Consider the following 57,671-nt stretch of genomic DNA (forward strand, 5'->3'; position numbering starts at 1 on the left):
ATACGAGGTCAAGGCGGCGCACTTCGGCGCGTTCGTCAGCATCGCTGCCGCATTGATCTGCTACCGCCAATATGCCAAATGAAACGACTTCTTAAGGCAATCCTTCCCCACAACGCCTTGACACCGCCGATGGGATGCGTCGGCCGGGGTGGGGGAACGTCAGCTCAGGTCGGCTAGAACGGCGGCCATGGCGTCGTAGGTGTTCCTCACTCCGGCGGTGTTGCCCAGCCGGTGGCGTTCCAGCCGGACGGCGCCCAGGTGCCGAACCTCGTAGACCAGTGAACGCCATACCGCGGCGGGGGAGCGGTCCCGCTGTCCGTATGCCTTCCAGAACGCCACGCGCTCGTCCCGCTTCGCCGTTGCCATGCGGATCGTCCAGTCGGCTGCCGGGTCGCCCCACCACGTGCGGTCCAGGTCGAGCACCCCGGTGATCGTGGGCTCCGCGGCCCCGGCGTCGAGCATCACGTTGACCGTCCACAGGTCCCCGGTCAGCAGCCTCGGTTCGGTGACCTCGTCGAGCACGCCGCGGTCGTGCGCGGCCACCGCGGCGACCTTGCGCACGTCGGCCGCATCGAGGCCGGCTGCGTCCAGGTCGGCGGCGATCTCCTCCAGCGACGCGATCACCGCCTCGCCCCACGCGGCGTACCCCGGGCCGGTGACGGGCCCGAAGGACGGGCCGCGCACGTCGTGCACCGTGCGGGCGATGGCGCCCATCTGGCGGAAGAACGTCGGCCACGCCGTACGCGGGTACGTTCCCAGGTGCTCCGGAGCCGGGATGCCGTCCAGGTGGGTCTGGATCATCCAGTCCCGGCCGATCACCTCGTACGACCAGTCCGCGGCGAGCACCCTCGGCATCAGCGGCGCGATCACCGTCAGCCACGGCAAGCTCTCGTACTCGTTCCGCATCAGGTGCCGCTCGCTGCGGAATTGCCGGCCCTCCTCCGGCGCGGCGCGCAGGATCACCGGCCCAACCCGGTCGGCCAGGGTGACGCGGTAGACGTTGTTGTACATGCCCATGCCCAGTTCCGTCGCGGACACTGGCACGGCGGCGTCCCCGAAGGCCCGCCGACAGACCTTACCGATCTCCTCCGCGGTCAGTGACTGCTGGAACGCCTCCACGGCGCGTTCAACCGGCTGGAAGTCCATGCCGCCCAGGATGCCCCGCGCGCATGCAGCTCGGTCTACTCCCAGACGAGACGCTGTCCGTTCGGCCCGACGTGGACCCGCAGACTCTCGGCGGGCAGCTCGGCCGCGCGCCACTCGATCACGCGCTCGGCGATCGTGTCCCACAGTCGGGCGGGTCCACCCTGCCGGGCGAGCCACCGACCGTTGCGTTCGTACACGGTCGCCCACGACCCGGCTTCGACGTCGACCAGGACATGCAGTGGTAGGCCGTGTTTCGACAGGGTGAGCCGTTGGGCGGTCGGCGCGGCGAACTGACCGACCCACCGGGTTGTCCAGTCGTTCAGTGCGTCGGCGCCGAGGTCGGTCGGTTGCTCGTCTCCCGAGTCGAGATTGGGCAACGTGCCCAGCGGGGGCGGGGTCTGTGGTCGGGCCATCATGAAGCCGACTTGCCCGCCGAGCATGGGCCCTTCGGCGGTGCCGTCGTCGGCGACCGTGAGCCGTACCAGCTCACTCGCCCCCATCCATCCGCCGTAGATCGGGGCGAGGATTTCTCCTCCGGGGCGGGTCTGTGCGATCCACTCATCGGGGACGGTCTTGATTCCGCACGTGGCGATTACGCGGTCGTATGGCGCCCCCGCGGCGTGGCCGGCGAGTCCGTCGCCCACGACCAGGGTTGGCCAAAGATCCAGCCCCGCAAGGGCGACGCCGGCGCTTGCCGACACGTCCCGGTCGACTTCGACACTCGTCACCCGGTCGTCGCCGAGTCGGTGTGTGAGGAGCGCCGTTGAGTAGCCGGTTCCGGTTCCGACTTCGAGCACCCGTGCGCCGTCCGGCACCCTGAGTTCTTCGAGCATCCGCACGACCAGACTCGGCAGTGTGCTTGACGACGTCGGCGGTTGCGTGATTCGCCCGTCGACGTGGCGCGGTACGACGACCCCGCCGAGCTGAGTAACAAGTGTGGCGTCTTCGTAGACGCGCCCGAGTGTGCCTGTGCCGTCCGTGATCGAGGTCGGCCGATACCAGCCGCCATCCTCGTACTCGAACCATCCGCCGGACAGGAACGTTTCCCGGGGTACCGCGCGCACCGCCGATTCCCACTCGGGCGAACGCAGTACCCCGTCGGTAGCCAGCCTGCCGGCGAGCCGATTGCGAAGCTTCTCGGCTTCGTCGTCGCTCATGTTCTGGTCTCTCCGTTCTCCAGGAGGTCGGCGAGCGCGGACGAGATCTTCAAGCCTGTCTCGTGCTGCACCCACCCCCATTGGCCGTTGGGGTTGCATTCCAGGAACCGCCATGTCCCGTCCGCCGTCACGGCGAAGTCGAACGCCCCGTAGCTCAGCCCGAAGTCGGCAAGGAACCGACGCATGCCGACGTGTAGTTCGCGGGGGCACATGACAACGGTGTAGGTGAGGGACTTGTACGCGGCTCGCCAGTCGAGCACTCCGCGGGGCGCGGTGATCCGGGCGCAGAAAACCCGCTCACCGACCACGGTCGCTCTGATGTCGGCGACCTTGTCGACGCGCGCCTGAAACAGATGCGCGCAACCTGTCAGCGCGTCGGTGATCCCGCCGGGTTCCACGGTCGCGGCCCATATGCCTGCGGGGCGCCGGTCAACGTCGTAGGAACCCGCGTGCAGGGAGTTCAGCGGCGCCAGTCAGGCACGTATCGCCACGGCCGTGGACATGACCCAGGGCCGCGTCAACGAGCTCATCAAAGGCCGCCGCACGGTCCGCGAGCTCGACGTGTTCGAACGCGTCGCCGACGGTCTCGGCATGCCGGACGATGCCCGGCACCTGCTCGGCTTGGCCTCTCGGCGTGAAGCTTGTGGCGGTGGCCGAGCGTTCGACCTGGCCGCCTTCCCGGAGGTTGTGCGCGTCTTCACCGAACAGGCTGCCGCGGCCGACGAGATCCAACGCGCAGCGCGCACGACCGACGAACTGGATGTGCTGGCAGTCCGGGGGCTGGGCCTGATCGGCCTGAACGACTCGCTGTTACGTAGCTCCTTGACTCGAGCAGATGGCAAACGCCTGCGTCTGCGCGTGCTCCTCCTCGATCCCGAGTGCCCGGCGCTGGCCGACCGAGCAGCGGAGATCGGTGAATCCGCAGAGAGCATGGCCAACGGAGTGCGTCTCACCGCGGCCCGGCTCCGCGATCTGACCGACGTGTGTGACGTTGAGATCCGTTGGTACCGGTCGCTCCCCACATGGCGTCTGATCCGGGTCGGGAAGGTCGTGTATGTGTCCGCCTTCGACTCGGGCTGGGAGGGCCACGAATCGGCGCTGTACAAGGTCATGGAGACGCCATACGGCCCCCTGTACAGGGGGTTTCGCCGTATGTTCGACGGACTCATGGATGAAGGCGCGCTGTTGCCCGCCTGAGTGGGAGGACACCTGATGATCGAGGCAGAGCTGAAGGCCCGCGTGCGCGACCCGGAACACGTCCTCGACGCCCTGGAGAAGCTGGCGGCCGGACGCCCCGAGGTCTACCAGGACACGTACTACGACGATCCCGAACGCACGCTCACGGCCGGGGACCGCGAGCTGCGGATCAGGACCGTACACGGAGCCGAAACCATCTCGATGATGACGTACAAGGGCGCGCGGGTCGACGAGGCGTCCGGATCGAAGCCGGAGCACGAGACGCGCGTCGAGGACGCTGCCGCCGCTCATGCCGTGCTGCGTGGACTCGGGTACACGCCGACGATCGAGTTCGAGAAGCGCTGCCGGAACTACGACCTCGAGCGGGACGGCCACCGGTTGCTCGCCACGCTCGTGCGCGTCCCCGAGTTGGACGAGACGTTCATCGAGATCGAGACCCTGGTCGAGGCCGACCACCAGGTCGCGGACGTCTTGGCCACAGTGCGGGACGTGCTGGAGAGTCTGGGGATCGGTGACGATGCGTTGACCACCGAGCTTTACACGGACGCTGTGGCCGCCCGGCGCTCCGATGGGCGATAACCCAACCGATGGTCAGATCGGAATTCTCCGTCGGGGAGGGGGCTTGCGCTCGCTCGGAATGCTGTTCCGGATGATGCACAGGGGTGATCGGGATGGCTTTGGTGCACGTCACTGTTGCCAAGCTCGCAACACTGTCAACGGAATCGATCTTAAAAAATTGCTCCGACGCAGGTCAGAGGCATGATTCACACGTGACGGTCCGACCAGGCTGAAGGTTTCCATCGCCCACACCGCCCGGCGGCCGGCGCGGTGACGGGACTGACCGCGAACGGGATGATCCCGATGGACACCTGCGGATACGTCATGACGGCGAGCAAGTGGGTGAGCTGCCCCGACATCACCTGGGCGTTCGCGGTTCGATGGTGCGACACCGCCTCCTCGGGCAGGAACGCGAACGTACGCCGTCCGGGACGCTGCATGATCCGCGATCGTTCCACCCGCGCCGCGGCGGCTCGCTCGGAGTCGTCCGGTACGCCCCGGAACCGCGAGAGGGTGGCGAACAGCGATTGCGCGTAGTCGTGTGTCTGTAGGGTTCCGGGCACCATGTCCGAGGCGTAGGTGCGGAACGTTCGGGTGCGTTCGTACAGCGGTAGGTAGGAGTTCTGGAGGCGGGTCAGCCCTCCGCGTTCGCGGCGCTTCCACGACGAGTACATCTACCTCGACCGTGAACATCGCGGCCACGAGGTCGTCGACCTGGTCCTGTGGTGCCACAGACGCGACACCACACCCGGATGTCGTTCACGCTGGGCAGCGTCGTCGCGGTCAGGAGCCGCGACGACTTGGAAGCGTGCCATCCGGCGGCTGCGGCCACCTTCACGCCGTCCAGGCCGGCGCGGAGCATTACTTCCTTGAGCCGGGCCGCCAGTGTCTCACGGGCATGCTGCGCGGCCGAGGACGGGGACTTGGCCATGATCGAGACGGTGGTTCAGACCTTGAAGTCCTCGTGTGGGGTACCGCGATGCCATAGCCGGTCGAACGCGCCTGCGTAGAGCCCCACCAGGTCCGGGTCGTCGTCGAACTCGTGACCGAGCCATCCGCCGTCGCCGTCGAAGTGGTGCAGAAGCAGCCGCTGCCCGTCCAGCACCCAGAAGTCCAGCGCGGGCAGCAGCAGTTCCCGGGCATCGGCTCTGGGAAGCCACCGAACCAGTTCCCCGGCGCGCACGTTGGCCGGGGTACCGGCGTATTCGAACTTCGCGTACTCCGTGACCGGCGTGGAGACGACTCGGAGCCGCCGTGCCACCACGCCGCGCGCGGTCGCCCGCGCCATCGCCTCGCAGAACGGCGACCATCGTTCCTCGTTGCGCGCGGGGTCGCGGTCCCTTGCCAACCACGCCGACCAGTCCTCGTCCTCGTGGGAGACCGCGTACGCGTCGCGCATCTCCATGTGCACTGCCGAGGAACGGCAATCGTCCAGCAGCGCCGGGTAGTCAGGCTGATCCGGAGACCAGGCCGTCAGCGATGTCACATGCCCTCTGTACCGCGTCTACCGTCCAAATCGGCAGCCGCACCACCGATTCACTCTCGGGGATGCCCCCGTCTCCAAGCAGCCCGCGAGGATGTCCGCCGGTGCGTCCCAGCCTCGCACGACCAGTTCCCCGGTTCGAGTGTCGACTCGCACCGCCGGCGCGGTAGCCGAGTCGGCCGCGGGAGCCGGGGTGCACCGCTCCGCGATGTCACACGCCGTCCGCACGCCGTGCGTCATACGTGCGGGCAGTCGGACGATCGATTCCCCTTCACGAAGGGGCTCGGTCGCGTGTCCCGGCAGGGCGTTCCAGCCCTGAAGGACCAGTTCCCCAGCGTCCCGTTCGACCCAGACGGTGGGGCAATTGCCATCCCGGGTATCCGGGTCGATCGCCACGAACTCCAGGCGCATCCTGATCCCCCGATCGGCGGATGTACACGATGTTCTGCACGATCCTCCCCGCAGGTGAATTCTGGCAACCCGGCACGGCGGTTATCTGTGGCTTCATCCGATTCGGGTCGCGGTGATGAGGATCCGGTTGACGACCCGATTGATGTCCATCACTGAAAGCCGGAGCAGGGACCGCCTGCGCTTGCCCGATCCAGCCGTCTATTCCTGAAAGGCGAAGAATGATCACGTGACTGAGATGGTCACGGGTGTGGGCGGTGGGGCACCTCCTCGGTACGGTGTGTAGTCAGCCGATGGGGGAGGGCGTGTGAGGCGCAGTACGGGAGTGGCCGCGATAGTGGCGCTGGTCACCGCGCTGGTCGTGAGTGGCTGCAGCGACGAGGGCAAAGACAAGCCTCAGTCGGGTCCGACGTCCGTTCCACCGTCGACCCAGGCGCCCGCGCCGCGTCCCGAGGACACCGCTGGTGTCCAGGCCCTGGACGTCTACAAACAGTGGCGCGCGTATCAGTTGGAGATAGATGGAGGAACGCCCATCGACGAGGCCACTGTGACTCGCCTCGCAACGGGTCGGGCGGCCGACCTCCTGCGGCGCGCTGCGGAGCAGACCGCCGCCGAGGGGATCACCACGCATGGTCCGGACGGCCCACTGAACCCCACCGTTACGGTCTCGTTGAGCGCGAGCACTCCATCGGTGACCATCGTCGACTGTATGGACGTCAGTCGGCGATACGTCACCAATCGAGACGGCAGCCCCTTCACTGCTCCCCCACAATCGCCGCGTTACGTCAAGACCTTCACGCTTACGACCACGAACGACGGGTGGAAGATCGCGGATATGCGGTCGGAGAGGGATCGAACATGTTAAAGGCCTTGGGCCTGAGCATCTGCCTTCTTCTCATCGGGACCGCAACTGCCGTCGCCGAGGAAACGCCGAAGCCGAAACCCCCGATCGATACGGAGGTGGAAACGGACGTTCGCGGCGTATCCATACACGTACAGACTCCGGACAACACCGCAAAGCCCGGCACAGGCTCAAGCGGAGGCGGTTCGACGGTGCCCGCAGGAACGGGCACGGCTCCGGTGGCGGTGGATCCCAAGGATCCGGACGACACGCAGTGTCCGGGCGCTGCGTTCGTCTTGAACGCGGCCCAGTGCATGGGCACCATCGATCCCTTTTCGGGCGGCGGTGGTAACGCGGCCCCGCCGCCGACCCCTGCGGAGCTCGGTGCCCAGGCCTCGGCTCAGATCCCCTTGGACGCGCCTGCGGTGCATCTCACTCCGGGTCCAGGGAAGACCGGCTTGGTTGGCCTGCCCACGTGGTTGTGGGTCGACGCCACTCCGGCCGCGTGGGGTCCGGCGACGGCGACCGCGGCGGTTCCCGGGTTGTCGGTGACCGCGACGGCCCGGGTCGACCACATCACCTGGATGATGGGCGACGGCGCCACCGTCACCTGCACCACCCCCGGCACTCCGTACAGCCCGGCGCGGGGCGCGCAACCGAGCCCGGACTGCGGACACACGTACACCCGCCCCGGTGTCCACACCGTCACCGCCACCACCCACTGGACCATCACCTGGGCCGGCGGCGGACAGACCGGCACCCTGGCCGCCACCCGCACCACCACCGTCGGCGACATCCGCGTGGGCGAGATGCAGGCACTGACCTCCTGACCCGCACTCAAGCCACGCCCCCGGCCCAGCGCGGGCCATTTGTCTGCCGGTGCCGTGCCCGTACCTTGAACCGACGTACCCATCTACGCGACCAATGCCGTGAACAGGATGAACCATTCGATAATGCTGCCCTCTACGCGGAGTCGCTCACCCGGAGCGAATTCAGGCAGAGGTCTTGCCGCAATGTCCCGTTTAAGATCACGAATCGGCAAAGCCTTCAAGAACCCGCAGGTCAGGAAGAGAAGTCCCCACGCAGGTGGGGGTGAGCCGGGCCGTTACGAGGATGGCGCCCAGGACCACGCGAAGTCCCCACGCAGGTGGGGGTGAGCCGGACGGCACCCCGAAGTGGCAGGTGCAGGTGGTGAAGTCCCCACGCAGGTGGGGGTGAGCCGTCGGGTGCCGCCGTGCCGCCGACGGTGACCGTGAAGTCCCCACGCAGGTGGGGGTGAGCCGCTCGATCCCACTCCGCCGGGAGGCGGGAGCAAGAAGTCCCCACGCAGGTGGGGGTGAGCCGGCCGACGCGTGACGATCCCTGGAGTGCGGGGTGGAAGTCCCCACGCAGGTGGGGGTGAGCCGTCGGTCTCGATCGTGGTGACGTTGACGCCGCCGAAGTCCCCACGCAGGTGGGGGTGAGCCGTCGAGCAGGGCGAGGATTCCTTCACGGTGCATGAAGTCCCCACGCAGGTGGGGGTGAGCCGCGCGACATGACCTGGGCCCCTCACCCAGATCCCGAAGTCCCCACGCAGGTGGGGGTGAGCCGGTGAACGTCTAGTGAGCGACCACGACCACGAGGAAGTCCCCACGCAGGTGGGGGTGAGTCGGCGACGTTGTGGGGGCGGTGGGCCATCATCGGGAAGTCCCCACGTAGGTGGGGGTGAGCCGCGCGATTAGATCCAGCGCTTGATCACGCGCTGGAAGTCCCCACGCGAGTTGAGATAAGCCGTCGGGCGGCGACGTTACCGCGTGCACGCGAGGCTCTGGCCATCGTGCGGAACGCGTGGGCGGAGCCTCGAACGCCACCGAGTTCGCGGACGGAGCCAGCGGGGTCGACCAACAGACGAAGACCGCCTTGGCCGAGGCCCTGGAGGCCGTGGCGGACGTACATGACGAACTCGGGGAGGCCGAACCGTGGTGGCCGATGACCACCGCGCCCACGCCGACTTCACGCTCAACTTGGCCATTCGTCGTCGCAGAGACGCGCCCATGATCTGAGGCTTCCGGATAGCACGCGGGACAGACGCGGGCCGGATCGAATCCGAGGGCGTCGGCCGATCCGAGCGGATCGGCCGACGCCCTCGGTCACTGTCTGGCACTCCGGGCACCAGGATGGTTCGGTTCCGCAGGAGTTCTCCCCGGCCGGGACTCTGGTCAGGACTGGGTCAGGGCTCCGGTCATCGCTGAGAAGCTGTCGACCGAGAACGTGAGCACATCGTTCGTGGGGCGCTTGGAGTCTCGGATGCCCATTGTTGCCCCGAGCTTGGCGACGTCGACGCAGTCCGAACCCTGGCCCGAGGCATCAGCTTTGGTCCACACAGCGGTCGGGTGCTTCGGGTGAGGAACAGGACTGATCATTTCGTGTACTCCATCGTCAATTTATGGAGGAAACGCCGGGTGTCGGCCGGCGCGAGAGATAGCTTGTCGATGCTCGTGAAGGTGCTGACGAAGGCTGCGACCTCATCGGGCCGGCTGAAGTAACTGTTGCCCGACGGGTTGTCGGAATAGATCACGTCCGTGGCATCGTCTTCGGGGAACTCCAGCCAGAGAAAGCTGCCGATCTGGCCCCGGTGTGCTCCTGCGCTGAACGGGATCACCTTGATCGTGATCGTTGGTCGCTTGTCCATCTCGATGAGATGCTCGACCTGCTCCCGCATGACGGCCCGGCTGCCGACTTCGCGTCGTAGCGCGGCTTCGTCGATGAGCGCGGTCAACTGCGGCGGGTCGTCTCGGTTGAGCAGGTCCTGCCGTCGCAGCCGCAGCTTCACTCGACGTGCCTTGACGTCCTCGGAGTCGTCAGGGCAGTGGGCATCGAAGATGGCGCGGGCGTAGGACTCGGTCTGGAGCATGCCGAAAACGATCGTGCTGCTGACTGTTCGCAGGGTCTTGGCGGAGCTTTCGCTGTTGAAGAGTTGCCCAAGTCCGATCGGAACGACGGACGCTTCGTCTTCCCACCAGTCCGGTTTCTTGGCTTCCTCCATCAGGATCAAGGTGTCGGTGATCATCTCGTCATCGGCGCCATAGGTCCGCAGGAGTGCTTCGATCTCGATGCGCTTCAGCGCGGACTTGCCGGTCTCGATTCGGCTGATCTTGGGCACGGAGCCGTCGATCACCGCCGCCGCTTGCTTTGCCGTGACGCTCGACTGTTCGCGCAACGTCCGCATGCGCTTGCCCAGCGCCACACGAAGCCGGGTCGGTTCCGGTGTGTGCGCCACGCGTTCTCCCTCATCCTCGCCGGCAGTCCGTCGAGGTCATCTTGCCGCACGTCCTTGAGCCGTCGCTCCCGGCAGCGACGTTGGCACTCGAAGGATCCTGACAGACCGCAATCAGATCTGGTGAAATTTCACTGATACCTATTGCGGGGAACCTGTTTGCTCCTATCCTGAGGTCACCTTCAGGCCACGGAAAGTGATCGCGGCGAGAAGGCGCATCCGACGAGCAAAGCCCCCCTGCCCCAAGGGAGTTCGGCATGACGTCATCCTCAGTCCCTTACTTGCACCTGCCCAGGGCGACGGTCGTAGCGAAGACCGCCCGCGCGTACGTCATCGACGTGTGTGCCGCCATGGGCATCGATCGCTCCATCGAAGCCCATACCGATTGGCTGGACGCCGTGCTCGTCGCGGCAAGCGAACTGGCCACCAATGCCTGGAAGCACACGACCGGCGAGATCGCAATCCACTGGTGGGTGGAGGGGGACACGCTGACGTTCGCCGTCACGGATACGGCGGACGCCGAGGAACTCAGCTGGTCGTGCGACGAGGACGCCATGCCCGTGGACGCCGAAGCGGGGCGAGGTCTGGCAATCGTCGCCAACCTCGCGGATCGCCTGGCGTACGGGTCGATTCGCAAAGGGGGCCACGACGGCAAGTGGGTCGCGGCCAGCTTCACGTTGCCGGATGTTCCTCTCGGAACGCAGGGCCACTGTGAAGCAATGGGGAACCGGCCGACATGGCACCGCGACTCGCGTGCTCTCAACCCTGGAGCTCCACCCTTCGGCCGCAGTTCGAGTGAGGGGTGTCCGGACCCTCCGCGCGCAGCAGCCGCAGCGGGACCCATCCACTCGCGACTTTTCAACAGGCGCGAGCGACGACTCGAAGGCATTTCGTGAAGACGTTCTTCGATGCCGACCCGTCCCCACGCCGGGCGTTCACCGCCTATCCCCGGCAGGCGCCGGGCGCCGTCGTCGTCGTGCGGTGGGTGTGGCTCGCCGACGGCCGGTGGTGGTTCAGGGATCGGCTGGAGCTCGACAGCCGCACCGTCGTCCAGGCTCTCGCGTACTGCGAGCGCACGCACATGCACGACGCCGCGCTCGCCCTCTTCGAGGCCGCGTCCCTTCTCCCCGGTCTCGGTCCGGCGGCGTTGGACGCGGCGATCAGTGCCGAACTGGGCGAGGATCACGCCCAGTTCGCGCGAAGTGATGTCGAAGGCACGACGGGCACGATCCGCTTCACGCATCTCTGAGTGACCTCGGCGGTGCGACCGGATGCCGCCCTCTTTCCCGGCACAGGTTGACGCTTCGCCGCCTCCTGCGTCGGGTTCGGGCCGCGCCTTTACCCCTCAGCGCGGCCGGTCGGACGCAGGCCGCCGTTGCGGGCTGGTGTCCAACCCCCAGTTTCTCCTTCGCCCCGATCCTTGCGTTCGCCCCCGCCTGCAGGGAGCCGGGGCCACGGAGCGCCCGCACGGGGATCCACGGCACTCCGACGGCGGGTGGTGGGCGTCTCGACGGAGAACGGAGATTCGTCTGCCACCCGCGAACACCCTAAGCCCACCCACCGTTCGGAGGATTTCTCGATGGCCAAGCGCCGCCGTCCCCAGGGCGAGGACGTGCTCACGCGTAGGGGGCCGATCCCTTTTCGGTCCGAGGACCCGTACGTCATGCAGGATCGCCTGACGCACGCGGTGAGCCGAGAGCACCGGAACGTCGGCGATCGATGCGCACACTGCGGCGTCGCGTGGCCGTGCAAGCCGGCCTCCAACGCCGCGGCGGTGATCGCGGCTCTCGGGATCGTTCCCGTGGACAACGCGCCCGGGTCTGGTGGCCCGCGTCGCCGAACGCGCCCGTGGGGCGGGTCTGGACCCTGCCGCTGACGCTGTGGCAGACCCTGCGGGCGGACCTCGACACGGCGCTCGACAGTCAAACCGACACCTGGGACCTGCCCCGCACACCGAGTTCGCGCAGACGCGCGGTCGCGGAGACGGCCTTCGCCGTCGTCGACAACACCAAGGTCACCGGACTCGCTCTCGCCCTGATCCGCACCGGCCTCGAAGACGAACCCACCGGCGCCGGGCTGTGGCTGATGCCCGATCACGAACTCCCTTCGGCGCAGCGGGCGATCGACTGGCTGCGCGGTCTGCGTCGGGCGTGGGACAGCGGTGCGCCCGTCGCCCACGATCCGGCTCGTCTGCCGCTGGTGGGAGACCCACCGGCCCGGCGTCGTCTGACCGCGCCCGTCTGGACCCCACCTCCCGTGGCCGGGTGAGGGGGATGCGCAGCGCGATTCCGCGTGTAGGGCATCACCGGTCTCGATTACTGCGGTTCGTCGTCAGTGTCGGCGGGCGCACGCGAACCGTCACCGCCGGGCAGGCGGTCGAGACCCTGCGCGCCATGTATCTCGGTGTGCCCCGGCACCTGCACGCGGTGCCGGCGGCCCGCAGGCCCGGCCTGGCCGGGGTGCTTCATCAGCTGTGGCAGCAGGGCAGCGAGCGTCCCGGTCCGTGGCGGATCTTCGACCCGGGTGTGCGGCTCGCCCCCGCCTTGCGTCCCACCGTGCCGCGGCCGCCGGGTCGCGACTGGTTCGAGAGCAAGCCCCGCGCAGGAACGACACCCGCCCCTTGCTCGGCCAGGGTCCCCTTCCCGATCAGGAAACGGTAGCCGTGCACGCGCCTTCCCTCCCCATCGAACTCGACCTGGACCGGCCACACGTGGCCCGGGTGAACAACTACCTCGCGGGCGGTTGTACGAACTTCTCCGCCGACCGCTCCCTGGCCGACGCCGCGCTCGCGGTCCACCCGCGGTTGTGGACGGCGGCCCGGGACGCGGCGCTGTTCACGAGGCGCGCCGTCGGCCACCTCGCGCGGGCGGGAGTACGCCAGTTCGTCGACCTTGCGCAGGGCGTCCCGCTCGAGGACCGCGCCGTCCACGACGTCGCCCACGCGGTCGACGCCACCTGCCGGGTCATCTACGTCGAGGACGACCCGGTTGTCCACGCCCTGCAGAGCGCCCTGTCGAGCACGGACACCGGCCTCGTCGCCTGTGTTCGGGCGTCACCCCTGCTCCCGGAGGGCATCTGGGGGCACGGCCGGGTCTGCGGGATGTTCGACCTCACCGAGCCCGTCGCCGTCGTCGTCGGCGCCCTCCTTCAGCACCTCCCGTACCGGTACGGGCCGCGTGGAGTCCTCCACTGCCTCACCGCGGGCCTGCCCACCGGCAGTCACGTCGTGATGACCCACCTGTCGGGCGACACCGGTTTGCACTCCCGCACGGCGGCGGTGGCCCGCGTGTACCGGATCCACGGCATCCCGCTGCGCCCGCGCACACGGCACGAAATCCTCGCGCTGGTGCCCGGAACACCCATCGCCCCGGGCCTCGTACCGGCCGCCCGATGGCACGCGGACCCGCGAAGCCCCGCAGCTGAGGAGGCCGTGGCCTGCTACGCCGCCGTCAGCGAACTCGACGCCTCGACGCCGGCGCGACGCATCGGCACGTGAGGGCCGCAGTGGCGACCGGACATCGCCTCGGCCGCCGGCCGGCCCGCTCTCCTCGCGCTCGCGCTCGCGCTCGCCCTCGCGCCGCGTTCGTCCCGGCCCCGGACGACACGTTCCGACGGCCTCTTCGCCCACCGCCCCCTCGCGGGCGTCCGTCCCGTCCTCACCTCCTTCGATCGGAGTCCCGGTGACCACCACCGCCACGTTGCCCCCGGACGTCACGAACGCCCTCCGGCCCAGGGTCGGCCCCGCACCCACCGCAACCCTGATCACCGACTCCTCGCGCGTGCCGGTGTGGCGGATCACGGGCGGGGACACCGTCCTCGCCGTCAAGGTCGGCCTCGGCACCCGCATCGTCGACCGCGAGGCCGCTGCCCTCGAAGCCCTCCACGCGGTTGACCTGGTCCGCGAACGCCCCTGGCACGGTGAACACTCCACCGGCTCGTGGCTGGCGACACCCTGGTACCAGGGAGCCACCACCGAACAGCACTGGGCGTCGTTGCGAGTCCGGGGCGCCGAGCGCGGGATCATGCGCCTGCGCGCCCTGGGCTGGGCGGTCGAGCTGGCCGGCGCCGTCGCCGACCTCCACGCGAAACGGTGGATCCACGCCGACCTCCACCCGGCCCAATGCATCCACACCCCCGCCGGGGCCCGCCTGATCGACTACGCCTCCGCGCACGGCCCCCTGGGCGCCATCCCCGCCGACCTCCTCGCCGCCTACCCGTACACGACATGCCGAGTCGACTGCGCCGCCCCCGAGATCGCCTCCGCCGTTCTCGCCCGCCGCCGGCCGACGGCCACTCGCGCCGCCGACGTGTACGCCCTCGCCGCCACCCTCCGCATGTCCTGGACGGGTGAACCGGCCGTCGCCGTACGCAAGGGCTACGGCGGGCGCCCGCCGACACCGGCCCAACGCCGGCAGGCCATCGCGGACGGAGCACCCCTGTCCCGCGTCCCGAGCCCCCTCGCCTGGCCCGCGCTCGAACAAATCCTCACCCCCGCCTTGAGCATCGATCCCCTGGACCGGCCCACCGCCGCCCAACTCCACACACGGCTCGCAGACCTGCACCGGGCCGCGACCAGGGCCGCGCACCGCAGCACCCCCTCGGCCACCACGACCGACACCGGCGACGCCGTCGCGACCTCCCCGACCCAGGCGGAACGGTGAACAGCGAGTCCGACACTCGCACGCCCCCGTCTCCGCGACGCCCACGCCCATCCGCGGGCGCGCCGCCCGGACCGCACGGTCGTCGACGACCTCACCGCCGAGGCCACACACCCGGACCAACAGCCACCGACTTGGCGCGAACTCCTCACCCGCCCAGGGGAGACGGCCCTGAACACGCGGCGCGTGCTCGGCCTCGACCCGCGATCACCGACATTCGGCCAGGCCCCGCACGATCCGGCCTCACCGACACGGCGAACGCCTTCCTCGGGCACCGGCCAGGCTCGACCCGCGAACCGCCACGCTGCCGTGCCCGGCGCCCGGCAGCCCCTCGCTCCGGCCCCGCCCGGCTGCCGCACTTTGACGAGGACCGGCACTCGGCGCCCGACGAAGGCGAATCCGGCCACCCGTGGATTCCCCTGTCGGCGGCTCGGTGCCCGCGCTTCACGTTCCTCGGCTGCGCCGACACACGCTCCCTCCCGCCGCAGCCGGCGGAGGCCCGGCAACGCGGGGGTGGCCGCGGGCGTGTGCGCCGGCCACGGCCGCCCGGCTCGCTGCGTGGCCCACGCGGGGTGGGCCCGCGCACCCCCGGCCCCACGGTTGCGATGGATGAATACCGGTGCCCCGAACCGCGCTTCGAGGCAGCCGCGACCTGCGGCGGCCACCTCCCCGGTCACCGCCCCGAACAAGGAACCCGTCGAGCGAACCCGCCGGCCCGCCGTGCCCACCACCGAGACCTCTCCCAGGAGCCCTTCGTGAACCCGACACCACCAACCGACACAACCCCGCCCGTGCCACCGCCCCCACACCCTTCGACCGTTGCGCAGCCGCAATCGGCGTCCGCCGAGGCACACCGGCGGCGCCAGTACCTGCACAACCGCGTCGACGCCGTCCTGGACACCACCAGCCCCACGGCGTTCATCCGGGTCGCGGCGGACATCCTGGTCGGCCTGAGCGTCCTCGCGAAGCGGCGCGGCGTCGACTGGAGACGCGTCACCGCCCACGCCAACACCATGAAGCGGTACCGGGCGCACCCCTCCCGCACCGCCACCCGGCAGCGCACCGAAACCCCCGCCACGGCCCCCACCCCCGACTCCACCGCAGCGGGGACCCCGTGACGGCCCAACGCCCCTCCCTGCGCGTGGCGTTGGCGAGTTCACGCATCGACATCCTGGAGATGATGCGGCAGGCCTGCGCCGGCTCCGGCTTCCTGCCGGTGCTCGCCGTCGTCCCCCCGGTGCTCTGGCGGGAGCGCACCCGCGAGACGGATCCCGCCACCCGACTGGCCAAGGTACGCGCCGCCACACCCCCGGAGATGGGTGTCCTCGCCCTGCCCGCGGCCGACCTCCCCGACGCGCTGCGCCTGTTCGGAGTGGACATGGTGGTGGTGTGCGGCTACCCGACGCTGCTTCCGCCGTTCGTCGTCGACACGCTGCCCGGGGGCGGCATCAACTGCCATCCCTCGCTGCTGCCCCGATGGCAGGGACCCTCGCCCATCTCCTGGGCCCTGCGGATGGGCGACCCGCGGATCGGCCTCAGCGTCCACCGGATGAACGGCGACACCTACGATTCCGGCCCCGTCCTCGCGCAGGACACGCTGCCCACGCCCGACGACGACTTCGACCCCGCGACGCTCCACGCCCGTGCCATCCGCAGGCTCGTGCGGGGAGTCCTGCCGAAAGCCCTGGCCGCCGTCCTACGCGGCGAACCGGGAACCCTCCAGGACCCGAACGCCGCCACGTGGGCCGGGTTCATGGACCACGCCGACCGCTACCTGGACCGCGGGCAGTCACCTCTCACGCTCCACCACCTCACCCGCGCCCTGCGCTACCTCCGCTGGACACCCCACATCCGCATCGACGGCGCCTGGCACACCATCACCCGCACCAGCCCGACCCCGACGCCCACATGCAACCGGCGCGTCGACTGCGCGAACGGCGCACCCCTATGGGTCGCCGACGCCACACCCGCGCCCGTAAACACCGCACATCCACGCATCTACACCTGAACGAAACACCCACACCGCCACCCCTTTTTCCACAGCGCCGAGCACGCCGAACGGCCACACCGGCCACACCGGCACGCGCCCCACCCCCTCGGCACCACACCCGTACGGGTTCATTCCCCCGACACCGACGAAAGGCCTGCCGTGACCACCACCATCGACCTGATCACCTGCAACTTCGAGAACAACGGCGGAGGCGACCGCAGGAAATGGCGGACGGCCCACGACTACTTCGCCTCCCTGCGGCCCGCCGCGTTCTTCCGGCAGGAGATGTGGGACGCCCTCGACAACGAAGGCGAACTCGCCAAGGCGGCGGAGACGGTACTCGGCATGCGCGGATGGGTCGGCAGCGGCAGTTCCACCGCCCTTTACGCCGACCCGGCCGTGTTCGAATCCCCGCGCGGCTGGAACGACCGAGGATGGCAACTGGAGCCCACCGCGCGCTCCCTGCGCCTGCGCGACACCGGCGGAGAGACACTGCCGATCATCTGCGTCTCCCACCACCTCACCTACTCCTCCTGCACCGCCAGAGCGATCGAGGGGGAGAACCTGACCCGCTTCCTCGACAAGACGCACATCACCGACAGCGGCTCCACGGTCAAGCTGCCGGCCATCCTCGGCGGCGACCGCAACAGCTACACCGCACCCATCCCCGGCGGGCCGCCCCTGCCCGCCGTCGAGTCCTTCACCGACCGGGTCCACCAGACCCACCGCTCCCGCCGCGGCCCCGATGGCACCCGCATCCCCGACACCCACACCGACCGCGAGATGCTCGCCGCCGGCGCCGAGGACGCCGCCCGCCACATCGCCCGCACCTACCGACGCATGTCCGCGCTGGCCCCCACCGTCGTCGCCAAGCCCGCGCAGGGTCCCCCGGCGGCCGTCGACGGATTCTGGCTGTCGACGACACTCCTGCCCGCGCTGATCGACGTCGACGTCATCGACATGAGCGGCCTCTCCGACCACCACGCCGTCCGCGCCCGATTCCACCACGGCACCCTCGCGGACGTCCTGCGTCGCGCCGCGGCGCCACACCCCGATCGCGAGCACACCTCGGACCGGACCCGGAGCGCGACCCTGTGAGCCCGAAGGGGACGGCCCGCACCTTCCCTGTGCACCGCGTCACCGGCGTCGCGGAGCCGACCGGGCCATCCCCGCGACGAGGAGTGCTCCTGCCTCGCGGTGGCGTGGCCGTCCGGCACCGGGAACGAGGGCGATCGAAGGTCGTCGGTACGTAGCCCTCGATGGGCCCGACCTGTGGACACGATCGGGCCCGATGATGACGACGGAGTACTCGCACTTCATGCCCGTGCGCGGCCGTCCAAGAGTCGAGTTGCTCCGTCGAATCGGCGAGGGCGAGGTCGCAGTCCTCGCCCTCGCCCGGCCACGGGTGGGCGTGGCCGCCGGCGTCGAAGAGAGCGTCGACCCATTACTGGTACAGCTGGGAGACACGGCGAGGAACTGCGCTTCGAGGTCCGCGAGTTCGAAGTGACGAAGTTCTGCGGCGGCGAGGGCTCGGAGTTCGTCCACCGTGACCCCTTCACCGGGTCGGATGATCTGACGTTTGTCCTGAAAGAAGACGGTGGCGGCAGCGCTCGATCATCGCCTCCAGGACGCCGCCGTCGCGTCGAATCCGGTGCGCCTCGTCGAGCAGGACGACGCTGTGCTCGCGGGTGAGCCCCGACGGAAGACCGGATCCCAGAGTGGCGACCAGGCACATGCTTCCCGGAGGGCTTCACCATGCCCGGCGACCGCGGAACGGGTACAGCGTGGACCACTGCTTCAGCTCGACTGCCAGGGCGGCGACGCCCTGTGCGGGAGGCGCTTGACCCCGCACCCTTGCGTCCAGACGCAGTTGGTGCCCGGAAGTTCGTACTCGAGGAGAAGATGCAGGTCACCGAATCCCGCCTCGTCGAGCGCGGCCAACATCGGCGGCCGGCCGTTCCCCCAACTGCTCCGTTTCAATGGGTCGACCGGCCGACGATGCAGGCGCTGGAACGCTCACGCGGAATCGGCCACGAGCTCGGAATTCGCAAGTTGGGCTGCCTGGATGACCGTTCCGCTGAAGACGCATCTCCGGACGCTCATGAAGGCGTTGCCCATCAGGCCTGGGACGTTCGTGGGCGAGCTGGCGTGGGCGTTGCGCAGGCGAGAAGGCGAGAGCCGGCCAAGGCGTCGAGCTAGGCTCTTCGCGATGAAGGGAAACATGGCGGAGAGCGGCGGCGTGGGTAATCAGGCAAGGCTTTGCCTGATTACCTCGATATTCGATCACGGGATGGTAACGCCTCCGCTAACGTGCAGGTCGGGAAGGGAAGTCCCCGCGCAGGTGGGGGTGAGCCGGTGCGCGCCGGGGGGTGTGTGCTCGGGCTGGGGAAGTCCCCGCGCAGGTGGGGGTGAGCCGCCGAGCAGGACCAGGGCCGCGTTCCGCCGTCCGAAGTCCCCGCGCAGGTGGGGCGGGCCGTTGCCGACCGGCTACGCCCACCCCTGGCACGGGAAGTTCCCGCGCAGGTGGGGGTGAGCCGGGGCCGGCCCGGGTATCGGGCCGCCCCTTCGGAAGTCCCCGCGCAGGTGGGGGTGAGCCGGCGAGCAGGTCCCACCGACCTCATTGCGGAGCCGGGTGGTGGTCTTGTCGTGGTAGCCGAGAGCGTCCGCGGCGACGGGCGCCGAATTCGGCACAGGGCGGGAGAACAGCTGCGAGCGGCGGGTGTTAGCTTCCTTCCCGTGGTGGAGTATCAAGAGGAGACCAGGTCGGCCTACGACGGGGTCGTGGAGCTGTATGCGTCGTTGTTCGCTGATCGGCTGGAGACGCAGCCGTTCTCGCGGAACATGATCGGCATCTTCGCCGAGCTGGTGCGTGGGACGGGGAACCCGCGGGCGGCCGATGTCGGCTGCGGGCCCGGACATCTGACGGCCATGCTGCATGACCTGGGGCTGGACGCCTTCGGGCTCGACCTCTCCCCGGCCATGGTCGACCACGCCCGGCGGGCCCATCCGGCGCTGCGGTTCGACGAGGCGCGGATGGAGGCCCTGCCGGTCGAGGACGGCGCGCTCGGCGGCGTGCTGGCCCACTACTCGATGATCCACACCCCTCCTGGGGAACTACCCGCGCTGCTCGCCGAGCAGGCGCGTGTCCTGGCACCAGGGGGCCTGCTCCTGGCCTCGTTCTTCGCGACCGACGGACCCGAGCCGGTCCGCTTCGACCACAAGGTGACGCCCGCCTATAGCTGGCCGGCGGACCGGTTCGCCGAGCTGCTGGCCCGGGCCGGGCTCGTCACGTTCGCCCGGCTGCTCCACGACCCGGCCTCTGAGCGGGGCTTCCTCGACGCCCACTTGCTGGCCCGCCTCCGCTAGAGCATGGCCTTCGCAGCGGAACAGGCGCTGCCACCTGCGTGCCACCGGGCCCTCGCGCACCACGCCTGTCAGGGACACGGCCGCGCGAGGGCCCGGCCCACTCACGCTATTGCGGACCCAAGGGCCTCTACGCCGACCGCGATCCCGGCACACCCGAAGTCACCCGAAAGGGGTGGCTCTCAAACTCGTTGCCCGAACCGGACTTGAACAACAGTCCACGCTCACCACGAACGGAGCAACCTGGCTCCCGATCACGTTGCCCGAGTGGCTCCGAAACAACCTGTCGAAAACAGGCCCTCGATCCGGGAAGTCCCCACGCAGGTGGGGGTGAGCCGCCTCGTCACTTTGGGGGTCGCCCTGGACGCCGGAAGTCCCACGCAGGGGTGTCGTTAACGAGCAGCACATAGACCGACAAGTAACCCGCGAGTAGCTTCCGTCGGTTCTTGGTGAGGCCGGTCGGCCTTGCGCGGTGCTACAGAGGCAGCAGCGCGGCGATCGCGACGGCGCTCCTGGGCGGCGTATCCAGGTGGTGGACGGGCACCACCGCAGCCTGGGGCTCGGCAGGGATCCGCTTGGGTGACGCGTCGTCAGGCCGCCGCGGGCTCGGGGGCTTCCGGGCCGGGAGCGCCGACGGCGGCGAGGGCCAGGCGGTTGCTCATGTTCAGCCGGACTTCGCCGTACGGCATGACGTGCGACCAGAACAAGGGTGTGAGGCCGCGGCGGTCCTCGTCGGTGAGCCGGTCGGCCCACTCGGGCTCGGCGAGCAGGTCCTGGATCATCAGCGTGTTGACGTACACGAGCGGGGTCTGAAGCAGGTGCAGGGCAAGAATCGCGAGTTCCTGCTGGTCGCGGCGGTTGGAGGCGAGTTCGCCGCTCTTGCCGAAGAAGATGACGTCGTTGGCGCCGTTCCATCCCTCGACGACGTTCAGCCCCTCCTGGATCTCGCGCTGGAGGTCTCGCGAGAGCAGATAGCGGGCGACGAAGCTGGTCTTCTGGGCGCGGCCGACTTCCAGCATGGCATGGTAGATGGGGTGGGAGGCGGTGCAGGTGAACCTGCGCAGGATCGCCTCGGTCGCGGCGGTGCCGAGCCGGATGGCCGTGGCGTACTTGATGAGCTGGTCGTAGTTCTGCTCGATGACGTCCCAACGGATCGGCCGGGTGATCGCGTCGGCGAGGCCCGCATAGCTGTCCTGGTCTTCGCGGCCAGGTCGGTACAGCTTGACCTTGTTGATCTGCTTGATCCGGGGCAGCAGGTCGTAGCCCAGGAGCCGGGTGATGCCGAACCCGATCTCCGACTGGCCATGGGAGTCCACGAAGTTCCCGGCCGCCTTCATCGCGGTGGCGTGCCGGATCATGCCCTCGACCGCGGCGGCGACCTCGGACGCGGTACAGGTCAGCAACTGCGAGTGGATCGCCACCGAGCCCTTCTCGATGTGCCAGTACACCAGCACGCCGCGGCCGCCGTACCGGGAGTGCCACTCGGTGAACAGGTTCCGGTCCCACGCGCGGAAGTGCGTGGGGTCCGCAGCGACCGTGCTGGTGCCCTTGCCCCAGATCGCCTCGCTGCGGGCGGCGAAGGTGGCGTTCGCGATCGCGACGCCCGCGCCTTTGAGGCCGACGGCGGTCAGGTAGCGGCGTGCGACGTAGCGCAGTTCCTCTTCGCTGTGCCCGTGTTCGCCGGCGGCGACCGACGCGATTCCGGAGTTGGTGCCGTACGCGTACGCCACCAGCAGCAGCCGCTCCAGCAGCACGGGTTCGGGGATCGCGCCGCGGGTGCCGGCGGGGGCGAGGCCCTTGCGCATGCCGGTTCTGAGCGCGGCTTCCTTGAGGATGTCGATGAGCGCGACCATGCCCCACTTGCGGCGGATCGCCTTCTTCAGCTGCTTGAGGTTCGCGGGTTCCTTCTGCGCGTCCGGCTCGGTGAACTTGATCGCGCCGCCGCGCTGCCGCGCGCCGATGGTCACCCACGGGAGCGGCAGGGCGGTGTCGAGTGTGCCCAGCGCGTCGCGCATCTCGCGCTGGAGCTCGGCGACGAACGCCTTCGCGTCGACCGGCTTGTTCAGCTTCTCGTAGTACTCCGCGCGGCGGGCCTCGAAGTCGGTGGGCAGGTCCTGGTCGGGGTTGCGCCACTTGTCGGCGCCGACGACCCAGCTCTCCTTGCAGCGCAGCCTCTCGCGCAGGGCCTGGAAGACGCATGCCTCGTACACGGTCCGCACCACGCGCTGCGGGCCGCGGGCGGGGGCGTGGAGGGCGAATTCCTGCCAGTCCTTGCGCACCACGCCGTCGAGGGGGATGCGCTGGCCGATCGGCAGGTATTGGGCGGTGGAGTCCTTGTGCCGCTTGATCAGCGCCAACGCGTCAATGACGGGCTTGTGCTGGTCGTTGGAGGAGCGGAACTCCAGCACACCGAGGAGTTTGATCAGGCCGCGCCGGTAGTGGTTGGTGTAGGACGACTTGAACACCTCGCGCTTGGACCGGGCGAACGCCGCATCGGTCGCCTTCAGCTCGGCGATCAGGTCTTTGAGGGTCTGCTCGCCGCCGGCGGCCGGGTAGACCACCTTGCGAACCGTGCGGTCCGGCGCGCCGAGGGACGCGGCGGCGATGCGGCGCAGCAGCGCGGTCTTGCCGTGCACCCGCTTGAACTCCGCGGTGTACGCCTCGGTGACCTTTCTTCTCCGCGCGGGCGTTGATGCGGTGCACGGTGGAGTTGACCAGTGCCAGCAGGGTGTCGGTGATCTCCCGCTCGCGCTGGAACAGCAATGCGGCGAGCAGCACGTGACGTACCTCCGGGTCGAAGCGCCGCAGGTGGCTCGGGGACGACGCGGAGGCACGCGCGCGCCACGCGTCGACGACCTGGGGCCCGATGCCGGTGAACGCGGTGGCGGGCACGCCGACCGCGCGCACCTGCCGCAGCTTGGACTCCTCCTCCAACAGCGAGTTGAGGCTGACGTTGCCCGGGTGCGCCTTGATCTGCCCGAGCACCGACTCGATGTCCTCTTCGGCGTCTTCCGGGGCGTCTTCTGTGCTTTCCCCGGCATCGTCCCCGGTCGGGCGGGCGGTTGGTGGCTGCTCCGTGCTGTTCGTTCCGCCGGCGTCGGTGTCGACCATCGCGTCGAGGTGGCCGGTGCAGTCCGCGTCCGCCAGCCGGGCCGCGACTTCGGCGACGGCGAGTCGGTCGGCCTGGTGCAGCGCTCCCCGGACGATCAGCGCGAACCGATCGGGGCTGGCGATTCTGTGGTTGCCGCCCGTAGGTACTTGAGGAATTCGGCGCAGACGGCCTCCTCTCGGCGCTCCTCGTGCCACAGGGCGCCGGCCAGATGGGCGGTGGCCTCGGCGCCGTCGTCGACAGTGCACTCGTGCCAGCCGGTGCGCTTGCGGATCTCGGAGCGGTGCCGCTGCGCGATCCGTTCCGTCAAGTCGTAGGAGGCGATCTCGGCTGCGGCCACGTCGACCTGGCTTGCGACGTGGGCGATCGCGTCGTCGGGGATCTCGCCTCGGCCCTTGAGGAACCGGCCCCGCCAGTGCAGGAACAGCAGTTGTACGGCGAAGCCCAGCCTGGTCCCGCCGGACTTGTTCCGCAGCAGCGCCCACTGCTCCGCGTCCAGCGTGAAGTGGTCGACGACGCCGTCCGGCCCCAGATCCCGGCCCATCGCCATGCCCCCGTTCCGCTCGACATGCCGCCCCTACGACCGGTGATCGGCGCGACCGTAGAACTGCATGACGGTGCAACGGACGGGTTCGGCGGATGTGCCCGTGCGGTAGGCGCGAATCTGGTAGATCGGAGTCCGCACCGGGAGTTCAGGTCGACGAGCGTTTCGCCGCGTCGTTTGCGTGTGGCTCGAACGTGTGCCGACGGCCTCAGGTGCGCTCGTCGTCTGTGTCGCTGGGTGGGGTCAGTCCCACCAGAAGTCCCAGGTGCGGGCGCCGGTGAGCTGATGGGCGTATGCGGTGAGGGAGCCGCTGCCCTGCCAGATGTTGTCCGGGCAGAAGGCGAAGTGCTCGGCGGCGACGAGGAGGGCTGCTTCGTCGGTGGTCGGCGGCTGGGCGACGCTGAGGTGCAGGGTGGAGAAGCTGACCGCGACAACGCGCGCCCCGAAGCGACGCTCCCAGTCATCGACGATCGCAGAGAACTTGGCGGTGTCGTTGTCGTAGTTGCAGGGCCCGTCCCAGCCCGCGACGGTGAGCGCTTCTGCGCCTGTTGCGGCAGCCACCAGGCCCAGGCGGGAACGTGGGTGCGCGGCCAGGAACGTCTGGGCGTACACGGCGGCCGCTGCGTCGGCGTTCGCCACACTCTGCGGGCTCGGCGCGGTACCGGGCCACCTCTGCCCGAACGGTGCGGTGACGGCGAGGCGCTTGTCGGCCGAGAGCATGTCGCCGTCCTCGTCGACGGCGGTGTAGGTGGCCCACCATTCCGCAAGCAGTCCCGCTGGGTCGTGGGTGGCCGGCGAAGACATCCGCTCGGGAAACAACTCGCCCGATGCCCACGGGCGGAACTCTTCGTCGCGCGGTGACAGCGCGTCCAGCAGCAGCGGCCACATGCCAGAGCGTGCGTGCTCGGCGTGCAGCGTCTCCCACAGGCCGGCGGTGGCGGACTGGTCGCTCAGCCACAAGGGTTGGACGTCTCCGTCGCCCTCATCGGAGGTGATCATCCGGCCCGAGGGAAGAAGGGACTCGATGTTCAGCGGGAGCTCTTGGGACACGGACGGATGCTAGACCGGGGCTACGACAATGGGGCCGACGGGGTTCTGCGCTGCGGTTGGGGGCTGTCCGACCGATCATCGGTTGAGTACCTTCGGCCTGTGAGGGACCACGGAATCGCCCTGCCCGTCTACCGCCTGCACGTCGTGCCTGCGGTTGTGGCGCTGGCCAGTCCGACGTGGCAGCGCGAGGTGTGGCTCGATCCGAACCAGTTCGAGGACCTCGATTACACCGTGCACGTGCTGTTCGACGACTTCTGCGACGCGGACGATCCGCAGCCGTGGTTGGGGCAGTCGTTGCGCACTGAGGAGGAAGTCGACCTGATGGTGCGCCTCGGTGCCGCGTACAGCGCGGTGCAGGAAGCGGTCGCCGCCGACGCCGGCGACGCGGACTACCTGGATGCGCCGGGCTGGCCTGCCGTGGTCTCGGCGGCAGCCCGGCTGGCCCAGGTGATGGTGACCAATGACCTGTCTGCGCTCAGTCTGCTGCACGACGCCAGGCATAGTTGGCCACCCGGCACCGGGCAGGGCCAGGTCCGCGCGCATCAACCGCAGACTTCGGCGATGGGTGGCGATCTCGACCACTCGCATAAATGAACAGATGCGAGAGTTCTGCGACGCCCCCGGAGCGGGTCGCGTTTCCCCAGGTCGCTGTTCGCAGAACTCCTCTGAGAACTCCGGTGTTCTGCGGAGCAGTTCTGACACACTGCCGAGGTGGATCTGACGCCCGATCAAGCCGCAGACGCGGTGGAACGCAACGTCTGTCCGAAGTGCGAGGCCCCTGCGGACAGCGCCTGCCGCACCCGCGGCGGCAAGACCACGACGAAGTACCACACCGCGCGGTTCATCCTCGTCCCCGCGATGCGCGAGGCACTGGAGGTCCCGGTCCCGGACGACCGCGGTCCCGGCCGGGTCTGGGCACCCCGCGCTCCCGTCGACCCGGCCCCGTGGTCGCCGCCGCGCGACCGATCAGGATCGGGTACGCCCGCTGCTCGACCGCCCAGCAGGAACTCCAGAGCCAGCTCGACGCTTTGGAAGCCGCCCAGTGCAAGCGGATCTTCTCCGAGAAGATCAGCACCCGGATCAAGGTCCGGCCCGAGTTGGAGAAGGCGCTGGGGCTCGCCTACGACATCAAGGAGGCCGCCCCCGACCAGGAGGTCATCCTCACCGTCCACGAGCTCAAGCGCCTCGCCCGCAACGCCGCCGAGCTGATGACGCTGTCCGGGCAACTCCAGGGCGCTGGCGTCCAACTCGAACTGCTCACCGGCCCGCTCACCGGTATCCATGATCCCAACGGCATGGGCGCCATGTTCTTCACCGTCCTGGCCGCCGCCGCTCAGATCGAACGCAACTACATCCGTGAGAAGACCCTCGAAGGCCAGGCCACGGCCGCCGCGAAAGGCAACCACGGCGGACGGCCCAAGGTCATCGACGAGGACATGCTCACGTTCGCCCAGGCGCTGAAGAACAAGGGCGTCCCCGTCCCCGAGATCGCCAGGAAGCTCACGATCAAGACCGGCAAGAACGCTGGCCAGCACCCCTCGGTCGCCTCGCTGTACCGCGCCTTCGCCGACGCCGAACCGGGGTAGTGCGACCGGCGCCTCGTCGGCTACTGCGTCACCGTGCTGAGTGGGTGGTCGTGCGAGGTGGGGCAGGTGTAGATCTGCATGCCGTAGCTGCGGCCGATTTCGACCCTGGTCGGCACGTGCGGGTAGCGGTGGTCCGCTTGGTGCTCGTCGGCGTCTTCGAGCGGCCGCCAGCTGTCGTTGCCGTCCCATTCGCTGCTGTCGACGTAGAGGAAGGGCTGCATGACGGCGTCGCACACGCCGCAGATCTCCGGCGAGGGGTCGCGGAAGCTCCACGGCGCCCAGCCGCCGAGCTTCCAACCGGTCGCGACGCCGAGCTCGTACTGGTAAACGAGTCCCTCCGCGTCCTCCCATACGCGGATCCGCTCGCGGAGCCCGCCCGGGAGTTCGTGCGGCGCCGGGTACTCGCGAACCTGCTCGGGGTGGACGACGCACGCCTCGGGGACGTAGTCGTCATGTTCGACGAGGAACGGCGCCGGCGGGTCGGTCAACAAGGCAGCCACGTCGTCGGCACGCCGCCAGCGCAACTGCACGCCCGGCAACGCCTCGTCGCCGTGCTCGAAGGGGCACCACAGCACCTGGAGCAGGTCGCACCCGTCTGGACCGTTGAACCCCGGGGTGTCGCGCGCGTACAGCTGGGCAATGGGCAGGAGCGGCACGGCCGGGTCGACCCGGTCGGACGGATGGCCGGCGCGGAGGCGATCGAGCTCGGCGTGTTCCTCGGCGGTGAACTGGGGCCGGGCCCAGGCGTCGTCGAGGAGCTGCCGGTAGCGGCGCACATCGTCCAGGGACTGCAGGGTGCGGTAGTACGACGAGGTGTGGTCGTCGGGGCACACCGGCCACGGCTCGTCCGCCGGCCACAGCAGCGGGCCCGCCACGGAGCTCTCGTGCACCGTCGGCGTGCCCGGCCGAGGGTGCAGACGCGTCGTCGTACGTGCGAGCGCGGTCAGTTCCGGAAAGACGGCTGTGACGTCGAGCGGGCGTGGCGGCGTGGTGCGGGTCATCACCGGGCTCCAGGTGCGTGTCGGGAGCACACATCGAACCAGGTGGCACCGACGATGATCTCGGGAAGTCCGCGGTCTGCCATGTGCCGCCGTCTGGGAGGACGGCGAGCGAGCCTGGGCGGCAGGGGTATCCGGGCACCGACCATGGGTTTCAAGGGTTGGCCACCCACTATCCGGTAGCTACCGGTGCTTGGCGAGGCGGTGGAGCAACCCGGCATGCAACGCCTCGATCTCCTGCATCACTTGGAGGTCGTCGTCTCTCAAGCAGGGGGCCGCGTACAGCATTCTCCGACGCTACGACACATGCACGGTCGGGGAGACGCGTCGAGTACCGCCGGTCCCGACCCGCTGTTCGATCATGGAATGGCGGCGGCTCCGTGAATCCGTAGCTTGGCGCGGATATACCCACGCGAGTGGACGCGCCGGCTTCCATGCGGCCGTCACCGGTCTGGCTCTCGATGCACCACCCCTGGCCACAACTTCGCGTGATGGCCTTCAAAACGTGAGCCCGATCGTTTCGACCGTCGATCTGTCCCGTGGTCATCTCCCACCTTGGCGGCCGCGCCCGTCCGACGCGCGAATCGATCGTCTCCGCTGCGACTCCCGCCCGCCTGGGACGCCCTCGCCCGTCCCTCGCCTCGACGTTGCCTGCGTGTCGCCCGGTGCCCTTTCCCTTCCCTGACCTGCGTTGATGCCGGATTGGGCCAGACAACGGGCAAGGCCGCGCGGCCAACGTTCTCGGCATCGGCTACGGGAGGAGCAGCGGTGATCGAGACACGGAGCCAGGTGGGAAGTCGGGCACGGGACCGGGCGCAGGACCGGGTGCAAGACCAGGCACAGGCCCGGGCGCAAGACCAGGCGCAGGACGAGGTGTGGCCCCGGGTGCAGGGGCGCACCGAGAGCCCGGCGCGGAGCGGTATCCGGAGCGGGTCGGCGGAGCCCGGCGGCAAGTTGCGCACCGGGGTGATCGGGCGGCTGAACGACGAGTGGGACGAGATCGCGTACGGCCTGCGCGGTGGAGACGCGTTGGCGTCGTGGTCACGGGACTTCGCGGAGCTGGGGGCGTACGGCACGCTCGCGGAGCTTCAGCGGGGCATCAGCGCGGCGGCGCCGGCCGAGCAGGACGCGTTGTTGATCGCGTTGTTGACGCTGGCGGACTCCGGGGTTGCGTTGGCGGGGCGGGTGTTGTTGCAGCAGATGTTGCCGCACGCGGTGCGGTTGGCGTCGGCGCGGCGGGGGCCGGGGCAGAGTTTCGACGACGCGGCCGGGCACGTTCTGGGGTGTCTTTACGAGGTCATTCGCGCCTATCCGTATCGGCGGCGTACGGGGCGGGTCGCGGCGAATCTGGCCTGCGACACGCTGCACCGGGTCGTGTACGGGACGGGGGCGGGTCGTCGGCGCGGGCACGTGACGCTCGTGTTGACGCCTGATCCGGTCGGCGACACCGGGGTGTCGGCGCCGTTTCCGGCGTTGGAGCGGCGTCTGGACACCGGTGCGGCGTTGGTACGCGGGGTGCGGTTGGGGGTGATCGACGCCTCGGATCCGGCGCTGTGCGATTGGCGGGTGGTGGGGGCGCACTCCGTCGACGCCGCGCGTGGGGATCTGATCGCGTTGTTGGTGGGCGCGGTGGAGGAGGGGGTTCTCACCGTGGAGCAGGCGCGGATGTTGGCGCAGGACTATCGCGAGTCGGCGCCGCCGGCGGCGGAGATCGCCGCGTCCCGGGGGATCTCGTACGCGTCGCTGCGGCAGCGGCACAGTCGCGCGGTGCGGCGGTTGCGGGAGGCCGGGCATGGCGCGCTGCGTGCCGCCTGAAATCGGTGGGCGCGGGTCGCCCGAGGTTGGTGGGCGCGTGTCGGTCACAGCGCGGCGGGTGGGCGCACCTTCGTCGGTGTCCGTCCAGCGCAGCGGGGGAGTGGTGATGGCCGAGCCGACGTGGTCGATGCCCGGGGGGTTCGAACCGGACGGGTTCGAACCGGACTTCGGGATCGCCGGGGCGGCCGCGGAGGGCCTGGACCCGGACGAGCTGTGTCTGGCGCGGGCCAGGCAGCAGGCGTACCGGATCGCGTATCGCCTGGTCACCGATCCGTTCGCGCCGGAGACGTTGAACGTGATGGAGGACTTTCTCGACGACGCGGCCGAGGTCCAGGTCGCGTACATGACGGTCGCGGCCCGCGACGAACGCCAGTTGCGGGCGCGGCTGGACGACTTGACCGCGAGCCGGCGGGCCCGGCGACAGGGACAAGGACTGGGACAAGGACTGGGACAAGGACACGAACAGGGTCGGGGAGAGGGAGAAGGGGAGGGATCGTGAGCGAGACGGTGTCCCTGGCGGGGCGACGGACCGCGCCCGCCACCCGGGCCGCGGGGACGAGTCCGGAAGCCCTCGAAGCCCCGGGAGCCCTCCACGCCCCCGAAGCGCCTGAATCCCCCGTGGCGAGGGCGACTTCGACGGCGCCGCCGACCATCCAAGGCGCCCGCCAGGTCCCCAAGGGCCTGCCGATGTCGGAGGACACCCGCGCGGTGTGGACCGCGATGGCGCGTCTGCCCGCCCGCTCCCCGGTGGTGGCCGTGACGGCGCCGGGCGGAGGTGTCGGGGTGTCGACGGTCACCGCCGCGCTGGGGTCCCTGCTGGCGCTGGCCGCGCCCGAGCAGGCCCCGCCGTTGGCGATCGACGCCGGTACCCGGGCGTGGAGCGGGCTGCCCGCGCGGGTGGGTTCGGCGTGCGAGGCGACGTTCAACGACCTGCTCGCTCTCGAAGGCCCGGAGGCGATGTCGCGTCGGGACGCGCGGGCGTGCATGCATGTGGGCCCCACGGGCCTGGAGATGCTCGCCGGCGAGTCCCGGTCCGGCCGCGACGCGGCGCGTCCGCCGATGACGGCCGGGGCGCTGTATCGGGTACTGGCCCGGCTGCGCGGCGCGTACCCGCTGGTGCTGGTGGACGCCCCGGCCGCGGGCGACGCGGTGTGCGAGCAGGCGCTGCGCCGGTCGACGACGGCGGTGTTGGTGGTGCGGGCCAGCAGTGACGGCCCGGAGTACGCGTTGGCGTGCCTGGCCTGGTGGCGCTCGCTGGGCCACGAACGGCTGGTGGACGGCGCGGTGGTGGTGGTCAACGAGGTCGCGCCGAATCCGCCGCGCGAGGTACGGGCGGGGGAGCGCACGCTCGCGCGGCAGGTCCGCGCGGTGGTGCGGCTGCCCTACGACCGCGAGTTGGCCAAACCGGAGCCGGTGCGACCGATGGCGCTGGGCAAGGCCGCCCGCGGCGCCCTGTTGGAGATCGCCGCCGCGGTGGCGGCGGGTTGGGACTGGACCGCGTCCGCGCAGGCGGACCCCATGACTTCGAAGGACACGACATGAGTTCTCTTGCGCACGCGTTGGTCCGTGCCCACGCCCGGGTGATGTTCCCGGCCGACACCCCGGTGTCCAGCCCGCCCCCCAGCGGCGGCACGGGCACCGGCTCGACCTTCAACTACGAAAGGTTCAAGCCCGACAAGAATGCCGTCCCGCAGGGCGGAGTGCTGGACACCATCGCCAACGGCATGTTGTGGATCGGATTCTCGATGGCCATCGCGGCCTTGGCGGGCGGCGCGGTCATGTGGATGGTCGGGCCGATCTTCGGCAGCCACCACGTATCCGCGCAGGGCAAGACGTTCATGTGGAAGGCGCTGGGCGGCGTCGCCATCCTGGGTGCCTCCGGCGCGATCCTCAAGTTCGTCATCGACACGGTGATCGCGGGATGAGCGCGCGCCGGATGGGTGTGGGCTACACGTCCGCGCACGCGGGACGGCCGCGTGTCCTGGTGGTGCTGTTGGTCCTGGCGATCGTCGCGGGGGCCGCGGGCGGGGCCTGGTACTGGGGGCGCAGTTCGGCGCCCGCGACCGCCGCATCGGACGCCGCCGCGCAGTCGGGCGCGGGCGGAGTCGGCGGCGGGGCCGCGAGCGGTCCCGCCGGAACGCCGTGGGTGCCGGTGCGTACGAGCCAGGCGCCGTCGTATCCGAACACGACGGAGGGTGCGGGGCAGGCCCTGGCCGCGTACCTGCGCAACGTCTTCGCGCTGAGTACGGGTCCGCGTGCGGCCGGGGTGGAGTACGCGCGTCGGATCGTCCTGGCGGGTGCCCCGCAGGAGCAGATCGACCGGCTCGCGGGGTCGACGTTCTCCGCCGATCGCCCGGGCGCGGTCAACCAGTTCGTGCCGATGCGGGTGGTCACCCAGTCCGAGCCGGACGGGCAGGTCAGGGCGTTGGTGTGGGCGATCAACCTGATCGGGATGAAGACCGACGGACGCACACCGGAGGCGACGCCGACACTGTCGTGGGTGACGATGGGCGCCCGCCTTCGGTGGGTGGACGACGGATGGCGGATCGTCGTCCTGAACGAGCCGCAGCCGGGCCCGACACCGGCGACGCTGGGACAGCCGGACACCGCGGATCGGTTCACGGTGGTGCTGGCCGCGCCGGGGGCGGCGGCCGATGGACCGTGACGGTGTGTGGCGGCGCGCGGGACTGCTCGTGGTGTTCGCCCTCGTGGCCTGTCTGCTGGGCACGGGGAGTTCATCCGCCGACAATGCGCCGCCGCCGCAGCCCAACCCCGTTGAACACCCCAACCGGGGATCCGCGTGGCCGGACGTGGGCTGGTTGCAGTTCGATCCCATCGACTGCTCCCTGATGGCGGACAAGAAGACGCGGCAGCAGTGCGAGAAGTACGGCGAGAAGACGAAAGGGACCAATTTTATCGGCCTGGACGGCAAGATCCACTGCGATGCAAAAGACCTGACCGGCAAGCCGTTCTTCGAGAAATGCGATGAGAAAGAGATCCGCAAGGAGATCACCGGAGGCCGCGATTTCGACCCGCCGCCGCCGGCCCCGCCCAAGCCCCCGCCGGACCCCAACGCCCCGGTGTCGGCATCCCAACTCACGCTCGCCTGGCCGGACGTGTCGTGGATCAAGGCCAACACCATCGACTGCGCGGGTTCCGCACCCGAGGTCTACAACCTGTGCCGTACGTACGGTCTGCTCACGCCCGCGGGCTTCCTGGGCTGGGACGGCAAGGTCCACTGCGACAAGCTTCCCGAGGGCCACCCGTTGGTGGGCACCTGCGATCCCGCGGCGATCAGGGCGCAGGTCACCGGCGGGCGCACGACCGACATCAACGTGGTGCCGCCGAGCACGCAGCCCTGGCTCCGCAAGGTCTTCGAGGGTCTGAGCAAGGCGTGGCCCACGGTCACCTGGATCAAGGACGACGCCGTGATGGAGTGCGGCGAGCGGATGCCGGTGCCGACGCCGGACTGGATGACCTGCACCTACTTCGGGACGTTCCCCGGGCTGTTGGGCGCCGATGGTCAGATCCACTGCGACATGATCCCCAAGGGCGATCCCATGTCGCGGACATGCGATCCGGTCAAGATCAAGGAATCACTGCTCGACAAGAGCGGCAAGACGCTCAATATCAGTTTCGGGGACTTCGTCCCGGATGTTCCGGACACCGTCAAGTCGATCGTCTCGGCTGCCGGGAAGGTCTTGAAACTCCCCGGGAAATTCGCGGGATGGCTGGCCAACAAGGGCCTCGAGCAGCTTGTCAAGGCGGCCGCGGAGAGCGCCACGACGCTGTTCGCGAAGACGGCCGAGTTCATCTTCGACAAGACCGCCCCCGATTTGCACGGCACCGCTTTCACCTCGGTGTACGACTCGGTGGCCACGGTGATGCTGGCGTTGGTGTTCATCTTCTTCGTCGCGGCGGTGCTCTTGAACATCGTCTCCGACAAGTTCGGGCACGTGCCCGCGTCGGTGGGCGGTCTGATCCGGGCTGTGCTGGGGATCTGCCTCGCGGCCAAAGTCGCCGACCTCATGGTCAAGCTCTCCGATCAGTGCACGACTGCGCTCCTGGAGTCCAACGAGAACAAACCCCAGTGGAGTGCGCAGGCGTTCGCCGACCAGTTGGGCGAAGTGATGGGTGACGGCGGCATGGTCATCGTGGTGCTGTTGGCCTCCATCTTCGCGATCATCGGACTGATCGCCCTGATGGTGATCATGTTCGTCCGGGGCATCGAGCTGTACGCGGCCGCCCTGTTCGGGGCCATCGCGATGGTGGGTCAGGCGCACCCCCACACCCATACCTGGGCGCGCAAGTGGTTCTGGAATTTCACGGCGTTGGCCTGGAGCAAGTTCGTGATCGCGGCCCTGTGGCTGCTGGCGGGGAGCCTGATCGGCGAGGGCGACTCGTTGGTGGCGGTCCTCAGCGGCCTCGGGATGATCTGGATGATGGTCTACGCGCCGTTCGCGTTGATGAAGATGTTCTCCTTCATCGACGCGCAGGCCACCGGCATCGGCAACGACGTCGGCGCCAAGATGATGAACAAGGCCAAGGACGCCGCGATGCCCGGCAGCGGGTCCGCGGACGATCCCGCCCCGGCCGCCCCCGGCGCCGGACAGGATTCCCCGGGCGGTTCGCCCGCGTCACAGATGGACGCCAACCTCGCGGACGTGGAGTCGGGCATGACCGGCGGCGACGACGCGGACACGGACATGGACGCGGACGACGGGGATTCGGCGCCGGGCGGCGGACCCGCCGAGAACACCGCCGACGGGGCGGACGACCAGATGGGCACCGGGCCCGAGGCGGAGGAGGACGGCGCCGACGACGGCGGTACGCCGGGCGTGCCCGAGGGCGGTGGCGATCCCGGTGCCCTGAACCCGGGCGGCGACCCGGTAGGCGAGACCGCGGGCTCGCCCACCGGCGGCTCGGGCCCGGGCTCGCCCGGTTCCTCCTCGGGCGACGAGCAGATCGCCGCCGATGTGGCGCTGGCCGGAGCCGGAGCAGGGTCGGCCGGCTCGCGGGGCTCGGGTGGTTCGGGCGGGTCGGCTGCCTCGCCCGGCGCGGGCTTCTTCGGTGGATCCGCTCCCACCTCCATGGTGGGCCCGCCGTCCACATCCGCGCCGTCGGACACGTCCGGTGCGGACGGACCCGTGGAGGCGGTCCCGGATGTCGGCCACAACATTCACAGCGGCGAAGAGGCGTGGGGGGGAGTGCGATGAGGTTCAAGTTCTCGCCGTTGGAGTCGCGTGGTGTCCTGATGGGCTTCACACTCGGGCGGCTCGGCGCGCTGGTCGCGGCGCTGCTGTGCGGGGTCGCGGTACTCAGGGCCGATAACTGGCTGCTGAGAATCGTCTGGATCGTCGTCATGGCGCTGTTTCTGGTGATCGCCCTGGCGCGTTGGAGCGGTCGTGCGTTGACCGCCTGGGTGCCGGTGATCTGGGCGTACGCGGCCCAGCGCGGCCTGCGCCAAAACCTGTACCGGGGCGGCCCGTTCGCCCGCAACGCGGTCCAGGAGCACATGGAGCTGCCCGGCGCCCTGGCCGGGTGCGTGTGGCTGCCGGCCCGCGCACCCGACGGGCAGCGCGAGGTCGGGCTGATCCACGACCGGCACGCCCGCCAGGTGGTGGCCGTGCTGCGCTGCCAGGGGACCAACACCATCCTGGAGGACTCCTCGCTGCAGGAGCGCCGGGTCGTGGACTGGGGCTCGGTGATGCGCTCGTTCGGCGACGACGAGTCGTTGGCGTCGTGGTCGGTGATGGAACGCACCATCCCCGACGGTGCCAACCGCGCGCAGCGCTTCATCCGCACCCGGATGGTGCGCCCGGACACCCTGGCCGCGCAGTCGCTCAAGCAACTCGTCGCGGCCTCGGCCCCCTCGACGCTGCGGCACGAGGTGTACCTGGCCGTGCGGTTCGACCTGTCGCGGCTGTCCGCGCAGGTCAAGGAGGCCGGCGGGACCGACGCGGCGATCGCCGCGGTGGTGGTGGACGCGCTGGGCGCGCTCGAACAGGGCGTGCTGGACGCCGGCGTGGGCACCGAGGGCTGGTTGTCCCCACGCGGCCTGGCCGGTGTGCTGCGCACCCAGTTCGACCCCGCCGACCTGACCACGCTGGAGGCACGCGGGGTGGACGGAGAGGGCGCCGCCGAGGGGGTGGACCCGAGGCTGGCGGGCCCGGCGGCGACCGAGTCGCACTGGGCGTACTACCGGCACGACTCGGGCTGGTCCCAGACGGTGTGGGTGCACCAGTTGCCGGTGCGCGAGGTGGGCCGGAACTGGCTGACGCCGGTACTGAACCAGACCTCCTGCCGGCGGTCGGTGACGCTGGTCGCACAGCCCCTGTCGACGGCCAAGGCCGAGGCGATGTCCCGGCGGCAGATGGTCGCGCACGAGGGCGACCGGCGTACCCGGCAGAAGCTCAAGTTGGTCGAGGGCGCCCGGCAACGCCAGGAGGCGCGGGCCGCCTCGCGCGAGGACGAGGAGGTCGCCGCCGGGTTCACCCGGGTCCGGTACTCGATGTTCGTCACGGTCACCGCGGTCGACATCGCCGCGCTGGAGAAGGAGATGCGGGTGGTGCGACGCAAGTTGTCCCAGTCGGGCTGCGAGTCGGTCGTGCTGTACGGCGAACAGGACCAGGCGTTCCTGGCGGGCGCGTTGCCGCTGGCGTACGGACTGGCCCCGATGCGAGGGGTGATCTGAGTGGCACGTCGCAACGACGACCTGGTCCGCGAGGGCAACCGGGGCGAGGAACTGCGCCGCCTGGCCGAGACCCGGGACGAGGAACGCGCCCGCAGACGACTGGAACGGCGGCGCTCGCGCGCCGAGTCGGCCTGGGGGAAGCTGACCGGACCACCGCCGGCCGACGGCCGCGGCACCCACGGCCGGGCCGCGGGCCGCGTGGCCCGAAGGATGCGGGTCCAGCCGCACACCACCACCACCGCGCACCTGCGCTCGTGGTTCCCCTTCACCAACGACGCCGGCCTGGCCGTGGACGGACCCCTGATCGGGTTCGACGTCTTCTCCCGGACCGCGTTCACCTTCTCGGTCCACGAGCTGTACCGGGCCGGGCTGTTGACCGCCCCCAACGTGGTGGTCATCGGCGAGATCGGTTCGGGCAAGTCGTCGCTGCTCAAGTGCCTGGTGTTCCGCAACGTGCCGTTCGGGGTGAAGTTCTCGATCAGCGCCGACATCAAGGGCGAGTACGGGCCGCTCGCCGAGGCGACCGGGGTCACCCCGCTGCGGGTCGGCCCGGGACTGGCCGCGCGGATGAACCCGCTCCAGGGGGTACGGCGCGCGCCGGGCCAGACCGAGGAGGCGTGGCTGGCCCACCAGCGCACCCGCCGACTGCTGCTGGTCGAGGGCCTGCTGGAGATCGAGAAGGGCCAACGCCTCACCGACGCCGAACGCACCGCCGTCACCTTCGGAATGGACGCGCTCACCCGCGAACACGACGGCACCAGCGGCGACCGACGCGGCGAACCCACCCTCGGCCAACTCCTGGAGGGCATGAGCGACCCGCACCGCTGGCGCACCGACGCCGCCCGCATCAGCGTCGACCCGCAGCGGCTGCTGGAGAGCGCCTCCAACGCGCGCATGGCGCTGTACCGGATCGTGCACGGCCCCCTGTCCGGGATCTTCGACGGCGCGTCCACCTCCAACCTGGACTTCACCGCCGACGGCACCGTGCTGGACCTGTCGGCGATGCGCTCCTCCGACGAGATGACCGCGATGGCGATGACCTGCGCCCAATCCTGGCTGGAGGCGGAGCTGTCGCGACCCGACGGCGAGCAACGCATCGTCGTCTACGACGAGTTCGCCCTCATCGCCCGCTACCTGCCGCTGGTGCGCCGGCTGCGCGAACAGTTCAAGATCGCCCGCGCGTACGGCATGTCGAACGTGATCGGATTCCACCGCTTCTCCGACCTGGCGGCCGTCGGCGACGGCGACAGCGAGATCGTGCGGATGGCACGCGGCCTGATCGAGGACACCGGCGTACGGATCTCCTACCGCCAGTCCGAGGGCAGCCTGGCCCAGGCACGCGAGTTCCTGGGCACCTCCGACGTGGTCACCGACCTCCTCAAACGCCTCAAGCAGGGCGTCGCGGTGTGGAACATCGGCACCCAATACCACGTGGTCAAGCACCGGTTGAGCCGGATCGAGAAGGAGATGGTCCAGACGGACAGCCGGATGAACCACGTCGGCGACACCCCGGACACCCCCGAAACGTCGTCACCACCTTCCCCCGCACCGGCGCCGACCGCCATGGGGACCGACGCCGTCTCGACGGCCTCGGGGGTGGGCGTGTGAACCGCGCCGGCGGTCGGACCCGCGACAAGGGCAAGATCACCGCAGGCGAACCCGAGGAGATCCGCGCCCGCGTACTGCTGGGCCTGTGCACGCTCACGCTCTTCGCGCTGGTGGTGTGGACGACGTGGCTGGCCGGACAACTCGCCGGCGTCCTCACCCACGGGAGTTGGCCGGACGCGGGCCCAGGCGACGCCCCCGGGACCGCCGTACGCTGGATCGCCCACGGCGGCGACCCCGCCCGGGCCTGGCCGGAGCCGGCCCGCGCCGACGTCGGCGGACCGGTGGCGGTGTACGCGGTCCTGACCGTCCTGCTGGGCGCGCTCGTGGGCGCGCTGGGCTGGGGCGTGTGGCGACTGCGGGGTCGAACGCGCGGACGGCGCCCGGGATTCGCGACCCCCGCCGACATCGAGGGCCTGCTGTCGGAGGAGGCCGTGCTGGCCAAGGCCGCCGTGGTGCGACCGTCCCTGGCGGGCCGCAAGGGCGTCGAACCCGGGCAGGTGGCGTACTCGCTGGGCCGCGAGGCCGGCACCCGACGCCGGCTGTGGGGACTGTACGAGTGGTCCGGGCTGCTGGTGGCCGCCGAACGCATGGGCAAGACGATGTTCTACATCGTCGACCGCATCCTGGGCGCCCCCGGCGCGGTGATCACCACCAGCACCCGCCTGGACACCCTGCCCGTCACCTACGCCGCACGCGCCCGCCTGGGCCCGGTGTACGTCTTCGACCCACAGCACATCACCTCCGGGATGGACCGCCTGCGCTGGTCCCCGGTGGCCGGCTGCGCGGACCCCCTGGTCGCGATCCAGCGCTCGGCCGGGTTCGTCGCCGGCTCCGGCGTCGGCGGCAAGAACGTCGAGAACGGCGAGTTCTTCGCCGGCATGGCCACCGCCGTGCTCCGTGCCTACCTGCACGCCGCCGACCTGGGCGGATACACCGTACGCACGGTGCTGGAGTGGTCGATGAACCCCGACGACCGCACCCCGGTGGGCATCCTGCGCTCACACCCGGACGCCGCGCCGATGTGGGCCGACCAACTCGCCGAACTCCAGGCCGCGGACCCTCGCCTGCGCGGCAGCGTGTGGGCGGTGGTGCAACGCGCCTTCGACGCCTTCGCCGACCCACGCGTACTGGCCGGCTGCGACGTCGAATCCAACGAGGCGTTCGACGCCGCCGACTTCCTCAAGCGCAAGGGCACCCTGTACATCCTGGGCTCGCGCAGCTCACAGATCTCGGTCGCGCCGCTGATCTGCGCGTTCATCGAGGACATCGTGCGCGTCGCCCAGGACCTGGCCCAACGCTCGGTCGGCTCGCGCCTGGACCCGCCCCTGTCGCTGGTCCTGGACGAGTGCACGAACATCGCGCCGATCCCCTCGCTCCCGAACCTGATGTCCGACGGCGGCGGCAAGGGCATCACCACCATCGCCGCGATGCAGTCACGCTGGCAGGCCAGGGCCCGCTGGGACGAGGCAGGTGCCGCGGCGATGTGGGAGACCTGCTCGGTCAAGCTGATCCTGGGCGGCCTCTCCGACCCGGCCGACCTGGGCAACCTCGCGGACATGTCCGGCCAAGTGGACGAGTACACCCCCGGCGACAGCTTCAGCGAGGGCCGGATGACGTTCAGCCGCTCGGTCCGCCGGATCCCGGTGCTGGAGAAGTCCGAGATCCGCCAACTGCCGGTCGGCCACGCGCTCTTGTTCACCCGCAACCTGCCGCCGATCGAGACCGTGCTCACACCTTGGTGGGAGCGCGAGGACGCGAAGGAACTGGCGGAGTCGCGGGACGCGCTGTACGCCCGGATGGGGATCGAGGGTGGTGCCGGATGAGCGGGGTGGCGGCGGTGGCGGATCGGGGCGACGAGGGCCGGGGCAACGAGGAGTACCTGGCGGAACTCGAGGAGCTGTTGCTGCGGTTGGCGGAGCAACAGCAGAGCGTGGTGGCGCGTCTGCAGGCGCTGGAGGCGGTTGGCGGGCGGGGAGGTACGGACGCGGCGGGGGAGGGGGATGGTCCGGCCACCGCGGACTACGACTGGCGGGTGTTGGACGCGGATGCGACCCGGGCGGCGTGGGAACGCCTGATCGGGTGGGTGGAGTGGCTGGTCTCGGTGTTCCCGGTGGCCGACGTACTGCCCGGGTGCTGGTTCGAACATCCGGTGCTGGTCTGGGAGTTGGCCGCCCTGCACCTCGCCTTCGCGGAGGCCTACGAGGTCCCCGACGCGCCGCGCGGCGGAGCGTTGGGGTGGATGGAGGCCCTCCAGCGGGCGCACGGCCGCTGGCGGATGTGGGATCAACACAAGTGCGCGGGGGCGGGTCGGCACAAGTCCGGGCATGCGCAGGCGGTCTGGGCGGCGGGATGGGCGGAGAACGCCCGGGCGAGGGCGCTCGCGGACGCGGACGAGCGGCCGGCGTCGATGCCGGCCTCGGCACCGGGGACGGACGCCGAAGAGGGCTTCCGGCCGGCGGCGGTGGGGGCGTGAGGCACGTAAACGGGCTGCGCGCCGTGGCGGCGATCGTGCTGGCGGGGGCGTGCCTGACGGTGGGCGGGTGTGCGTTCCCGGGTGGCCCGCCGGGTACCGACTCCGCGGCTGCGCCCACGGGGGCTACGCGGACGGTCACTTCCGGGCCGTCCCGGCCCCCGGCCCCCGCCGGGACGGGCGCACCGTCGGCGTCGGTCCCGTTCGAACGCCCACCCGCTCGCACGGTGCCGCCACCGGTCGCGGCACGGTCCGGCGTGGACCTCGCGGACCCGGCGGCGGTGGCGGCGGCGTTCGCCGAGGTGTACCTGTCCTACCGCTGGGACCACGACCAGGCCTGGTGGCGGCGGGAGCTGGCGCGGTTCGCCACCGAGGCCTGGGTCCGGGACCTGCCGGCGCCGGGCGCGGCCCGGGAGAGCGCGGGTTGGCGCACGTTCGTCGCCACGCGCGGCACGGTCACCGCCCGAGTCCATCACGCCGCGGTGGTCCCCGCCGCGCCGGGCGGCCCCGGCGTGGTGTTCGTCCAGGTCAGCGCATGGCAGCTGACGGCACGCGACGGCGAGGTGGACCGCGCGGACGAGGCCCCGATCAGCGTCGAACTACACCGCGCGAACGACGGGGTGTGGCGGGTCGCACGGGCCTGGTCGCTCTGAGCGGTCCGACTGACCTGCCTCGTTGACCTGTCCAGCTGATCTGTCGTACTGAGCGGTCGCGCGGAGCGCGGTCGCGGGTTCACCCATGGGTTCTTCGTCTTCACTTTCATGATTTGGGGGTTCGGAGGTGGTGCGTTTCGTGGTGTCGGTGCTCGCCGGGATGCTGCTCTTCATGGTGTTGGTCCCGGTGCTGCTGCTCGGGGGCGGCGACAGCGGTGGTGTGACGCTCACGGGCTCGGGAGGCGCGCTGCGCGAGGACGCGAAGATCCCCGCCGAGTACCGGCCGCACATCGAGCAGGCGGCGACCAAGTGCCCGGAACTGAACCCGGCGCTCCTCGCGGCCCAACTCAAGCAGGAGAGCGCGTGGGACCCGCGCGCCGTGAGCAACGTCGGCGCGCAGGGCCTGGCCCAGTTCATGCCGGGCACCTGGACCACCTACGGCGTCGACGGCAACAACGACGGCCGCAAGGACCCGTTCGACCCGATCGACGCCATCTACTCGATGGCCAACTACGACTGCGTGGTCCTCAAGGAGGTCGCCGGCATACCGGGCGACCCGATCGAACTGATGCTGGCCGCCTACAACGCCGGCCCGGGCGCGGTCAGGAAATACCAGGGCATCCCGCCGTACGCCCAGACCCAGGAGTACGTGCGCATCATCAAGGCCACCGCGGCAGAGCTGGCCGCGGCGGCAGCGTCGGCCGAGACCGGCGAGGGCATGACGGCCATCATCGCCTGGGCCCAGCAGCAGCTGGGGACGTCGTACTCCTACGGCGGCGACTGCACCGACGCGCACGGCCCGAACATGGCGCGGCACTGCGACTGCAGCAGCCTGATGCAGATGGCATACCTGCGCGGCGCCGGGCTGAAGCTGCCCCGGGACACCTACGGCCAGATCGACGCAGGCCCGAAGGTGACCGGACAGCCGCTGCTCCCAGGGGACCTGGTCTTCCCGAACGAAGGCCACGTGGGCATGTACGTGGGCACGATCCCCGGATTCGGCGACGACACGATCATCGAGGCGCCCAAGACCGGCTTCAACGTGCGCTACGCCCACTTCCGGGACTCCGGCTACTGGTCGAAAGGCGTGGTGGTCCGCCCCTCGGTCCTGGCGCAACTGGCGGCCGTGGCCCCCCTCGCGAAGACCGGAGGAGGCGAAGGACAGGGCGGCTGGACACTACCGCTGGCCTCGTACACGCTGACCGCCCGCTTCGGCCAGTCCGGCGACCGCTGGGCCCACAACCACACCGGCCTGGACTTCGCCGCCGGCGAAGGCACCGACGTCCGCGCGGTGGGCGGCGGCGAGATCGTCGAGGCGGCCTGGGCGGGGGCGTACGGCAACCGCATCGTCCTGCGCCACGGCGACGGCACGCTCACCTGGTACTGCCACCTGTCCTCGTTCGTCCGCCCCCAAGGCAGCGTCGCCACCGGCGAGATCATCGCCAAGGTCGGCTCGACCGGCAACGTCACCGGCCCCCACCTCCACCTCGAAGTCCGCCCCGGCGGCGGCGCCCCGATCGACCCGTACGCATGGCTGCAAGGCAAGGCCCTGAAACCGTGAACATCCCACCACAGGGGGAGAGTCCCATGACCGATTCCGACCACGTGACCCGTCGGCGAGCGGAAGCCGCCCGCATCCTGACCATCCTCGAATCCTGGTCCCGCACCCACTTATCCGACGTCGAGACCCGAGGCGACCGCACCGCGATCGCCCACTGGACCCGCGAAACGAACATGTACACCCACGCCCTCCGCTCCCTCCCCAGCGCAGACGCGGAACGCGTCGAGGAACTCATCACCACCCACGGCCCTCTGGCCCAGGTGGTCGCGCGGCCGTGAACAGCCGCCGAAATCAAGCCGGTTGCCTCGGCATCCCCGCGCTTCTGCACAAGTGGAGCACACCCCGGCCGGGCCCGCCCGGGGTCTCGCCATCCCCGTTGCGCCCCGGACACGGCGTGTGATCACAACCGACCGGTTGTCGGCCCGCTCACGGTCGAACGCCCAGCTCGGTCATCTGCTCCCGCTCGCGTCGCTGCCCTCGATCAGTCTCGGCATCGTCCCGCTGTCGGCGAACCGCACGACACTGTGTCCGGTGGAGGACTTCCGGATCTTCGACGGGCGACGCGCGGAGCCGCAGTGCGCAGTAGCCGGGTTCTCACGGGCGTGTCGAGGACCGTTCCGGGTCGCGTCCGGGGGAGACCACGCCGTGTGTGGTTCGCGGGCTCGACTGTCGGGTCGTTGGCGACCCTCGAGGCCACACCGCGTCCTGCCGACCGTGACGGCCGGCAGGACACGCGTGGGCCTGACGCGGCTGTTCGGCCGCATCCGGTGGTACCTGCGCGAAGCCACCGGTGAGGCGACTGCGACCGCCCCTGCCGGCGCCACCTGCGCAACCATCCTGACGCGCCCGTGCCGTCCCCGCGGGCCCATGAGGCGTGGCGGACGAAGCAAAGGGAGGAACGCCCCCAGGCCCACTGCTGTCGACGGTGCGCGGAAAGCCACCTCGGTATCGGGCAGCGGACACCGTCGGTACGGGGACGCGCGCACGCGCCCGATCGGGCGCGTGCGCGTTCACCGGGGCACCCTTTCTCGAGGCGGTGCCGTCCTCGCCGAGGCCACCCGGGCCTCGGCGAGGACGATCGCACGGCCCGTTCGGCGCTACGCGAGGTCCGGCGCGTCGCCCTCCTGGACGCGTCGCCAGGCCCGGCGGTACAGGTCCGCCGCCGGCTCGAGCGGCACGAGCACGCCCAGCGGCGGATATTGACCACCCGTCAGGCCGAACAGCGGCAGCTTCCACGCCTCCAGGGGTAGTTGCGGCGACTTCTTCGCCAGCCACTCACCGGGCACGAACAGCGAACGCCCGGCCCTGGCACGCCGCGCAGGCAAAACCAGTTCGGTCGTGGCCAGTTCGGCCCGCGCCGCAGTCAGCCGGGCCGGTTTCCAGCCCGTCCAGCGCGCGATGTTGCGGTCGGTCGGATCCGGCATCGCCAGCAGCATCAGATACATGGCGACGGCGTCCTCGCCCAGTCCGTATACGCTGCCGAGCTCGCCCACCAGGTCGGGCACCGACCGGGTGGGGTCCTGCGGCCACCACGTGCCGTCCGGACCGTGCCCACCGGCTGCCGGGTCACCGGGGTCGGCGAGGAGCGCGGCGAAGGCCGGATCGAACGCGAGGCGCAGCGCCTCCCGGGTCGGCTCCGACCTGCGGGTCCACTCGTCGAGCGCGTACACCTCGCGCAGGTACGGGTCGCTGCCGGCTTCGTCGAGCAGGTCGGTTCGTACGACCAGGTTCGACACGATGCCTGCGTACCGGTCCCAGTCGAGCGCGGCGATCACGACCGCGCCGTACCGCTCCCATCCGTCTCCCGTTTCATGCGGACTGCCCGCGGCCTCGCGGAACGCGCCGTAGTGGACGTTCGGGCCGAACTCGAGCACCATGCCCGCGGCCGACAGCCGCTCCCGGATCAGGCCCAACGCTGTGGACAGGGCGTTCCGCAACGGGTCGCCGGCGGGCAGCCGGTGGGCCAGCCAGGCCGCCATCGCGGTCGTACCGACCAGGACGCCGTTGGAGAAGCCGCGGCCCGGCGGCCCGGCCTCGGAAACCTCGCCGCGCTTGGTTCGCCACCCGAGATCCCGGGTCAACTCCGGCGAAGAGGTCGGATCGAGTACCGCGCGCAGTGCGGGGTCCGCCGGCCACGGTTGCTGCCAGGGTGACATCGACGCCGGGGCGGGTACGCCCGCGGCCTCGGTGAGCAAGGCGTCGGGCAGCGGCATCCGCCGACCCACCCGCGCGTTCCACACCGCGATGGCGGCGGTCACGTCCGGGCCGTCGGTCCACAGTCGCGCCGGGTCCGCCGGCAACAGCGCCGCGACCACCTCCGCGGGAATCCGGTCGAGCGCGAGTCGAGCCACGTCGGCCGCCGCGACCCGGGTGTCGGCCGGTTTCAGGCCGAGCATCTCGCGCAGTTCGGCGGCCGGGGCGTCCTTGCCCGCCGCTGCCGGCAGGCCCGCCACCACGAGCCGGGCGAGCGCGCGGGAGACACCGGTTGCCTCGGCGAACTCGTCCGCCGCCGCCGGGTTCCACCCGAACTGCCCACGCTCGGCCCACTCCGCCAGGAACGCGCGCAGCGCACCCGGCTCGCGGTCGGCGCCGATCGGTTCCACGGCCGTCACCGTGTACGGCGCGGGCACCTCGAACCGGCCCGTCGGGTCGTGGAACAGCGCGGTGAAGTCGCAGCCCGAATCGCGGCTGCGTGAGCCGTGCTCCGGGTCGTTCGCCGCCACGACGACCAGGAACGCGCCGTCGGGAAGCCGCAGGACACCGCGCGAACTGTCGTGCCAGTCGCTCCGCCATCGCGCGGCGACCAACGCTTCGTGCTCCAGCCGCAGTTCGACGCGTCGCCAGTGCCCGTCGCGGGCCGAGTCCAGACCCAACACGTCGATCGATTCCAACAGCCGGCGCAGCGCCTCGCGCTCCTCCGGCGGCGTCGTGGGGGCCGCGGCCCGAAAGGCGACGGCGTCACACACCCCCAGGAGAGTGCCCCACGGCACCGAGGAACTGCGCAGTTCCGCCCCGCCGAAGTGCAGTCGCTCGTCGATCTCCCCGGCCGCGGGTGACGGGCGCTCGTCGCGCAGCGCCTCGAGCAGCGCGCGGAGTTGCCGAAACGCGAGCTGGACGCCCTGAATCCCGTGAAAGCCCACCGCCTTCGAATATCGGCTCAGGTACAGGCCGGCGAGCGCCTTGCCCAGCAGGGAATCGCTCGGATCGGTGCGCGGATCGCCGAACTCGCGCTCGGGGCGTCGATGCGCGACAAGCCGGTCGGCGACGCCGTCGAGGACGGCTTGCCGCTCGGCGGTGAACCGCACCACGCCCGCCACCCCGGCCGCCAGGGTGTCGCTGCCGATCCCCGGGAGCAACGCGCGCACCGTGCCGGGCAGGTCCACGCCCTCGGCCGTCGCCGCCTTGAGCAGCGCCGCCGCCGTCTCGTGGTCGATCGCCCGCAGGGCGGCGGAGCCTTGTGGGTCGCGCGGGCGCAGGTGGGACCAATACGCGGTCGGCGGCAGCGTCGGGTGACCCGCGACGAAGCGCTCGTCGGCCACGGCCGTGACGACGCCGTCGGGGTCGAGCAGCAGGACCCGGTCGTCCCGGTTCCGGACCAGGGTTCGGAGACGAGCGTCACCGGGCAGGGTCAACGCACCGAACGGGTGGTTCTCGAAGTAGTCGTCCCGCAGCCGCGCGGGCATCGTCACCGAGCGCCCCGCCAGGTCCCGGCCGCGCATCGAGCCGTCCGGCAGGACGGTCACCTCCCACGCGAGCAGCCCGTCCACCGGAACCCCGAGCGGGGTGGACTCCGCCGAGGGGGCGGGGCGTACCCAAGCGTGCCTGGACGGCGGCGCGGCGGTCGGGAAGTCGAGCGCGGACAGGTCGCCTCGTTCCCCGGTCGTCGGGTCGTGGCCGAGCCAGGACGACGAACTCTCGTCCCACACCCGGAACGTGGTCCCGTCGCCGATCACCGGCAGTTCGTCGGGCACCACGTCGTCGCCGGGGCGCAGCGTCCCGCCACCGGTGGTCCGCCCGCCGCCCGGTACCGGCAGCGAGACCGCGCCGGTACGCAGCGACCACTTCTCGGGGTCGGGCTTCCCCCGCAGCGCCACGACCTCGTTCTCCGCCGCGTCGGGGCGGTGCCAATACCCGAACAGATTGTTCGGGTAGGTCCGCCAATAGACGAGCAACGCGCCATCCACGAAGTGGAACGCGGGCCGGCCACGTCGGTCGCGTTCGGGCGGCAGCCGTGCCTCGTGGCGCAGCACGCAGCCCTCGGGGCCGAGCACGCGCACCTCGGGCCCCTTCGCGACGATCAGATGCGGCCACGCGTCCGCCATGACGGGGTTGGTGTGGGTGCGACCGCCGCCGGTAGCGTCCTCGAAGTCCGGCCAACTCAACTCGTCCAACAGCCCGCCCCGCAGGGTTCGTACGAGTTCACGCACGAGGTCGACCCGCGCCGCCGCGGCCACCTCCTCGGGGGCCAACGCCACGATGTCGTCCGGCAGCCACGCGAGTCGTCCGTGCGCGGCCGGCAGTTGCGGCAAGCCCTCCGCCACCGCGGACCGTCGCGCGACGTCGCACACCCATCCCGTCAACAGGGTGCGCCCGCCAGGCGAAGCGGCCAACGTGCGCACGGCGCGCAGATGGTCCCCATCGTTGTAGAAGCCGTCGGCGCCCCGGCCGAACGCCCCGGCGAACCGCGGCTCGGCGGCCAGCGAGAGCAGGTCGCGCCGGTCTGCCTGTTCGGCCCATCGGAGCGGTTCCAGTCGGGTAAGCGGCCCGGGGTCCGCCACCGGCACGTCCAAGGCCAACAGCAGGTCCAACAGGTCGAGATCGCATTCGAGCGTCCTGCCCATCGCGACCGTCCGACCCGACGCGATCAGTTCGGAGCGCAGCCGGTCGGCCACCCGCGTCACCACGGCGTGCAGCAGCGGCAGTCGCGGGTCACCGCCCCATCCGCCGCCCCACGCCCGCAGAACGCGGTCGAGCCAGCCGGCCGTGCCGTCGGCGGGCCGCTCCGGCGCGCTCACCTGGGCGCCGTCGCCCAATCCGGCGGTGGCCCCCGACGCCTCCAGCAACGCCAGCCACTCGACGATCAGCGCCCGGGTCTGGTCGCCGGTCAGATTGGCGTGGCTGCCGGGCATCAGCTTCAGCAGCATCCCCCGGACGGCCGGATCGCGCCGCGCGAGGTCGACCAGAGCCGGCCGGTGCGCACTCCACCAACCCGACGGCGCGTCGATCACCGCGGGAAGGGCCAGCATCTCGGCGAGGTAAGCCTGTTCACGCGCCGCCTGATCGCCCGCTGCGCGCGCGAGCCGGCGCACCGCCGAGGCCATCTGCGCGGACGGGGCCAACCCCGCCTCCGTGCGTCGTACACACAATCGGGTGAACCGGCGGAAGGCCTCCGCACCCGAGAACCGGGTCGTCAGGTCCTTCGAGTACTCCGCGACCGCCTTGGCCGGCAGCGCGTCGGCGACCGCGAACTCCAGGAACACCTCGTCCACGTGTTCGTCGTCCACGCTCAACCCGTGCTCGGCCTCGGCCAGGCGCGCGGCGCCGAGCATCTGCGCCGCGAACGTCGCATGCCGCGTGCTCAGGAACACCCGGCCGGCGTACTCGTGGAGCGCGGGTAGCAGGTGCGGGTAGGAGACGCTCAGCTCGTGGGCGATGCGTTGATAGATCCCCAACGCGGTCTTGGGCGCGGACCACGCCCGATCGCGGGCCCTCGCCAGGTCCTTGGCCAGGTCGGGGAGTAACACGAACACCTTCGCGGCGTCGTGTGGATGGTGCAGCCGTATCCACTCCGGGAAATCGGCCGACTCTCGCGTGCCCACGCTCGTACACCTCTCGGTGATCGTACGGCGCCGGCGAACCGGCGCCCGGTCGCGGCAAACCATACGGGTGCTTCCGGACACCCGCCCCCGCGAGACGCGGCTCCCAGGCATGCGGCACCCACGGGTGCGGGCGGGGCGACGCGTCACAGCCCAACGAACGTACCCCCGGCGGGCGTGACGATCCCGCCGAGCAGTGCCAGGACCAGAATCAGCCGGCGCACCCGGTCGTCCGGGACCTTTCCCTCGACGCGTCCCTGGGCGAGTACACCCAGGACGAGTCTCCGACGCACACCCACATGGAAGGGGCCAGGCTCGGGGCATCCTCGGCCCCGACCGAAAAGACGTCGACGACCACTCCGTAGAACCGGGCGTCGGGCACGAGCCGGCCGCCGACCATCCGGCGTCCGCGGCGTACGACGACACCGGCGGACCACCCTCTCCCGCCGCGACGTTCACCACCCCGCTCGCGGCTCCCACACCGATCGCGTCCCGACGCCCGCGCAACGCCTGCACCCACAGGCCGTGGGCCACACCCGCGAACGGCCGCGACGACGACCAGCCCGATCCCCACCGGCAACGCCCCGCCCACCCACGGGGGTGGGTCGTCGAGCGGCAGTTCGCCGCCGAACAACGCCAGGCGCCTGCCACCACCGCCGTCGGACCACAAGGGCGGCATCGAGAACCTCAACCACTGCGTGGAGCGGATGCTGTTTGCCGCCCTGCCCGGCCACACCCCCCAACAACCCCGCCGACGACCCGACCGCACACCCGCCGGCCCGACACCGTCCTTTCGCGACTTCATCGCCGAACTGTCGGCCTGGGCGCACTGGTGGGCCACCGAACACCACCCGGCAACACCGAACGGCCGCACCCCCCTCGAAGCCCGGGGCGCCGATTCCACCCCGACGGTGACACGCTCGTGACACCAACGCGTCCCGCGCCCCACAGGCGCCCCATCGGAACGATGGCCCGCTTCCGCGTCGGCGAAAGCTGCCATGTGCCAGTCCCGTTCGCGTCGCCGGCTACGTCCATCGCATCCCGAGCGCGTCCAACGCCGCGATCCGCTCGGCCGGGAGTTTCGTCCTCCTGCTCCTGGTGGTGCTCACCCACAGTCCGAGCCGTACGTCCTCCGCCCAGCCGTCGAACGCGGTCACGGTCTCCACGGGGCCCGCGGCCCCTCCATGTGCCCCACCCGGGCTGGGTACGCCGCCGCCGCGGCGAGCGCGATCGCCCACGCCTGCTCGCGCGTGCGCTTCGGCCGAGCCCCTCCGGCACCGCGGCCTCGGCCGCCTCGTTGACCAACGTGAGTGGGGTGAGCCCGAGCGCGAGCAGCTGCTCGCGTTGTTGCCTGGTTGAGGCCGTCCCATCCGGAGTGCTGCCGGGCGACCCGCCGCCCGATCGCCGTCCTGCGGTGCACGACGCCCAGGCCCACGCCGTCCGACCGCGATCTGTCGCCTTGTTCGGCCAGGAAGTCGGCTGCATGCCTGGCGTGCCGTTTGCTCCGTCCCCGGCTGTTTTGAAAGATCTTGTCGATTGACCATGTGCCGACCATTGGATTTGCAGGATCTGGGACGGATGGTCGGTTCTGTTGGGAAACCCCGTGGACGGTGGACGAGGTCGCCTCTCGGTGGCCGTTCGTGTCGTTCCTGATCGGTGTCCTTTCCGAGGGCTGTCTCGGTGGGTGAGGCTTGGAACGTCCTGTCGATGGGTCGTGGCCGCGGTTGAGCCGCTGCGGTGTCGCCGGTGTGGCGGTTCCTGCGGCGCCTCTCGGCTTCCGGTCACGGTTTCCTGTCTGATTTTCCTTGCGACTTTCGGTCGGGTTATCGGTCTGGGGATCGGGCCTGTCGATGGCGCCGTGTGGTGTTGCCGGGCTGGGGAAGGCGGCTGCGGCCAAGGAGAACGAGGGGGCGGAGTGACGACCGGATCCGCCACGGGGGTCAACGCCGACATTCTCGGCGAACTGCTGCTGTTCCTCGCCGAGAACGGTTTCGTCGAACACGTGGGATCCTGGGTCGGCGACGCCACGCGGAAGCTGCCCGTCACCGGCGCGCGGGTGGGCCGCGCCGTGCGCGACGCGGCCCCGGGATGTCGGGTCAGCCGTCGCTCTCCGTTCCTTCGGCCGCTGCGGACACGGCCGGGTCGGCCAACGCGCGCACCGCTGCCCCCGCCACGCCCGCGCCGGTCATCCCGAGGGCGCCGGCGACCACGATCGTGTACGCGCCCATGTCGATCGTCGGAAGCGGCGCGCCCGGCAGGGTGGCGCCGAACGCGGCCGCCGCGGCCCACGCGACGGCGGTTCCGGCGGCGATGCCCACGGCGGCCGTGAGCGCCGTCTCCACCGCCAACATGCGTGCGACCAGGGCGCGCGGGGCGCCGATCAGCCGCAGGAGTGCGAACTCCCGGCGGCGTTCCAGGGTCAGCGCCGCCGACGAGTTGACCGTGGCGACGGCGCCGAAGCAGGCGAGCAGGACGAGTTCGGCCTGCCGCAGCCACACGTCGCCGGGCGAGGCGACGCCGGCGAGCGCGGACCCGGCGTCGAGACGCGACGTGTGATCGATGGTGTCCGAGACGAATCGGAACGTGCAGGCAAGACCCGTCAGGAGGGCCACCGGGACCACCGCGGCCGACACCCGCCGGGCGTGCCCACGCAGATTGGCCGCGACGAGTCTGCCGACTCGCGGCGCGTACGGGCGCAGCGGCACCGCGGCCGCGGCGTGGACCAGGAACGGCCCGAGCAGCGCCACACCGAGCAGCAGGATCAGGGCTGCGAGCAGCGCGCCCTGGCCGGCCTCGTCGGGCGATCGGCCGCGCAGGAACATGCAGAACCAACCGCCGGTTGCGAGTACGACGACACCCGCGGCGAGCCGGAACAGGCTGCGGGCGGGCGCCGGCGCCACCGGCCGCCCGGACGTGGCACCGCGGGTGGCGATCGGCACCACCACGGCGCCCACCAGTACCGCCACGGCGGACGCCACCGCCATCGGGACCGGTGCGGCGGGGACGTCGATTCCGTGCGCTGCCAACCCGTGCGCGGCCAGAGCGTCGACGAACCACCGCGCGCCGTACGCTCCCGTCGCCCAGGCCGGCGGACCGACCACGGCCACGACCGCGGCGATCTGGAGCCGGACGAGTCGCCGCACCTGGCGGGGGGTCGCGCCCGCGGCGCGCAGCAGGACGAGTTCGCGCTGCTGCTGGCGGGTGGCGTAGCCGAGGGTGGTGGCGACCACGAACACCGCCGCGACGACGGCGATTTCGCCGAACGCGCCGCCGAGGAGCGCGAGTCCGGCCCGGCCGTCGGGGGCCGGGGGTGCGGGGGTCGCGACGAGCGTCCCGAACAGCGTCACGGACGCGATGGTGAGGAAGACGGCGGCGGCGACTCCGGCGAACGTCATGGGACGGGCCCGCATCCCGGCATACGCGAGGGCGGGCATCGCTGTGGTTCTCATGTCTCCAGCGTGGCCGCCCGACCGGCCCCCGGCCGAGGGCGCAGCCTCCCGTATCGGGGTTCGGGAAACCACACCCCCGACGCGGCCGAAGCACCCAGGGAACCGAGACGTGGTGTGCCCACGGCCGCGGGTGGTCCCGTTCCAGCCGAACCGGAGACCCATCCGCCGTTGTCGACGTTCAGCCGGCGCCCGGCAGATCCACCCACGAGCGCCGCGTTCAGGCTTTCGGACTCGCGGATGGGCGCGCCGACGTTGTGGAGGCACTTCCAACTCGCCCAGCCATTCGGGAAGTCCGTGGCAGGCCTGGCGTACGCAGGGTGGCGGCCGTCCGTGTGCGAGGGCAGCTCCCACGGCAATTCCCAGGCACAGGGCGGCCGTGACGGCAGGGACGGATGAACGCACGGCATCTTACGGAACACTCCTCAAAAGGGGGCAACGGCGCCTCACGCGCGCCGAATCCGCCGGTTCCGCCTGGCGGCGGCAACCTTGAGCGGTCCCCTGGGTTTCCCGGTCCCGGCCGCGCGGTACATCGTGCGAGAGCACCACCACGCCACTGCACCGATATGCACGGGCGTCAACCGAACCGGCTCATACCGAACCGACTTGCCCATGGCCGCGCTGACGCCTGCCTCCCGGTCATGGCCGCATGCGGGACATGCCGCATGGTTCGGGAAGCCAAGCGCCCGTCGTTCCACCCGCCGCGGAGTCGGACTCGACCCACCCGCCGCGGAGTCGGACTCGACACGATCCTCCGGATTCGCCGGGATCCGGGGGAGTCATCTGGTCGAGCTTGACGCGGGGCGGCTTCGCACACACGTGCCCGGGCCTGCGAGTGTTGCCAGGTTCGACGATCGACGAGCAGGGGCACGGTGAGGGTGGGCCACAGCCGGACGAAGCCGATCAGTCGGTAGCCGACCAGTTGATCCGGGTTCGGGTGACCGGCCCGATTGAGCACACTCGCAGCCGCGCATGCCGCGGCGACGAGCCAGAAGGCTCCGGGCCTGCGCCACGGCGCCCATACGGTACGGACAGGGCGAGCATGACGGGGCGGCACGGGGTAGCGCACCTGACGCTTGGCCGCCACAGGAGGCGTCGCGCCGCAGTGCTCCGGCACGGCCCGGTTCGGCGAGCCGCCGGGCCGAGGGCTTGGGCGTGCGGGCGAAGGTGTGACGGAAGCGGGACCGCCGGCCCGAGCGCGAGAATGAAAAGCTGCGCGAGCAGGTGGACTTCCTGAACGTCGAGCGTTACGCGTGCCCACGGTGCGCGGCCGCGGCCGGATCGCCGTCGCCGATTCGTGCTCCGGCGCTCGCGCGCTGTGGGATGGAAGGGCCGGTCGGTCACGGAGTTCGCGATGGCGGCTCGTCGGGCGTGAGTGCATCGTCGCGGGAGCAGTTCCCGACAGCCCATCGAAATGCTCGTGCCCAGGCGACCGGACCTGGCCTGGTCACCGGCCCGGAACCGTTGGCGGAGCACGGGCGAGGGACGTACCCCGGTGAGGCCTGGAAGCTCCCGGTGTGCGTCCGATCCGACGCGGCGGCGACCGCGCGACTGTCGCACCGGATGGCTACAGTCGCCCGCGTTCCTCCTTGACACGGGGGCAACGAGCGACTGGGCGAAACGGGGCTCTACATGACGTACACGTTAGACGAGGCGCCGAAGCATTGGGCGGTGTCACCGAACGCGCTGCTGATCGGCGTCGGTCGAGCGGCCGATCATCGCCACAACCTCGAACGGGAACCAGGGCTGTTCCTGCAGCACTTGGTCCAGGAGTATCCGCCACCCAGCCTGGTGCATGCCGTGTGCGATGCCGGTTGGACGCCTGGACTCGAGGCGCTCGCGAACAACACGAAGGCAGTGGAGGCCGATCAGGACCTGCGCGATCGGTTGACCGCGACGGGTGATCCGCGAGTGGCCGTCATCGTGCTGTCGGGCACCACGTGGACACAACGTGACCGCAGACGTGTCCTGGCCGCGGCGGATCTGCGGCCCGAGCGGGAACCGTCGTGGAGGAGACTACGCGAATGGCTCTTCGGGAACGCCAAGAGCCCTTCCCTGAGGTCGGCCGTGGTGTGCCCGTTTCCCGGTGTACCGGAGTACGTACTGCGTGTGCGCGGCACCGACCTGACCAGGGCCGAGCAACTGCGAGCGTTGCTGTCCGTGCACACCCACGGCGGTGTCGACGCACTATGGACGGCGCTCGAAGACCTCCGTGAGCCCGGCACGCTCCACGCCGACGTCCGCGATCTCCTCGACGCGGCCATCGCCACGCCCGCAGGCGTCGAAGCCCTGCGCGTCGCGGTCGTCGACGCCGAGGGCACACAAGGCCTCATCGCGGAACTGCGCGACGCGGACACGTACGACGCCGCGGCGGGAAGCGTGAGCCGCCGCGAGGACATCGACGGCGACGCTCTTCGAGCGGCACACGAAGCGCTGCCGTTCGGTCCCGAGGCCGCCCGTGCCCTCGTCGAACACACCGACTGCCCGGCCCGGTTGGTGGCCGCGCTGTGCATGACCCACCCTCGCCCCGCCGAGCTGCTGGGCGTGAGCGCCACGACGCCTCCGGGCGCACTTCTGCTCGAATTGCCGCCCAAACGAGTGACGACGAAGGTACTCACGATCCTGGTCGAGCGCTGCCTCGGGCACGATTTGTCCGGCGACGACCTGTTCGATCACGCGCGCCCTGCCAAGGTCGTGCTCGAACTCGCACACCGAGCAGGGGAGTCGCCCTCCCTGGTGTGGACGGCGTTTCACGCCCGCCTGGCCGAACTCGTCCGGACCGGACCGGGAACCGACCCCTCGGTCTGGCGCGAGATCGCCGACCGACTGAACCGATTCCGTGGCACGGTGTCGGAACTGGTGGAGGAGGCGCGGCACCATGCGGGCACGACACAGGGGCCGTCCTCCCCGTGGCCCCACGCGGGAGAACTGCCCGGTCACACCGCGACGCCACGCCTCGACGCGCGCCGCGCGGCCTTCGTCGCGCTCACCGACGCCGCCGACGACGACGCACTGGAGGCGTTGCTCCCACACTTGGACGATCGCACCGCCTACGACGTCGTCGTGCACGGCCGGTGGCGTCCCACCCGACTCCCCGAGCTGATCACCGGCGCCCCGAGCCGCGAACGCACACTGACGGCCCGTCACCGCCGATTGCCGGCCGACTCCGTCGCACCCCTGGCGGCCCTTGACGATGCCGACGTAAACGCGGGACTGATCTACCAGATCCACGCGAACGGTCGCCTGCTCCTCGACCTGGTCCAAGGCGTCCCACGACACCCGGGTGCGAACCGCCCGCGCGTCGAACTCGCGCCGACACTGGTCGCGGAACTGCTCGCGCCCGACACGCTCGTCGACCGGCGATGGCTCGCCCCCTTCGTGGGATCCGGTGACCCCGCGCTCATCGCGGCGGCACTGGCACGTGTGCGCCTGAACACCCGACACCTTCAATTGAAGCTGGCACTGGGCCAATGGGAGCGCGGCGGTCGCGAGCAGGTCGTGCTGCCCGACTGGGCCCTGGACACCACCAAGCAGTTGATCACCTCGCTGCGGGCGGAGCCCGACCCGGACGCCGCCCTGCAGAAGTTGCGCGAACACGTCCACGACTGCGACTCACCCACGAGCCTCGCCCGGCGCCTGCACAGCACGACCGCGCGTTCACTGCCCCAACTGCTGAACGAGGGCTACCGCTGGGACTGGGCTGCCGTCGAGACCGAGTTCACCCACGGCCGGTTGCACCACGAAATCCTCGCCGATCTCGCGGAACTCCCCGGCTGCCCCCGAACGCTGCGTCCCGGCCCACGCGAAACCACCTTCGTCGAATCCCGCCCACCAACGCCCGCGGCGGTGCTGCGAGGCCTGGCCCGCCGCAGACTGCACACCGACGACGCCTGGGCGAAGGACGCCCTGGATCAGGGCACAATCACCCCGGAGGACCTCCTGCGCCATGCTCGCCCGGTCATCGGCCTGCCGGTGGAGCCGATACACCGGGACCCCGTCGCGCGCACGACCCTCGAACACCTCATCCGCGAACACCTCGACGGCAACCCACAGGCCTGGGTCGTGGCGCTGCGCCTGTCGCGCGACTTCGAGGGCACCCTGCCGGAGCTGATCACCACTGCGGCGAAAGCCACGTCCTGACCCCGGACCAGCAGCCACGCCGCTGTGATTTCACAGGGGAGTATCAGGATTTAGGCTCTGTCCCGTAATCGGTGGCAACGAAGGGTCACAGCTGCCGATGTGACAAGACCCCGGCCGAGGTCCGCTCCCACACCGCATGCTGGGCGACCGTGAACCCGACCCGGCCCGGCACCGGGGAACGCCGGCAACAGGTCCAAGACCGCTTGACGGTGTTCGGGGCGAGGTTGAGGCGGCGGGCGCGGCGTAGGTGGGCGATCCGTCCCGACACACGACCTCGACGCCGGGATGCTTGCGCAGCCAGGCTTCCAGGGTGGCGGCCTCGCGGTCGGGAAGCACGTCGACGCGCTCAACCCACGCTGGAGCGCCGTGCACCGCAGTACCGGCCTACCCTCGTCGACCCCTACCGCGACCACCTTCGCCCCCGCCGGGCCGCCGACCCGGCCGTTCCCGTGAGGCAACTGTTCGGAGAGATCCGGGAGTTGGGCTACACCGGCAGCTTGAATCTGCTCTACCGGTACATCACCCAGGGCCGCGCCGAGGGCGGCAAGCCCGTCACGACCCCGCGGCGTCTGTCCCGGCTACTTCTGACCCGCCCCGACAACCTGCGCACCGAGGACGCCGAACTCCCGCGGGAACTCACCGCCGCATGCCCCGAGATGAGCGAACTCGCCCGCCTCGTCGGCGTTTTCGCCCAGTTCCTGACCCCGACCGAGGGCAACGACGCCAAACTCACCGACTGGATCACCCAGGTTCGCGCCGTTGACCTTCCCCACCTGCACTCCTTCGCGAACGGCCTCGAGCTCGACCGAGCCGCCATCGACGCCGGCCTCACCCTCCCGTACGGCCGCACTGAAGGCGTCAACACCCGCACCAAGAAGATCATGAGGCAGATGCACGGCCGCGCCGGCTTCCCGCTCCTGCGCCAACGGATCCTGCTCCGGTGATCAACCCGGGGCGTTACCACCGATTACGGGACAGAGCCGGACATTTTACAGTCCCGTGTGTCCGGGCACCAGGTCGTCGACGTGGCCGCCGGCTTCGGTGTGCAGGCGTACGGCGGCGAGCATGCGTTGCCAGTCCAGCGACCACCGCTCGGCGGGGTCGGGTCGTCCGGCGGGGTTCCAGTCGGGGTCGATCTCGGCCAGCCGTGCCCAGCGTTGGTGCCATCGTTCGGGGTTCCGGCGTGTTTCCAGAGTTCGTCGGCAGTTGGCGAGGAATTGGCCGACGGGGTAGCCGTTGACGGCGGCGGGTTTGGGTGCGGCGAGGTGTCCGTGGACGGCGAAGTACGCGCGACTTATGGCGAGTCCGGCTTCGAACGCGGTGTCGTCGGTGTTCCACACCATCCCCAGCCGCTCCAGCAGCTCGACGCGGTGCGGGGTGATCGACCCCGCCTCCCGGGCCCGCCGCTGGTCCCCGATCCATTGCCCGAGCGGGTAGGACGTTCCGGTCTGGGTGTCGTAGTCGATGCTCTCCAGCGGCACCCGCAAGTGGCCGTGGGTGGCGTGCCGGCGTGTGGCGGCGTGGTATCCGCGGCGCCAGTCGCGGCGTTCGGGGGTGATGACGCGCAGGTTGGTGAAGTCGCGCAGGAGCGTGGGGTCGCGGTCGGTCATGAACCGCACCAGGAACCGCTCCTCGACGCCGGCGTCATCGCGTTCGTCGCGGTCACCGGGCTCGACGTCGTTCCGTTCCTCAATGTGCTCACCGTCGTCGGCGGTTCGGCGTTCGGCGTTCGGCGTCGTCGACGTCGATCGCTCTCGCCCTGGCCCTGGGTCCGCTGGGAGCGGGTGTGGCGAGCATGTCCAGGACGCGTCGCGACCGGCGCGAGCGCCGCTTCGGTGCGCGCGGCGGGGATCGGCGGGTTCGCCGGGGAGTCGGCCGATCCGGCCCGTGAAGAGGTGTACCGCTGGGGTGTACTGTCGGTACACCCCAGTGGTACCGTGAGGTCATGCCTCTTCCCCGATTCGATCGCCTGCCCCCCGAGCGCCGGGAGCTCATCCTGGGGGTGGCGCGCCGACACTTCGCCGAGCACGGCACCGAGGGCGCCTCCTACAACAAGATCATCGAAGCCGTGGGGGTCTCCAAGACCGCCGCCTACCACTACTTCGACGGCCGTGAGGACCTGCT

General features: G+C 70.5%; 48 protein-coding genes and 1 pseudogene (1 of these 49 running past the window's edge). 32 read left to right on the plus strand and 17 right to left on the minus strand.

What is annotated here, in order from left to right:
* Positions 1 to 159: 159 nt before the first annotated feature.
* The 3 genes from ACIRL2_RS46780 to ACIRL2_RS46790 are packed head-to-tail and all read right to left on the minus strand — an operon-like array spanning position 160 to position 2,701.
* On the minus strand, positions 160 to 1,146 hold the full coding sequence (locus tag ACIRL2_RS46780) for a phosphotransferase family protein (RefSeq protein WP_402241147.1): 987 nt from the start codon (positions 1,144 to 1,146) through the stop codon (positions 160 to 162).
* A 35-nt stretch (positions 1,147 to 1,181) separates the two neighbouring features.
* Positions 1,182 to 2,303, minus strand: coding sequence for an ATP-grasp peptide maturase system methyltransferase (tgmC, locus tag ACIRL2_RS46785; protein WP_402241149.1), 1,122 nt, complete (start codon positions 2,301 to 2,303; stop codon positions 1,182 to 1,184).
* Positions 2,300 to 2,701, minus strand: a complete 402-nt coding sequence (locus tag ACIRL2_RS46790; RefSeq protein ID WP_402241152.1) for a hypothetical protein — start codon at positions 2,699 to 2,701, stop codon at positions 2,300 to 2,302. Before ACIRL2_RS46790 ends, tgmC begins: the two co-directional genes overlap by 4 nt.
* Positions 2,702 to 2,804: 103 nt before the next feature.
* On the opposite strand from ACIRL2_RS46790, the gene ACIRL2_RS46795 reads away from it, so the two are divergent.
* Both ACIRL2_RS46795 and cyaB read left to right on the plus strand, forming a co-directional pair.
* Entirely contained in the window at positions 2,805 to 3,500 is a 696-nt protein-coding gene (locus ACIRL2_RS46795; protein ID WP_402241267.1) for an XRE family transcriptional regulator, read from the plus strand.
* A gap of 15 nt (positions 3,501 to 3,515) precedes the next feature.
* The gene (cyaB, locus tag ACIRL2_RS46800) at positions 3,516 to 4,079 is read left to right on the plus strand and encodes a class IV adenylate cyclase (protein WP_402241154.1); all 564 of its coding nucleotides are present in this window, start codon (positions 3,516 to 3,518) and stop codon (positions 4,077 to 4,079) included.
* Between the two features lie 185 nt (positions 4,080 to 4,264).
* Here the strand turns inward: cyaB and ACIRL2_RS46805 are convergent, their stop codons facing one another.
* The 3 genes from ACIRL2_RS46805 to ACIRL2_RS46815 are packed head-to-tail and all read right to left on the minus strand — an operon-like array spanning position 4,265 to position 5,544.
* Positions 4,265 to 4,732 carry a Scr1 family TA system antitoxin-like transcriptional regulator gene (locus tag ACIRL2_RS46805; RefSeq protein WP_402241157.1) on the minus strand — a complete coding sequence of 156 codons (468 nt, stop codon included), beginning with the start codon at positions 4,730 to 4,732 and terminating at the stop codon, positions 4,265 to 4,267.
* A complete protein-coding gene (locus tag ACIRL2_RS46810; RefSeq protein ID WP_395873485.1) occupies positions 4,693 to 4,989 on the minus strand; it encodes a helix-turn-helix domain-containing protein in 297 nt (98 codons plus the stop codon). Before ACIRL2_RS46810 ends, ACIRL2_RS46805 begins: the two co-directional genes overlap by 40 nt.
* Positions 4,990 to 5,004: 15 nt before the next feature.
* Positions 5,005 to 5,544 (minus strand): DUF6879 family protein, encoded by a 540-nt coding sequence (locus ACIRL2_RS46815; RefSeq protein ID WP_402241160.1) that lies wholly within the window; start codon positions 5,542 to 5,544, stop codon positions 5,005 to 5,007.
* A gap of 742 nt (positions 5,545 to 6,286) precedes the next feature.
* Between ACIRL2_RS46815 and ACIRL2_RS46820 the strand changes: the two genes are divergently transcribed.
* Both ACIRL2_RS46820 and ACIRL2_RS46825 read left to right on the plus strand, forming a co-directional pair.
* Positions 6,287 to 6,814, plus strand: coding sequence for a hypothetical protein (locus ACIRL2_RS46820; protein ID WP_402241162.1), 528 nt, complete (start codon positions 6,287 to 6,289; stop codon positions 6,812 to 6,814).
* A gap of 434 nt (positions 6,815 to 7,248) precedes the next feature.
* Complete coding sequence (locus tag ACIRL2_RS46825; RefSeq protein ID WP_402241165.1) at positions 7,249 to 7,620, plus strand: ATP/GTP-binding protein; 372 nt, start codon at positions 7,249 to 7,251, stop codon at positions 7,618 to 7,620.
* A gap of 1,368 nt (positions 7,621 to 8,988) precedes the next feature.
* On the opposite strand, the gene ACIRL2_RS46830 is transcribed toward ACIRL2_RS46825, so the two are convergent.
* Together ACIRL2_RS46830 and ACIRL2_RS46835 are read right to left on the minus strand one after the other, a co-directional pair.
* Entirely contained in the window at positions 8,989 to 9,192 is a 204-nt protein-coding gene (locus tag ACIRL2_RS46830; RefSeq protein ID WP_402241167.1) for a DUF397 domain-containing protein, read from the minus strand.
* Positions 9,189 to 10,049, minus strand: a complete 861-nt coding sequence (locus ACIRL2_RS46835) for a helix-turn-helix domain-containing protein (protein ID WP_402241169.1) — start codon at positions 10,047 to 10,049, stop codon at positions 9,189 to 9,191. Before ACIRL2_RS46835 ends, ACIRL2_RS46830 begins: the two co-directional genes overlap by 4 nt.
* A 254-nt stretch (positions 10,050 to 10,303) precedes the next feature.
* On the opposite strand from ACIRL2_RS46835, the gene ACIRL2_RS46840 reads away from it, so the two are divergent.
* The 10 genes from ACIRL2_RS46840 to ACIRL2_RS46885 all read left to right on the plus strand — a co-directional run bounded on the left by ACIRL2_RS46840 (position 10,304) and on the right by ACIRL2_RS46885 (position 20,060).
* Positions 10,304 to 10,942, plus strand: coding sequence for an ATP-binding protein (locus ACIRL2_RS46840; RefSeq protein WP_402241172.1), 639 nt, complete (start codon positions 10,304 to 10,306; stop codon positions 10,940 to 10,942).
* A complete protein-coding gene (locus ACIRL2_RS46845; RefSeq protein WP_402241174.1) occupies positions 10,939 to 11,295 on the plus strand; it encodes a hypothetical protein in 357 nt (118 codons plus the stop codon). The genes ACIRL2_RS46840 and ACIRL2_RS46845 overlap by 4 nt, the downstream gene beginning before the upstream one ends.
* A gap of 599 nt (positions 11,296 to 11,894) precedes the next feature.
* Entirely contained in the window at positions 11,895 to 12,314 is a 420-nt protein-coding gene (locus tag ACIRL2_RS46850; protein ID WP_402241176.1) for a hypothetical protein, read from the plus strand.
* Between the two features lie 5 nt (positions 12,315 to 12,319).
* Complete coding sequence (locus ACIRL2_RS46855; RefSeq protein ID WP_402241178.1) at positions 12,320 to 12,706, plus strand: hypothetical protein; 387 nt, start codon at positions 12,320 to 12,322, stop codon at positions 12,704 to 12,706.
* 2 nt (positions 12,707 to 12,708) lie between these two features.
* Positions 12,709 to 13,542: an SAM-dependent methyltransferase gene (locus ACIRL2_RS46860; protein ID WP_402241180.1), complete on the plus strand. Its 834-nt coding sequence runs from the start codon at positions 12,709 to 12,711 to the stop codon at positions 13,540 to 13,542.
* Between the two features lie 184 nt (positions 13,543 to 13,726).
* Complete coding sequence (locus tag ACIRL2_RS46865; RefSeq protein WP_402241182.1) at positions 13,727 to 14,707, plus strand: hypothetical protein; 981 nt, start codon at positions 13,727 to 13,729, stop codon at positions 14,705 to 14,707.
* A 788-nt stretch (positions 14,708 to 15,495) separates the two neighbouring features.
* Positions 15,496 to 15,822, plus strand: coding sequence for a hypothetical protein (locus ACIRL2_RS46870; protein ID WP_402241184.1), 327 nt, complete (start codon positions 15,496 to 15,498; stop codon positions 15,820 to 15,822).
* Entirely contained in the window at positions 15,819 to 16,712 is an 894-nt protein-coding gene (locus tag ACIRL2_RS46875) for a formyltransferase family protein (RefSeq protein ID WP_402241187.1), read from the plus strand. The genes ACIRL2_RS46870 and ACIRL2_RS46875 overlap by 4 nt, the downstream gene beginning before the upstream one ends.
* Before the next feature lie 141 nt (positions 16,713 to 16,853).
* Positions 16,854 to 17,792, plus strand: a complete 939-nt coding sequence (locus ACIRL2_RS46880) for an endonuclease/exonuclease/phosphatase family protein (RefSeq protein ID WP_402241189.1) — start codon at positions 16,854 to 16,856, stop codon at positions 17,790 to 17,792.
* Between the two features lie 1,638 nt (positions 17,793 to 19,430).
* Complete coding sequence (locus ACIRL2_RS46885; RefSeq protein ID WP_395873502.1) at positions 19,431 to 20,060, plus strand: class I SAM-dependent methyltransferase; 630 nt, start codon at positions 19,431 to 19,433, stop codon at positions 20,058 to 20,060.
* Between the two features lie 587 nt (positions 20,061 to 20,647).
* On the opposite strand, the gene ACIRL2_RS46890 is transcribed toward ACIRL2_RS46885, so the two are convergent.
* From ACIRL2_RS46890 to ACIRL2_RS46900, 3 genes are all read right to left on the minus strand, one after another.
* Positions 20,648 to 23,098: a Tn3 family transposase gene (locus ACIRL2_RS46890; protein WP_402241192.1), complete on the minus strand. Its 2,451-nt coding sequence runs from the start codon at positions 23,096 to 23,098 to the stop codon at positions 20,648 to 20,650.
* A 165-nt stretch (positions 23,099 to 23,263) separates the two neighbouring features.
* Positions 23,264 to 23,716, minus strand: coding sequence for a DUF4158 domain-containing protein (locus ACIRL2_RS46895; RefSeq protein ID WP_402241195.1), 453 nt, complete (start codon positions 23,714 to 23,716; stop codon positions 23,264 to 23,266).
* 237 nt (positions 23,717 to 23,953) lie between these two features.
* On the minus strand, positions 23,954 to 24,760 hold the full coding sequence (locus tag ACIRL2_RS46900) for a DUF4253 domain-containing protein (protein WP_402241197.1): 807 nt from the start codon (positions 24,758 to 24,760) through the stop codon (positions 23,954 to 23,956).
* Positions 24,761 to 24,859: 99 nt separating this feature from the next.
* Here ACIRL2_RS46900 and ACIRL2_RS46905 point away from each other — a divergent pair, with 99 nt between their 5' ends.
* Positions 24,860 to 25,354, plus strand: coding sequence for a hypothetical protein (locus ACIRL2_RS46905; protein WP_402241200.1), 495 nt, complete (start codon positions 24,860 to 24,862; stop codon positions 25,352 to 25,354).
* A gap of 350 nt (positions 25,355 to 25,704) precedes the next feature.
* The gene (locus ACIRL2_RS46910) at positions 25,705 to 26,346 is read left to right on the plus strand and encodes a recombinase family protein (protein ID WP_402241203.1); all 642 of its coding nucleotides are present in this window, start codon (positions 25,705 to 25,707) and stop codon (positions 26,344 to 26,346) included.
* A gap of 20 nt (positions 26,347 to 26,366) precedes the next feature.
* Here ACIRL2_RS46910 and ACIRL2_RS46915 read toward each other — a convergent pair whose 3' ends face one another.
* Positions 26,367 to 27,347, minus strand: coding sequence for a hypothetical protein (locus ACIRL2_RS46915; RefSeq protein ID WP_402241205.1), 981 nt, complete (start codon positions 27,345 to 27,347; stop codon positions 26,367 to 26,369).
* A gap of 765 nt (positions 27,348 to 28,112) precedes the next feature.
* On the opposite strand from ACIRL2_RS46915, the gene ACIRL2_RS46920 reads away from it, so the two are divergent.
* The 13 genes from ACIRL2_RS46920 (at position 28,113) to ACIRL2_RS46980 (ending at position 42,423) form a co-directional block, all read left to right on the plus strand.
* Complete coding sequence (locus tag ACIRL2_RS46920) at positions 28,113 to 29,159, plus strand: hypothetical protein (RefSeq protein ID WP_402241208.1); 1,047 nt, start codon at positions 28,113 to 28,115, stop codon at positions 29,157 to 29,159.
* Positions 29,160 to 29,265: 106 nt separating this feature from the next.
* Positions 29,266 to 29,658, plus strand: coding sequence for a hypothetical protein (locus ACIRL2_RS46925; protein WP_402241210.1), 393 nt, complete (start codon positions 29,266 to 29,268; stop codon positions 29,656 to 29,658).
* Positions 29,659 to 29,846: 188 nt separating this feature from the next.
* On the plus strand, positions 29,847 to 30,701 hold the full coding sequence (locus tag ACIRL2_RS46930) for a MinD/ParA family protein (RefSeq protein WP_395873511.1): 855 nt from the start codon (positions 29,847 to 29,849) through the stop codon (positions 30,699 to 30,701).
* Complete coding sequence (locus tag ACIRL2_RS46935; RefSeq protein ID WP_395873512.1) at positions 30,698 to 31,084, plus strand: hypothetical protein; 387 nt, start codon at positions 30,698 to 30,700, stop codon at positions 31,082 to 31,084. The genes ACIRL2_RS46930 and ACIRL2_RS46935 overlap by 4 nt, the downstream gene beginning before the upstream one ends.
* A complete protein-coding gene (locus ACIRL2_RS46940; RefSeq protein ID WP_395873513.1) occupies positions 31,081 to 31,824 on the plus strand; it encodes a hypothetical protein in 744 nt (247 codons plus the stop codon). The genes ACIRL2_RS46935 and ACIRL2_RS46940 overlap by 4 nt, the downstream gene beginning before the upstream one ends.
* Positions 31,814 to 34,375 (plus strand): hypothetical protein, encoded by a 2,562-nt coding sequence (locus ACIRL2_RS46945; RefSeq protein ID WP_402241214.1) that lies wholly within the window; start codon positions 31,814 to 31,816, stop codon positions 34,373 to 34,375. The genes ACIRL2_RS46940 and ACIRL2_RS46945 overlap by 11 nt, the downstream gene beginning before the upstream one ends.
* Positions 34,372 to 35,853 carry an SCO6880 family protein gene (locus ACIRL2_RS46950; protein ID WP_402241216.1) on the plus strand — a complete coding sequence of 494 codons (1,482 nt, stop codon included), beginning with the start codon at positions 34,372 to 34,374 and terminating at the stop codon, positions 35,851 to 35,853. Before ACIRL2_RS46945 ends, ACIRL2_RS46950 begins: the two co-directional genes overlap by 4 nt.
* Positions 35,854 to 37,461, plus strand: a complete 1,608-nt coding sequence (locus tag ACIRL2_RS46955; protein ID WP_402241219.1) for a hypothetical protein — start codon at positions 35,854 to 35,856, stop codon at positions 37,459 to 37,461.
* Positions 37,458 to 39,284 carry a type IV secretory system conjugative DNA transfer family protein gene (locus tag ACIRL2_RS46960; protein WP_402241220.1) on the plus strand — a complete coding sequence of 609 codons (1,827 nt, stop codon included), beginning with the start codon at positions 37,458 to 37,460 and terminating at the stop codon, positions 39,282 to 39,284. Before ACIRL2_RS46955 ends, ACIRL2_RS46960 begins: the two co-directional genes overlap by 4 nt.
* On the plus strand, positions 39,281 to 39,934 hold the full coding sequence (locus tag ACIRL2_RS46965) for a hypothetical protein (protein ID WP_402241223.1): 654 nt from the start codon (positions 39,281 to 39,283) through the stop codon (positions 39,932 to 39,934). The genes ACIRL2_RS46960 and ACIRL2_RS46965 overlap by 4 nt, the downstream gene beginning before the upstream one ends.
* 254 nt (positions 39,935 to 40,188) lie before the next feature.
* Positions 40,189 to 40,584 (plus strand): hypothetical protein, encoded by a 396-nt coding sequence (locus ACIRL2_RS46970; RefSeq protein ID WP_402241225.1) that lies wholly within the window; start codon positions 40,189 to 40,191, stop codon positions 40,582 to 40,584.
* A 127-nt stretch (positions 40,585 to 40,711) separates the two neighbouring features.
* Positions 40,712 to 42,145 carry a peptidoglycan DD-metalloendopeptidase family protein gene (locus tag ACIRL2_RS46975; RefSeq protein ID WP_402241228.1) on the plus strand — a complete coding sequence of 478 codons (1,434 nt, stop codon included), beginning with the start codon at positions 40,712 to 40,714 and terminating at the stop codon, positions 42,143 to 42,145.
* Positions 42,146 to 42,171: 26 nt separating this feature from the next.
* The gene (locus ACIRL2_RS46980) at positions 42,172 to 42,423 is read left to right on the plus strand and encodes a hypothetical protein (protein ID WP_395873521.1); all 252 of its coding nucleotides are present in this window, start codon (positions 42,172 to 42,174) and stop codon (positions 42,421 to 42,423) included.
* A gap of 819 nt (positions 42,424 to 43,242) precedes the next feature.
* Here the strand turns inward: ACIRL2_RS46980 and ACIRL2_RS46985 are convergent.
* The 4 genes from ACIRL2_RS46985 to ACIRL2_RS47000 form a co-directional block, all read right to left on the minus strand.
* On the minus strand, positions 43,243 to 47,964 hold the full coding sequence (locus tag ACIRL2_RS46985; protein ID WP_402241230.1) for a DNA-binding protein: 4,722 nt from the start codon (positions 47,962 to 47,964) through the stop codon (positions 43,243 to 43,245).
* Positions 47,965 to 48,107: 143 nt separating this feature from the next.
* Entirely contained in the window at positions 48,108 to 48,254 is a 147-nt protein-coding gene (locus ACIRL2_RS46990; protein ID WP_402241233.1) for a hypothetical protein, read from the minus strand.
* Between the two features lie 732 nt (positions 48,255 to 48,986).
* Positions 48,987 to 49,127 (minus strand): helicase associated domain-containing protein, encoded by a 141-nt coding sequence (locus ACIRL2_RS46995; protein ID WP_395873523.1) that lies wholly within the window; start codon positions 49,125 to 49,127, stop codon positions 48,987 to 48,989.
* A 930-nt stretch (positions 49,128 to 50,057) separates the two neighbouring features.
* A complete protein-coding gene (locus ACIRL2_RS47000) occupies positions 50,058 to 51,410 on the minus strand; it encodes an FtsX-like permease family protein (protein ID WP_402241235.1) in 1,353 nt (450 codons plus the stop codon).
* Between the two features lie 1,629 nt (positions 51,411 to 53,039).
* Between ACIRL2_RS47000 and ACIRL2_RS47005 the strand changes: the two genes are divergently transcribed.
* Entirely contained in the window at positions 53,040 to 55,547 is a 2,508-nt protein-coding gene (locus tag ACIRL2_RS47005) for a hypothetical protein (protein ID WP_402241238.1), read from the plus strand.
* 359 nt (positions 55,548 to 55,906) lie between these two features.
* Positions 55,907 to 56,491: pseudogene (locus ACIRL2_RS47010) on the plus strand (transposase); the annotation flags it as partial.
* A 45-nt stretch (positions 56,492 to 56,536) separates the two neighbouring features.
* On the opposite strand, the gene ACIRL2_RS47015 reads toward ACIRL2_RS47010, so the two are convergent.
* Positions 56,537 to 57,157: a helicase associated domain-containing protein gene (locus tag ACIRL2_RS47015; protein WP_402241240.1), complete on the minus strand. Its 621-nt coding sequence runs from the start codon at positions 57,155 to 57,157 to the stop codon at positions 56,537 to 56,539.
* A 335-nt stretch (positions 57,158 to 57,492) separates the two neighbouring features.
* Here ACIRL2_RS47015 and ACIRL2_RS47020 point away from each other — a divergent pair, with 335 nt between their 5' ends.
* Positions 57,493 to 57,671 carry the 5' portion of a TetR/AcrR family transcriptional regulator gene (locus ACIRL2_RS47020; protein ID WP_402241243.1) on the plus strand. The gene runs 472 nt beyond the window's last position, so 179 of the gene's 651 nt are visible here — the first part of the coding sequence; it begins with the start codon at positions 57,493 to 57,495; its stop codon lies off the right edge, out of view.

Origin of the sequence: Embleya sp. NPDC127516, from assembly GCF_044765325.1 — a bacterium.
GTDB lineage: Bacteria > Actinomycetota > Actinomycetes > Streptomycetales > Streptomycetaceae > Embleya.

Coding starts and splice junctions, on each gene's coding strand:
- ACIRL2_RS46930 (WP_395873511.1), top strand. CDS start 29,847: ATGTCGGAGGACACCCGCGCGGTGTGGACCGCGATGGCGCGTCTGCCC.
- ACIRL2_RS46950 (WP_402241216.1), top strand. CDS start 34,372: ATGAGGTTCAAGTTCTCGCCGTTGGAGTCGCGTGGTGTCCTGATGGGC.
- ACIRL2_RS46915 (WP_402241205.1), bottom strand. CDS start 27,347: ATGACCCGCACCACGCCGCCACGCCCGCTCGACGTCACAGCCGTCTTT.
- ACIRL2_RS47005 (WP_402241238.1), top strand. CDS start 53,040: ATGACGTACACGTTAGACGAGGCGCCGAAGCATTGGGCGGTGTCACCG.
- ACIRL2_RS46780 (WP_402241147.1), bottom strand. CDS start 1,146: ATGGACTTCCAGCCGGTTGAACGCGCCGTGGAGGCGTTCCAGCAGTCA.
- cyaB (WP_402241154.1), top strand. CDS start 3,516: ATGATCGAGGCAGAGCTGAAGGCCCGCGTGCGCGACCCGGAACACGTC.
- ACIRL2_RS46945 (WP_402241214.1), top strand. CDS start 31,814: ATGGACCGTGACGGTGTGTGGCGGCGCGCGGGACTGCTCGTGGTGTTC.
- ACIRL2_RS46935 (WP_395873512.1), top strand. CDS start 30,698: ATGAGTTCTCTTGCGCACGCGTTGGTCCGTGCCCACGCCCGGGTGATG.
- ACIRL2_RS46940 (WP_395873513.1), top strand. CDS start 31,081: ATGAGCGCGCGCCGGATGGGTGTGGGCTACACGTCCGCGCACGCGGGA.
- ACIRL2_RS46890 (WP_402241192.1), bottom strand. CDS start 23,098: ATGCCGGGGAAAGCACAGAAGACGCCCCGGAAGACGCCGAAGAGGACA.
- ACIRL2_RS46830 (WP_402241167.1), bottom strand. CDS start 9,192: ATGATCAGTCCTGTTCCTCACCCGAAGCACCCGACCGCTGTGTGGACC.
- ACIRL2_RS46805 (WP_402241157.1), bottom strand. CDS start 4,732: ATGTACTCGTCGTGGAAGCGCCGCGAACGCGGAGGGCTGACCCGCCTC.
- tgmC (WP_402241149.1), bottom strand. CDS start 2,303: ATGAGCGACGACGAAGCCGAGAAGCTTCGCAATCGGCTCGCCGGCAGG.
- ACIRL2_RS46965 (WP_402241223.1), top strand. CDS start 39,281: ATGAGCGGGGTGGCGGCGGTGGCGGATCGGGGCGACGAGGGCCGGGGC.
- ACIRL2_RS47000 (WP_402241235.1), bottom strand. CDS start 51,410: ATGAGAACCACAGCGATGCCCGCCCTCGCGTATGCCGGGATGCGGGCC.
- ACIRL2_RS46795 (WP_402241267.1), top strand. CDS start 2,805: ATGACCCAGGGCCGCGTCAACGAGCTCATCAAAGGCCGCCGCACGGTC.
- ACIRL2_RS46895 (WP_402241195.1), bottom strand. CDS start 23,716: ATGGCGATGGGCCGGGATCTGGGGCCGGACGGCGTCGTCGACCACTTC.
- ACIRL2_RS47015 (WP_402241240.1), bottom strand. CDS start 57,157: ATGACCGACCGCGACCCCACGCTCCTGCGCGACTTCACCAACCTGCGC.
- ACIRL2_RS46840 (WP_402241172.1), top strand. CDS start 10,304: ATGACGTCATCCTCAGTCCCTTACTTGCACCTGCCCAGGGCGACGGTC.
- ACIRL2_RS46980 (WP_395873521.1), top strand. CDS start 42,172: ATGACCGATTCCGACCACGTGACCCGTCGGCGAGCGGAAGCCGCCCGC.
- ACIRL2_RS46925 (WP_402241210.1), top strand. CDS start 29,266: ATGGCCGAGCCGACGTGGTCGATGCCCGGGGGGTTCGAACCGGACGGG.
- ACIRL2_RS46810 (WP_395873485.1), bottom strand. CDS start 4,989: ATGGCCAAGTCCCCGTCCTCGGCCGCGCAGCATGCCCGTGAGACACTG.
- ACIRL2_RS46855 (WP_402241178.1), top strand. CDS start 12,320: ATGCGCAGCGCGATTCCGCGTGTAGGGCATCACCGGTCTCGATTACTG.